This window comes from Ruegeria sp. CI1, from assembly GCF_056536925.1.
The window spans coordinates 112,783-169,724 of sequence record NZ_JBQFQP010000008.1; the positions used below are offsets into that span (position 1 = coordinate 112,783).

Consider the following 56,942-nt stretch of genomic DNA (forward strand, 5'->3'; position numbering starts at 1 on the left):
TTCAAGTCGGTAGGTCCACCAGTTTCCGGTTTTACCTGGCGCGAGCGTTTTGCTTCGCTTCCTGCTGCGATGCCGATTGTTCTTGTGATCGTCATCATCATCTGTTTTGTCTACAACCCGCTTGGCGATCAGGCTTGGGGTACGCCGACCGAAGGCGGTGCAATCGGCGCTTTCATAGTGTTCTGTTTTGCGCTCTGGCATGGGATGCGCTGGACGGAACTGAAATCAGCGCTGCTGGAGACCGCCAAACTAACAGCGATGATCTTTTCGATCATCTGGGGCGTTCTGATCTATGTTCGGTTTCTTGGCTTTGCCGACTTGCCGGGAGCATTTTCAGACTGGATCACCGGCTTGACGATGTCGCCGATGCTGATCCTGATTTGCATCCTGCTGGCTTATGCGGTTCTCGGCATGTTCATGGATGCCATAGGGATGCTTTTGCTGACCCTGCCGGTCGTCTATCCTGCGGTCATGGCGCTGAACGGAGGTGAAGCAGTCAGCGCTGCGGACAGTACGTTTGGCATGTCTGGTCCGATGTGTGCAATCTGGTTTGGCATTCTGGTGGTGAAGATGGCCGAGTTTTGCCTCATCACTCCACCCATTGGCCTTAACTGCTTCGTAGTCGCGGGCGTGCGCCCCGACCTGAGCGTTCAAGATGTGTTCCGCGGCGTGGCCCCGTTCTTTGTGGCGGATGCCGTGACCATCGCTTTGCTGGTCGCCTTCCCGGGAATTGTTCTTTATCTGCCGTCTCTGGCCAGTTAGGGCAAGGGGACCAGCCCTGTTGTCTACAGGCAGATATTCTCATAATCCCACACGGTGATTGCAACGCTTTCTCCGGCTTCGCTCACGCCCACCTTGCCCAGCGGATCGAAATCGCGGAGCAGGCCGAAATCGTGCCCCGTAGCGTGCTCCAGGTCCTTGATCCGGACCTGGAAGGTTTTGAACTCGCCGAATTCAAACCCTTCGACTGCTTCGACGCGTCCACGTTCGGACAACATTCGGTGGATCAACTGGCCCTGAGACAGGATATAGGCCGTCGCGTGTAGGCGCAGGATGTCGCCCTCTTCGGGCGCTTCGGCCAACATTGTTACCACCTTGAAGAATTCCAGCGGCACGGGTGCGCCTGTGTTGCCCAGAAGAGGCTCGGTTCCAGATATGATCGGGCCACTGAACACGTTCGCGCGAAAACCGTGAGTGCGAACGTTATCGAGGATGTAGTCTTCCAGTCCCAACCACATTTCGGAGTTGCGGTTAAGAAGGCGATGCTGCGGGCTGCATACAGTGTAATGAAACGTGTCCGCGTCAGCCTGTTCCGCGGTTTCGCGGGTATCACCCCAATTGGTTGCTGCACGACGTATCAGGTGGCCCCGGTCAATATCGGCATGGCCATAGGCTTCGGCATCGAGTTGCTGGTTGGCTGGAATGCGCAGATCCTTGCGCCATGTCGTCGACCTTCGCTTGATCCTGATGGTTTGTTCTCCATCGATGTTCAGGGCGGTCAGCAGCGGCCCCTTGAGCGCAGCACTATAAAGCACGCCAAAATGCTGGTAGCGCAGTTCGTGCTGGCGTTCAGGTGTCGCATCGCTTGGTGTGCTAAGCGGAATTTGAGGGTTGAGCTTGGGTAGGGGCACTGGAACCACCTGCAGGAAATCAGGGTCATATCCACCGCGCCCCGCAAAATGGTTCAGATCGTGACCAGCGGGTGCCTCGTCAGGGATTGCCGCGACACTGTGAACCTGTCCGGCTACACCCTGATCCAAAAGGGCGGTCAGGGTGCTGACCCGAACGGCACTGTTGCCGATGCCGAACCGACCGGCAAAGTGCAACCCCACCAGTTTGCCGCTGTCGAGGCTGATGACCGGACTGCCCGAATTGCCACCCAACGTTGTGGCGTCGTGACCAAGCCGGGAACTGCTGTCGGCCATGCTGGCAAAACCGGGGGCAAAGCGTTTTACGTCGTAGAGCCCTTTGAAATACCGCTCCATCTGGGCGGCGTTATTGCGCGAGTCCGAGGCCGGATAGCCAATAACGGCGATCATCTCGCCATCTTCGGCATCCTTGATCGCGCGCGGCAGAGGCGCGAGAGAAATACCACTTGCGGCGTCGGGTTTGTCGACCCGCGCCAAGGCTACATCCGCCGAAATGTCGTCTGCAATATAGGTAAACTTGCGGATTGGAATGGTCTTCGAATTGTCCCCCCCGGCGCCGACTTCCTCCAGAAAATCGATAGCCGCACCATAAAGGATGTTGCCAGGGCCGAACTTGAACACGCCATCGCCCAGAAAAGTCCGGCGGGCTACGATCTTGGCCACATGCCGGTTGGTAACGATCAGCAGGCTGCCATTGTCTTCTTCGTCGATGATCCAGCCTGTGCCACCCCATGCCATGTCGTGATTGCGGAACTCGATACGACCTATCGAAGGGATCATAGGCTCGATGTTGGTGATCTTGATATCCGTACCGGGGGCGAAATCGCCGCCTAGCTGGGTTTTCCCCTCAACTGCGCCGTTTTTGATCAACAGCGGGGGGCGGCCAACCGCTCGTACAATGGCTTCGAGCATCAAGTTCGAATGACCGGCGGCCTCAAGTTGCGGCGGCGTGCTGTCAATCATCTCTATTGCTGTGCTTTCTGCAACCAGCCCCAACTCTTTCAAGACCGGAGACCCATCGTTGATGGCCTGCTTGATCTTGTCGAAATTCCAACGGGTCCTCAGCCCCTCCAGACGGTTCAGGCTTTCCTCTTCAGCGCGGTTGGGCATTTCAAGTCTCCTTGGATGAAAGAAGTCAACGGAAAATGGTTTCTGGAGGTACCTCGTGCAGGACGAGCACCGCTAGTGTTGCAGCCTGAACGAGGGGCAGTTCATCTTTTTGCAGAAGTTTTAGAACCTCTGTCCGTCCGTGGCTCCGTTTGGCAAACGCGGTAAGGTAGGGCCGTCGCAATCTGCGCCGAGCTTGCGCACCGTACCGGTCGCGTGGGGCAAGCAGCCACAACAGCGCTTCGGCACGATCCGGTGTCCCCAAATGCTCTGTCAAAGCAACGGCTTGGTGATCGGCAGGGATGTCCGAAACCCAATCTTCGGGTGGGAGCGAGGCATAGGACCAAAGGCCATTCACGTTTCGCCGCCACCGTTCCGCCGCGTCGGCGAGCGCAGGCAGATCACGGTCAGGACGGAAGAAGGCGTAACCACCGAGTGTTTCCGCTGCCAGCCCCGCATTTGCCAGTGCCTCTGCCGTGTCCGAGGCGTAGGAGGATAGCCCGGAAGCGATGTTGTTCAGCCCTTGCAGTTCCGGCGCGACTAAGTCCCCGATCTCTCCGAACAACTCTCTCAGGTGCGCAAGCTCGTTCTGAAGGCGCGCACCACCACGGTCAAACATTTGGTCGAGCCGGACAAATTCGACCAGTGGCGTGGCATAGGGATTGAGCGGCGCAACTCTGCGCCCTTGGGTTTCAGGTTCTATACCATTACTGGAGGCCAGATTTTGCTGCACGCCCAGATTGGCGCGCAGTCGGTCGGCACGATCAAGTGTGCGCCAGGCCAGTTCTTCGTTGCCGCCGGCAACGAACGGAAATATCAAGGCGCGTGTTTCGTCGATAATCCATGGGAAGGCGGCGGTTTCCCGTACAGACAACAGCATGAAATCCAGCGCGCACCCTGTCAGCATCGAAGCCTGCCGCATGTTCGCGCACTTGCCCAGCACCTCGTACCGGTCCTCCGACTGTAACCAATCCAAGCATTTCTCAAATCTGAACTCAGCCCATACTTCCAATAGAAGGCGTGTCATGGGCGGGCTGACTCTTTTTAGCGCGTCGTGAAAAAACGGCATCGGCAAAGCGCCAAGGATCTGGCTCGCCAGCGTCCACTGTCCGCTGCGCCATGCATAGGCCATCGTGATCAACCCAGCGTCGCTGGCCAGTTCATAACGTTCGGGAAAAGCGCTTTGCATGATACCGGGTATTTCACGCAATTCGCCTTTCTCCAGCATGATTTCGACATCCTTGATCGCGCGATCGTCCACTGGATAAGTCAGGTCGGCATCAATGGGTTTCACATATGTCGACCGCATTTGTTGAGGATCGAACGCAAGTTGCGGCTGCACGTGTCTGGCATCCAGAGGCGAGGAAGCGACGCCGCTCCAGAAATCTCTTCCGAGCTCTTGTTCGAGATTCAGGGCGAAATCTTCCGGTTCCAGATGGTCGTCCGCTTCGGGCAGAACCTGGTCCTGTCGTCCGAAATCCGATCGTTCCTGTTTTGCCTGACGGATTGCGTCACTTGCACGCGCGGGCAACTCGGCAAGCATATGGTCGTCGAACTCTTCAGCCAAAGCGCGGCCAATCTGCGGTATGTCCACTTTCGGTTCTCGGCACATCTGAAGCCGGTGATAGAGCGCAGCAACCGGATTTATCCCCTTGAACCATTCCGCGGCTTTTTGATCGATCTCGCGGGAGGTGTCCGGGAATTCTTCATAAATCAGTTTCAGAGTGGCCGCCCGGAGATCGCTACGATGCAGAATCCATGACCCCTCTCTCCGTACCAGCCAATGGTGGCGGCCCAGCTCTTTTAGAATGTCTTCGGCTTCTTTCTTGCTTAGCTCAAATCCAAGTGCAGGGGCGACTACTTCGCGCAAGGCGCCCACATTTATCCGCTGCAAGACCAAACCCTTGAGTGCCACTTCACGCAAAGTACGCGGCACCCGACTGAGAATGGCGCGATAAAGATAGCCTTCGATCTGCGCGCCGCTGGCATTCGCCGGCACGTGCAGGTCAGGTCGTGCTCCCATTTTCAGAGACTTGCTGGCGAGGACCAGGCGCAGGGGAATTCCTTGCGCAAGTTCCAGGATCGGAGCCCGTTGGGCCGCGTCGACGCCACGTTGTTCCAGCATGCTGTCAGCCACCGGATCTTCGAGCCCCGTCAAATCGATGCTGTCTCTGTCGACCCGGGATTGCGCGGGGACGATGGATTCCTTGCGCCCGGCTGAGATCACACAAATCGGGCACGCAGCGAATTCGGCCAGTCGATCGAGATGTTCAAACAGGCGGACGACACGGGAATCAGCTCGCTGGCGCAAGACCTCCAATGTATCGAGCAGGATAAGGATCGTACCGTCAAAGCTGGACAGGGCGCTTCGGATGGCCTGCATGATCTCCCGAGACCGTCCGCGTCGAGAAAGGTTCTCGGTGTCTGCCAGCGTTTCGGCCCGTTCGAACCGCGCCTCGCGCAGTTGCTTAGCAGTATATGGCAGGCCGTTTCCGATTTGACGGGATATCTCGTCGAAAAGGGCGTGATCGTCCTGCACATTCAGCGAAGACCGGTCGAAATCCAGTCGCAGAATGACCATGTCACGTTGGCGAGCCATCTGTATGACACGCTCCAAAAGATAGGATTTCCCAATTCCGGGCAGGCCTGAAATATGCAACGTGCGTAGTTTCACTGCGGTCTTTCGACTTGGGTGGTCTTCCCTTGTTGCCCAGCGGTCGGGCGAGGCCATCCAGCTATCAATCTTGCCTAATTCATCTTCGCGGCCGAAAAAACCACCTGATAGGGCCTGCTCATTGGCTTGTACCTGAAGCAACTTGTTGACTGTCCCTCGCAAGGCAGCCACCTGTGAATAACCCGGCGCTTGCGGTCCGCTCCGATCCAACACTTTAATCAGGTCCAGCAACGGTTGCGGGTTGTCGGCTTTGACGATCAGATCAGAGATCGCCTCGGGCGAGTATTGGGCCGCGCCTGTCAGGGCTAGCTCCACATCGGTTGGGGATTTGGCATATTCGCTACTGGGCGCAAAAGGTGAGGGTTTGGACAGTACTTCGCGGCGAACGCTGTTGCGCATGGTCCAGAGATCCTGAGACTCGTCCCGCTCCACCGTGCAATCCGGGCGTAAGAGGCTAACGATATCCAGCATTCGGTTCGTATCGGCCACCAGTTCGTTGCCGCCGATCTTCAACAAGATTGAAACCGGGTTGAATGCACCTGACACCGCCGCGACCCATCGCAGCTTTTCCAGTACGTCACGAGTTCGCGGATCAGCCTGCATCATGAACTCCAATGTCTTTTCTCGCCTCTGTGCGCAACCGTTCGGCGACGAGCGGAAGATTGGCGATAGCAAAGCGGTTCATTTCCGCCGGAATTCCCTGCAAGGCAAGGTCAACGATGTGCCCGCACACATCAGGTGTCCATTTCAACGCCAATGCCCTGACCATCAGACCAACGCAGTCTTTGACGTCTTTTCGCAGGAACGGGCGGATATAGTCGACAAATAGCTTCGGTCGCGGATCGACTTCCACATTGTCCAGATTAGTTATGGTGCGGGCACGCAAATCATAGGTTTCGAAACCGGCCAGGATCAGCCGCAAGTTCGGAGTATCCAGAACTTCTTCAATCAAGTGTTCCAGTTGATATCGGGTGCGGTCGATCAACCCGCTGTCGGGATTGTCAAAGTAAAGCCAAACGGTCTCGTTCCTTTCCGTGGCGATCCTGCTCAGCTCGGAGACGACAGTGCGGATTCTGTCGTCTTCATGCGCGGTGCCGGTTGTTTCGTCTGCTGCGACGCCGGGCTGGGCTTCTATTGGTGCGCTGCCGCCCAATGCTCGGCGGTTGAGGCTGGCGGTCAGATCACCTTGTTCATATCCAGGCTGCATCCTGACGATGCGATGTCGGGCACCATGGATCTCCAGAAAACGATCAAGCAGAGTATGGCTGAAATTCAACCCCTGCCTCTCGGCAATCTTTGTGCGTTTGATCCAAACGCCACGAAGGTTCTTGTCTTGCCTGTCCAGGATCGCGGTCAGTGCGTCAAAGAAATTGTTTCGCCCGATGACAAAGTGACCATCCAGATCATCGCTGAGTGACCAAAGTCTGCGTGGCGGGCAATCCAGCTTGATCTGCGCGCAGAAATCGTCATTGGCGGCAAAATGCTGAAAGGGCACCAGTCGGCGGACATTGTTCCATCGCCCCTGATGCAGGCCGACAAAATTGAACTGGCGGTCAAATCCGGCTCCACCGGAAGACCCGCCATGCGTTTTGATACTGTGAAGGTGGCGCGGTTCGTCCAGCCTATCTCGCCGGAGTTTTCCCACTGCAATCCCTTTTTCGGCGCCCTCCGGGAAATGAATCAGAACAAAACTTTCCGTACCCACCCAATTTGGCAACGCGTTCGGCAATGACATGTGTCCGAGAGTGCGACCAAGCGGCGAACGTATGCGCAGCAGAACCGCATCGCACATCGTAGTGGCATCTCCATCACCCGGAAGCACACCGTTCTTCTCACTGTCGAGGCAGGGCGCAACCCAGACCGGTCGGGCTTTGTGTTCACTGCCATCGGACAGCAGTACGCTGACGTCCGAGATCGTGTCCAAATCGAACTCGCTTGCTGCATCCGGCACGAAGGCACCCACAACATGGGCCGAAGTGAGGATCAGTCTCGGCGAAATGAGTGCGCCACTTCCGAGAACCTGATCGTGTTTCAGAACCCGGCACCGAAACGCCTTGGCGCCGCTGGCGAATTCGCCGATACGGTCGATGTCCAGATCATCAGCGTCAGCAGGGGCCAGGCTGGCCCCGTTGATCGGGACGTGCTCCACTTGATCCGCCGGATCGTCGGCCAGTGGAAGTGGCTCCAGCCCTCGACTGCGTAGGGCGGCAATGAACCGGCTCATCAGCTTCTTGTCTACCAGACGTCCGACGATCAAACCGGCCACTGCCGTTCCAGGCATCGATTGGGCCACCATCCGAAACGTGTCGATATCCCCAATGTGACCTGCCGACTGGAACACTTCCTCCACGGTTTGGTTCACCATGTTCGGGTGTTCCTGCATCAAGGGTTGCAGTTGGACGGCCGTCAGTGTTTCCGTTCCAGCCATGGATATAACTCAGCCCGCACCGATGGCAGCCGTAAGTGCAGGCTTGCCGGATAGTGCATCCTTCAATTCTTTGCCGATGTCGTCGCCTCCAGCAGTGCTCTCCTCGCCCAGCATCACTTCCGCGCGTTTGCGGGCGCCGGCGCGATAGCGCAGCCACAGCATTTCCGAGGCATAGTCTGCGAGCTCAGTTGTAAACTCGGCCGCAGCCGTTGGGTCCGAGTTGACGAGCTGTGTCAAAAGCACATTCGCGCTGGATTCCACACCAGCTTTGCCCAGTTCAGCTTCCGCAACAGCCTCGTGGCCAGTAGCCGACTGCGGCAAAGAAGCATCCAAAGCCGTTTTTGCATCAATAACACCCGCGCCAAGATCCGTGGCTCCGTTCCAGACAGATGGCTTGCTGAGGTCATTCGTGACGCAAGCCACCCACATCGACTGAACAGTGGTTCCAGCCGCTGCCGCTTTTGCTCGCAGCGTGGCTCGGCCACCGTGCCGCGCGACCCAAAGCGCTGCGACACCTCCGGCCAAAGAGGTGGCGAGTGTCGTGCCTTGCGCCGCTTTGATGCCCCAGTCGTGATCGATCGCCTTGTTCTTGGCTGCTCCCCACACATGCTCGCCCGGGGCGGACAGCGTTACTTGCGGTCCGCGACCGGTCCGCGCCCAAGGCCTCAGATCCGGACCCACAGCGGCCATCGCCGTGGCCAGCCCGAAATCCGAATAGGCTGCCGGAAAGATCACGTCGGGCCAGCAATTCCCTGCAGCGCAGATCACCACCAGCCCGCGCTCCACCGCCAACCGCAGAGCCCGTTCGGTAGAAGCGACACGCATCGGCCCCCCTTGCGCCATGACGATGACATCTGCACCATTGTTGATGGCGTGTGCAATCGCTCTGGGCAGGGTTCGCTGTTCGAAATTGATGACAGACCTGATTGCTCGGATAGGCATCACCATCGCGTCCGGGGCTGAGCCTGTGATTGCGCCCGGGCCGCTGGTTTTGCCGTTCATGTCTGCGCCCCCGCGCGATGCGACAACCGACATGACCAAAGTGCCATGTCCGGGATGTTGCAGCAGACTGTCGCTGAAACGATCAGACGCATCGGTGCCGCCTTCAACAAAATTAATCTGGTGGGTCAGATCCAACACGCCTTCAAGCTCTCCGTGCGTGGAATACCCGGTATCGATCACTGCAACCGTCGAACCCGCCCCACGGCTGTGTTGCCAGGCCAGCGGCGTACGGACCAGTTTATGCACCCAACCGAACGTTTGCGCGCTGCTGCGCGGTGTTGAGCACGAGAACAACCCGGCCTCCGTGGTAACCGCACCTACCGAGACAGCGCCATATAGGCTTTCGGGCAGAACCGGATTTGCTTCGACCGCATCCAAGGCACTTCGCAAGTGGCGAGTAAATGCAAAGGCAGTTGTTTCCCGTCCTGTTACATCGGTGTTTGGAAACTCGGCAAAAAAGAACTGATCCCTGTCACTACCAAACGCGGTTTCCACGATTGAGTTGGATCCTGGCACCGATTGCTCAATTAGTTTTTCCACGTCTTTCGAATTGGATTCTTCCATAAAGACCAATTCAACAACAAGAGGTGCGCCGACGTCCGATGCCTGCGCGCGAAGCGTTTCCAGAAGTTCCTGCATGGTAATATCCGGTATCGAAATGAAACAATCAGTACGGGTTACGATAACACAGATTTCCCTTCAATTCACCCTGCGCGGATGAATGCTTGGAAGACGTTAAAACAGAAGGCCGGGCAAGGAATCTTGCCCGGCGCAAAAAACGAGATTGTTCGACCTTTAGCTTTTTGCCCGCATCAGCATCCCGAACAGATCACGTGGATCGTCAGGGTCGGCCAGCATGTCCAGTGGTTCATAGAAATTCGTGCCACCAATAGCACCTTTGATATAACGAAGGGCCGAGAAATCCTCGATAGCAAATCCCACGCTGTCGAACAGGGTGATCTGCCGGTCATCATGACGCCCTTGTGCCTGGCCTGTCATCACCTGCCACATCTCGGTAACTGGGTGGTCGGGTTCAAGGGCCTGTATTTCCCCTTCGATCCTGGTTTGTTCGGGGTACTCCACGAAAATCTTCGAGCGCAGAAGGATATCGCGGTGCAGTTCCGTCTTGCCGGGGCAGTCGCCACCGATGGCATTGATGTGCACACCGGGGCCGACCATGTTGTCGGTCAGGATCGTGGCGTATTTCTTGTCGGCGGTGCAGGTCGTGATAACTTGCGCGCCCTCTATGGCCTCTTCTGCTGTCTTGCAACTCACCACAGTCAGCCCTTTGCCAGCCAGATTGGCTGCACATTTGGCGGTTGCGTTCGCGTCGGTGTCATAAAGACGAACCGTGTCGATACCGCACAAGGCCTTGAAGGCAAGGCACTGGAACTCGGACTGCGCTCCGTTGCCGATCATGGCCATTGTTGTAGCGCCTTCGGGTGCCAAATACTTGCCCACAAGGGCCGAGGTGGCCGCCGTTCTTAGCGCGGTCAGCATGGTCATTTCGGTCAGAAGGATTGGATAGCCAGTATAAACGTCAGCCAGCAGGCCAAAGGCGGTTACCGTCTGCAACCCCTCGGACGTGTTTTTGGGGTGGCCGTTGACATATTTGAACCCATAAGCCTCGCCATCCGAGGTGGGCATCAGCTCGATCACCCCATGTGGTGAATGGGCTGGGATTCGCGGAGTTTTGTCGAAACTTTCCCACCGTTTGAAATCAGATTCGATCTGGTCGGCAATTTCAGAGATCATCTGTTCGACGCCGATGTGATGGATCAGCCGCATCATGTTGTCGACGGATACAAAGGGTACGAGGGCTTTGTCAGAAGGTTGCATCACGCACTCCTATCGGCGGGCAAGGTGGATGCCGGCGATCATGCAGCGGACCGATCCGCCGGCGGTTTCGATGGTGGGAACCGAGAGGGGCAGCGGCGTGGCGCTGGCCTCGATGATGGCGATCTGATCCGGCGTCAGCGCGGCAAGCGCGCGCGATGAAATCGCCAGAACCAGCCCGTCGCGCCCGATCAGCTCGATTGCGTTTCCGGCAAACTCCGTGATCTGATCATGTGTCAGGTCGATGACTTTGCGCCCGGTCTCTTCCAGCCGGGTGCAGATCGTCGCGCGCCGCTTGGGATCGGTGATCATGTCCAGACAGATCATCGCATAGTTGGTGCCGATCCCCATCAGGACATTGGTGTGATAGACGTCGCGGCCCTGCGCGTCGCGCGCCTCGAACGCGATGGGTTCATAGTTGAAATGGGTGCAGAACCGCTCCAGCAGCACCGGATCGGCGCGGTGGGATTTGACCGTATAGGCAATGCGGCCCACGTGATCCAGTACCATGGCCCCGGTGCCCTCCAGCGCCAGATCGTCCTGTTCCAGCCCGGAATAGTCGATCACGTCCTGAACCCGGTAGTCCTGTTTCAGCATCTCGACCACGTCCGCGCGCCGCTCGCGCCGCCGCGACGGCACGAACATCGGATAGATTGCCACATGCCCACCCGGATGGGTCGAGAACCAGTTGTTGGGAAATACGCTGTCGGGCGTGTCGCGATCCCCGTGATCGTCAAAGACATGCACGGTCACACCGGCCTCGCGCAGTTGTTCCACGGCGCGGTCATGCTCATCCCGCGCGGCGGCCGAGGTGGCGGCGGCAGAGCGGTTGGCTAGCGTCTGGAACGCGTTGTCGTCGCGCGTCTCGGGGTTCGAGGCAAAGGCATGCGGCCGGATCATCACCACGGCGGAAGGGGCTTGCAAGGACAGCATCAGAAGCTCCGTGTCGGGCGGTCGAAGATGCGGCGCCCCATCAGCGACGCGGCCAGATCGACCATCAGTTTCGCAGTGCGTCCACGCTCATCGAGGAACGGGTTCAACTCCACCAGATCAAGCGAACAGACCAGCCCGCTTTCGTGCAGCAGTTCCATAACCAAATGGGCCTCTCGCTCGGTGGCACCGCCGGGAACTGTGGTGCCCACGGCGGGCGCGATGGCGGGTTCCAGGAAATCCACATCCAGCGACACGTGCAGGATGCCGTTGGCGTCGCGCACGCGGTCTAGGAACGCCATCAACGGCACCTTGATGCCATTCTCGTCGATGCTGCGCATGTCAACAAGAAATGCATCGTCTCTCTCCAGCGCCGCACGTTCGTGCGGATCGACCGAACGCAACCCAATCATCCCGACCCGGTCTGTTGGAACGGGCGCCGCGAGGGCAGGGAAGGCTTCGAACCCCGGTTGACCGGTGAAATACGCGACGGGAGTGCCGTGCAGGTTGCCGCTTCCAGTGCTGTCCGGAGTGTGAAAGTCGCTGTGGGCGTCAAGCCATAATACAAAAAGCGGGCGTTCCGTAGCCTTTGCATGCGCGGCCATTCCCGCGACGGTTCCCATTGACAAAGCATGGTCCCCGCCCATGAAGACCGGAATACCTCGGCCTGCGGCATCTTGTGCAGTGCGTGACAGGGATCGAGCCCAGCCCACGCATTCCGGCAGAGCGAACAGGTGCTCATGCTCGGGCATATCCACGGGATCAGGTCGGATATCGCCCTGGTCGATAACTCGGTGACCCAAATCTGAAAGTGCCTGCATCATACCGGCAACGCGATAGGCATCGGGTCCCATCCGGCAGCCCTGACGTCGTTTACCCGCGTCCATGGGGACGCCAATGAGAAGTAGATCGTTGTTTTTCATGCCCTGATATTGTTCCCGAAGCGGTCTTGCCGGAAGAGAGCAAAATGCTCAAAATGGAACCAATCCACTCATAACGGAATATCAAAATGGACGATCTGGATAGCCGGCTTCTGAACGCGCTGCATCGGGATGCCCGCGCTTCGCTATCGGAACTGGCTGAACAGCTGGGTGTGACACGCACAACGATTCGAAGCCGGATGCAAAAGCTTAAGCAAACCGGAGAAATCGTGGGGTTCACTGTTCTCACCCGTCGGGACGTAGCACAAAGCCCGGTACGCGGGTTGATGATGCTGGGGATCGAGGGGCGCGGAACCGAACGTATCATGTCTCGAATATCTGCAATGCGGCAAGTGCGGACCGTGCATTCGACAAATGGCACCTGGGATCTGATCGCCGAGATTGGCACTCAAACACTTGAGGAACTGGATGAGGTCATCTTCTTTATCCGGCGTATGGATGGTGTGACGCGGTCAGAGACGAACTTGTTGCTCTCAACCCGGAAAGGACGAGTCTGAACGGGTTAAAAAGCGAAACTGATTGCAATATTATGCAGTAAAATATGCCCGTTCAGCTTTGCTTATCCGAAGCAGGTCTTGAGGTGAAATCGGAAAGACATGACGCGGTGTTCCGGCAGCAGCCCAGACCACGTCGAAACCTGTCAAGCGAGGATCGAAAAACGCCCGGATCGGGGACAGGTGTCCGACAGGGGCCACGCCGCCAATTGCAAACCCGGTTTGAGCGCGAACCAAAGCGGCGTCGGCCTTTTCAAGTGCCTCACCGGCAGCATTCGCAGCATTTTCCGGGCTGACCGAGTTTCCTCCGGCGGTCAGAAACAGAAGGGTGTCTCCGGAGCGTTCGCCTTGGAACACGATCGATTTGACAATTTGATCCAACGCACAGCCCACTGCGTTTGCAGCGTCTTGCGCAGTGCGGGCGTTGTCGGTCTCGCGGATTTCGACTGGCAAGCCAGCCTGTTCCAAGGCTACTCGGACACGTTTTAGGCTTTTGCTCATGGTTTGCCCCGGTTGACCGTGGAACGTTCACTGCGCATTCTGCGTCAATGGAAAGTCGCGAAATACGCTCGGGCCCGATTGTGGACCATATCCTGTCGCTGGAAAAGAAGGTTTGGCAAGCATTGGTCGAGGGCGATGCCACATCAGATCGGGCGCTGCTCAGTGACGACTTCACCGGGGTCTACCCGACTGGGTTCGCAACAAGGGACGAACACGTCGGGCAGTTCGCTGAAGCACCAACAATGGCTGAATTTCACCTGAGCGCTGTTCGCTTGCGAATACTGACCGGTGATGCAGTTTTGTTGTCTTATCGTGCTGACTATCGGAGACCCGGAAATGCTACGGCGGAGGTCATGCTGATCTCTTCCTTGTGGGAACGGCGAGCCGGGAAATGGATCAACACTTTTAGCCAAGACACGCCTGTCGTTTGATTGACCTAAATCTGGATCGTTTGTCCCATTGACCTGATCGCGACCGGGTGCACAACCTGCGCCTATGACCGATACACTTGCCATTACCCGCTTGCCACGTCCGTTCGACCCTTCACTCGGGGCCGAAGCGCGCGCTTCCATACCCGAGCTTACACCCGAACAGGGAGATTTGATCGCAGGCGCTGCCGGGACAAGCCCATATCTCAAGGGCCTTATCGATCGCGAGGTCGAATGGATTGCGCCGGCGTTGGCAACCCCCGACGCGGCTTTAGCAAAGATTTTTCAGGGTGTTCGTACCTTGCCTCCTGATCAGTTGAAGGGCGGATTACGGCAGGCCAAGCGCAGGCTGGCTCTTCTGACAGCTCTGGCCGATCTGTCGGGTGCATGGTCGCTCGAAAAAGTCACCGCGGCATTGACCAATTTTGGTGCACTAGCTGCCGATGTGGCCGCCAAGGCCGAGATTGCGGCATTGATTCGGCGCAAGAAACTGCCCGGCATGACCGAAGATGATATTGAATCTGCGGCGGGTATGACCATTCTGGCGATGGGAAAGATGGGCGCGTATGAATTGAATTACAGCTCTGACATCGACCTGATCGTGCTTTTTGACGAAACCCGGTTTGAACCTGATGATTTTTTCGATGCCCGGCAGAGTATGGTGAGGGCGACACGGAATTTTTGCGCGGTTTTGAGCGAGAAAACCGCTGATGGCTATGTCTTCAGAACCGACTTGAGGTTGCGGCCAGATCCCGCGGTCACACCGGTGTGCATCGCGATGGAGGCGGCAGAACGGTATTATGAAAGCCTTGGCCGAACCTGGGAGCGCGCCGCATATATCAAGGCGCGCCCATGCGCAGGCGACGTTGCCGCCGGAGAACGGTTTCTGGAAGCTTTGCGTCCCTTTGTCTGGAGGCGGCATCTGGATTTTGCGGCCATTCAGGATGCCCACGACATGCGTTTGAGAATTCGCGAAAACAAGGGAACAGGCGGTGCGTTCTCTATTCCCGGCCACGACATGAAACTCGGGCGGGGTGGCATACGCGAAATAGAGTTCTTCACTCAGACACGGCAATTGATTGCCGGCGGACGCGACCGCGACCTCAGGGTGCGCGGAACGGTTGACGGGTTGGCAGCGTTGGCGGTCAAAGAATGGATACCACAGGACGTGGCCTACAAACTGACGGGTCATTACCGGGCTCATCGCGAAGTGGAGCATCGAATTCAGATGGTTCACGACGCGCAGACACATAAGGTCCCCCAATCCGAAGACGGGATAGAACGGATCGCCTGTCTGATGGGGATAAATCGCAGCGATCTGGTCAAGCATTTGACGCAAGGGCTGACCGAAGTGCACGAGTTGACCGAAGGGTTTTTCGCCCCTGGGTCCGGTGCTGTGCCTGCGCCTGTGGATACTTTTCAGTTCGATTCAAATGTTCTGGCGCGCTGGCCAACCTATCCGGCACTCCGGTCGCAGCGGGGCGCTCGAATCTTCGAAAAACTGAAACCTGAGATTCTGAACCGCCTGTCAAAGACGGCTCGGCCTGACGAGGCGCTTGTGGCGTTAGACGGATTTCTGTCGGGTCTACCGGCTGGGGTGCAGCTCTTTTCCCTGTTTGACGCCAATCCGCAACTCATCGACCTTTTGGTCGATATCGTTGGCACATCGCATGCCTTGGCGGGGCATTTGTCTCGCAACTCTTCCGTTTTTGATGCGGTGATCGGTGGAGATTTTTTTGCAGACTGGCCGGGCAAGACTGCCTTGCAATCTGAGCTGGTCGCGGCGCTGACGGCGGAAGATGACTATGAAACCCAGCTCGACATGGCGCGCCGCTGGTGCAAGGAATGGCATTTCAGAATCGGTGTCCACCATCTTCGCGGTCTGATCGATGGCGCGACGGCAGGGCGCCAGTATGCCGATCTGGCGGATGCGGTGATCTCTGCAATACTGCCATTCGTCATGACTCAATTCGAGGCCAAACACGGTCCCGCACCAGGGCGCGGCCTTGCGGTGTTGGGCATGGGGTCGCTTGGGGCAAGGCGTATCCATTCGCAATCCGATCTCGACATGATCGTCATATATGATCCGCAGGATCAGGATTTTTCAGATGGACGACGTCCACTGGCAACTCGAACATACTATGCTCGGCTTACACAGGCGCTCATCACCGCCCTGTCGGCGCCGATGTCGCAGGGCCGGTTGTACGAGGTCGACATGCGCTTGCGCCCATCGGGAAATCAAGGGCCGGTGGCGACAAGTCTAACAAGTTTCAAGAACTACCAGCAGAAAGATGCGTGGGTATGGGAGCATCTGGCGCTGACCCGCGCGCGAGTCGTTACAGGGGAATACAGTCTGTGTCGGGATATCGAAGATTTCCGGTCCAGTCTGATATGTCAGCCGAAGGACCGGCAAAAAGCCCTGCACGAGGTTGCCGAGATGAGAACGCGTCTTGCCGAAGCGAAATCGCCTACCGGGATCTGGGACGCCAAGACAGGGGCAGGTCGTTTGCTTGACATCGAGTTGGTAGCTGAAACCGGAGCACTACTGGCAGGGAGAACGGAGAGGGATGTTCAGGCCGGCCTTGACGGTGCGGTCGCTGCCGGTCTGCTTGGTGTCGCAGATGCCCAGTCTCTGAAAAGCAACTATGACTTATGTTGGTCTGTGCAGACCGCGACACGCCTGCTTTCTGGAAATGCGATCGATACCGACAAGATCGGCGAGGGCGGAGCGGCCTTCCTGTGCCGGTCCACCGGGTTCGAGCGGATCGAAGACCTTGAGGCTGCGCTGGAGCAAAGTTATGGGTCGGCGGCGTTGCTGATCGAGACCGCAATCGGAGAGAATATGGATGCCCAGCAGCAACGATCCGAATGACCCGAAGGGGCTAATTCGCGAGGCCTATCGCATTGAAGGAATCACGTTACCCGAATGTCGTAGCATATTTCTGGATTGGGCACTCAGTCTGCCAGCTGAATTTGATCAGCTTCAGGTTTTGCGCGAACTTCATGCGGTGTATTCTCCCCAGGCGCCGGAACACCCGATGACCGAGGTCCTCAGCGACGGTTTGAGCGCAGCAAAAGCTCCAAAGCGCCGCGGCGGTTGGAAGTCGCGTCCGCGCGGACATGGCTGACAAAGGGGGCTTCCCCAGCGCGTGCAAGCGAATTATGAGGGCGCACATGACAGCGCCGCAGACAAACATCATTCGACCACGAATCCGTCTCAAGCCCAAGGCCAACGCCCGAGGAGTTCGGCACGGGTTTCCTTGGGTCTATGTCAACGACATCGTGACAGACCGGCGAACTCGAAAGATTGCGGCGGGATCGCTCGCGGTACTGGAAGATGACAAGCGGGATCCGATCGCGCTGGTTGCGGTCAACCCAAACTCCAAGATCATGTGCCGGGTGCTGGACCGCAACATCGACGCGGTGCTGGATCCGGCGTGGTTCGAGGCGCGGCTGAGTTACGCGCTGGCCTTGCGCGAACGCTTGTTCGATGCGCCATATTATCGTCTGGTCCATGCCGAAGCAGACGGTTTTCCCGGCGTGATCATCGATCGTTTTGGCGAAGTTTGCGTGATCCAGCCCAACGCCGCTTGGGCGGAATGTCATCTGGATCTTTTTGTCGACGCTCTGGTGAAGGTGACCGGGGTCACGACTGTGCTCAAGAACGCATCGGGGCGGACGCGGGCGCTTGAAGGATTAGATGACGTCAGTGTGACCCTGCGTGGAGATACGCCGGACAAAACGTTGCCCGTTCCCATGAACGGGGCCATCTATATGGCCGACCTGACAGGTGGTCAGAAAACCGGCCTGTTCTACGATCAGCGTCTGAACCACGCCTTTGCCGCGCGGCTTGTACACGCTGAGGCACAGGTTCTGGATGTGTTCAGCCACGTCGGCGGTTTTGCCCATGCAATGCTGGCTGGTGGTGCCGCGCAGGCATTGTCCGTTGACGGTTCCGCTGCGGCATTGGAACTGGCCAGTGCCGGTGCCGGAGCCTCAGGGTTCGGAGACAGGTTCGCAACGCGGCAGGGCGATGCATTCGAAGTTCTGACCGCATTGGGTGAAGAAGGCGCGCAATTCGACGTCGTGATTTGCGACCCACCTGCCTTTGCGCCGTCGAAACAAGCGCTTGATGCCGGTTTGCGCGCTTACGAACGTGTTGCGCGGCTGGCTGCGCCGCTGGTCAAGCCGGGTGGATATCTGGGTCTCTGCTCTTGTTCGCATGCAGCCGATCTGGGGCGCTTCCGAGATGCGTCGGCGCGTGGGATCGGACGGGCAGGGCGGCAGGCACAGCTCATCCATACGGGCTTTGCGGGGCCAGATCATCCGCAGATGCCACAACTTGCCGAAAGCGGCTATCTCAAAGCGGTTTTTTTCCGGCTGTGAGGGCCGTTCTTGACACCTGCGTGATCTATCCCACGGTTATGCGCGAGATGCTTCTGGGAGCCGCCAGACTCGGTCATTTCACGCCGCTATGGTCCGCACGAATTCTCGAGGAATGGGCTCGCGCGTCGCGCAAACTCGGCGCAGAAGGCGAGGCACAGGCGCGCGCGGAAATCGCTTTGACCCGTGCAAACTGGCCCAATTCCGAACTGCCGCCTGCGCCTGGTGTGGAAAAGCGGCTTTGGCTGCCGGATGCAGCCGATATTCATGTTCTGGCCGTCGCTGTCTCAGGAGCTGCGGATGTCATCATCACCCTGAACGCGCGAGATTTTCCAAAGCACATTCTTGCCGAAGAAGGTTTGGACAGGATTGACCCGGACGCGCTGTTGCATGGCTTCTGGCGCGATGATCCCAGCGGGTTGTCACAGGTTGCTGATCGTGTTCTGACCGAAGCCAACCGTCTTTCCGGCAACCAATGGACCTTGCGTAACTTGATGAAGAAGGCCCGGCTGCCAAAACTGGGTAAGGCGCTTGTGGCGCCTTATTAACTTCGGGTTCGACGCTCAGCTTATTGTCTTCCAGCGCTGTTCAAGTTTTTCCAGCGCGGCAATACGTTCGCCGGTTTTTGGGTGGCTCATCAACCAGGCGGGCGTCACACCCGCGCGCTTTTGTGTCAGGTCTTCCAGCTTTCGAAACAAGGATTTCTGTGCCTCGATTCCGATCCCGGCCTTGGTCAGCAACGCGGCGGCATACTCGTCTGCCTCGTACTCATCCGCCCGCGACAAGCGAGAGGCCAGCAAAGAGGTCAAGGCATTTGCGATCCAGACGCCAATCAGCGGTACGAATCTATTCAGGAAAATGATCAGTACGGTTCGCAGGGCATTCTGACCCGAAAAATCAATCATTCGACGCCTAGCATGACCCAAGGCGACGTGACCCAACTCATGCGCGATGACAGAGGCCATTTCCTCTGCCGACACGTCTCCGTTGCGAAACTTGCGGTAGAATCCACGGGTTATGAATATCCGCCCGTCCGGGGCCGCGAGACCATTTACCGGGTCGATCTCATATATATAGACAGGTATCCGGGCCAGATCGAGGGCGGCGGCCAACCGATCGGTCATCCGTTTCAGAACCGGATCGGCAAGCTCGGTCGATTTGGCATCAAGCTCCCGATGCGTTCGCCAAACAGAAATTCGGTACATCACGATGGCATATAGCAAGGCCAGCAGGATCGGGGTTACTCTAAGCATGACCTAGATATGGGGCAGGCGGACAATCCCGGCAAGGCGTACTTTTGACGTCCGGAATTTGAAAAGCTCCAAATTCTTGACAATCAAAGACGTGGCCGCACAATCGATGAAAGCGATTTGTTTGGGGAAATGGTTATGAATGTTTGGCACAGGGGCGGGTGTGCTCTTTCTGTATTAGCATTGTCTGCGACAATCGCGCAGGCACAGGATCGCATTGAAATTTCGGAAGGTGCGCTGACGTTATCAGCACCATCATCGATAGACTGTTCAGAACCACCCGAATTCAAACTGGAAGGCCCAGCAACGGCACTCTTCGCCGAAGACCGTTCTCCAGTGAATCGGATGGTATCACAGATGGCAAAAGGCTTGGCGCAAAGCTGTCCGGATGTTGAAGAACTGGCGGTGTCAGGCGAGGACCGTGGTGTTCAATACTCATTCACTGTGCAGCGCGACAATGGCTGGCTACTCGATCCAACTGTTGAAGACAAACCGGAGGAATCAACTAAGGAGACGGTTGCGCAAACTGCGTCTGAAGTCGAACAGCCAAAAACGGCAGGATCCGCGGAGCCTGAAATCAAGCCGGGATTGGCGATAGAGCAATTTGCAGGAGTTTTTGGACCGGTGAAGTCGGTTCGGGGATACCTGCCGCTCAATAACGACGATATCTGGTCCCGCGTATTGGCTGCTCGTGCTTATGCCGAGCACCCTGAATTCCTTCAAAACGACGAACTGGCCGTTGAGATCGCGGAACGTATGCTGACGCCGGTGGAATACCAGCAATTCCAGGGGCCGCTTGCCGGTAAACAGGCACATCAATGGTCCGTATTCGAGCGCCGGGATCTGGCCAACCGGGTGCGCACCCAATTGGCGCAGGGGCTGGATACACGTCGTCAAACCGGCCCGATCAACGTTTACCATGTGGCTGCGATTCAACTTGGGGAGTATGATTTTAACACTGGGTCGTTCCCATTGAATGGCGAACAACTACGCGGCTACAACGCGCCACGCTGGAGAAACATGCAAGTGTCGAATGCCTTTGATGGCATCGTCTTGCCGAACGAACTTGTTGCAAGCGTGGAGCAGGCGCGACAACTGGACAACTATCTGCGGCAGCGCAATGACAATCGTCTCTATCTGGCAGTTTTTGCCCGGATAACGCCAAACGTTCCGCCGTCGCTGGAACATTATGCTTCCAACCGCCATCACGTGCGCGATACGGAACTCGAACAAATCGCGCTGTTTGCCGATCCGGGACTGTCTCAAATACTGTTCGACTACACCCCGGCTTTGGCTGACCGTCAGACAATGGCGGATCAGGTCGCAGAATTTCTCTTGCGTCCGGTATCCTTCGGCGAGGATTTCGTGCGCGCGATCGGAACATTGTCGGACAGTGATGCTGTCGCGGAATATCTGGCGCAGACCTATGTGAATAGTGGCGTACAACCGAAAAAAACCGCTGCACAGGTCTTGACCGAATTCGGTGAAACCCGAGGGCCGACAATGATGACTTTCAGCGGGGCCCTTCAGGTCGGCACCTACGACCCTGTCAGGAAGGTTCTGCCAGTACAAAGTTTTAGCGTTCAAAATCAGAATTATCAGTCGCTGCCGATCGGTTTCGGTATGAGAAACACGTTTTTCCCGCAGGTTTCCGAAATTCCCATGACTGAAGAACAGGCGCGCAGATTGAGTGAGACCGTGCAAAACAATTATCAGGTCGAGTTCCGGCTCGATGCTGAAATGGTAAGTGGTAATTTCCAGAACAGCCAGTCGACAACACTCTATCTGGAAACGACGCATCGCCCGCATCGGCTTGTGCTGTTTTCCGGGCGTCAAGGCGAGATACCGGCCAAGCGAGAAGTGCTTCTGGATGTCGAACTGCCCGAAAGTGGATCAGGTGTTCCGTCGTTGCTGGAAAGTCTGAGGATCGATCAATAGGGTTCTGGTCGCAATCAGCGGGTTAGACCACGCATGCCCTGTTCCAACCCGGCCAGCGTCATCGGGACCATGCGGTCATCAAAGATTTCTCGGATCATGCCAATGGAATGGGTATAGTCCCAGTATTTCTCGGGGACTGGATTGATCCACAGGTTCGACGCCCACTGCTCGCGGGCGCGTTGCAACCAGATTTGTCCGGCCTCGGGGTTCCAATGTTCGTTGGCGCCACCGGGGTAAGCTATTTCATAGGGTGACATTGATGCATCTCCCACGAAGATGCATTTGTAGTCAGGCCCATAAGTGCGCAGAACCTCGTGCGTAGGTGTCTGTGCGTCCCAACGGCGACGATTGTCGCGCCAGACGCCTTCATAAAGGCAGTTGTGGAAATAGTAGTATTCCAGATGCTTGAATTCGGCGCGCGCCGCCGAGAACAGTTCTTCGACGACCTTGATATGCGAGTCCATTGATCCTCCCACATCCAGGAAAAGGATCACCTTGACCGCGTTGTGACGCTCGGGCCGTTCCTTGACGTCGAGATAGCCGTGCTCTGCAGTGGCGCGGATGGTTCCGTCAAGGTCAAGTTCCATCGCGGCGCCCTCTCGAACCCAACGACGCAGACGTTTGAGCGCCACCTTGATGTTGCGGGTGCCCAACTCGACTGTGTCGTCCAGATTACGGAACTCGCGCTTGTCCCAGACCTTGACTGCGCGTTGATGACGGCTTTCCTTTTGGCCGATCCGTACCCCTTCGGGATTGTAACCATAGGCGCCAAAAGGCGAGGTACCGGCAGTGCCGATCCATTTGTTACCACCCTGATGTCGGCCTTGTTGTTCCTTGAGCCGTTCGCGCAGTGTCTCCATCAGCTTTTCAAAGCCGCCAAGAGCGTCGATTTCGGCTTTTTCCTCATCGGTCAGATGTTTCTCGGCCATCTTTTCCAACCAGTCTGCAGGGATGTTGACGGCTTCCAACACCCGTTCGAATCCGATCTCCTCTAACCCCTTGAAGCTCGCGGCAAAGGCGCGGTCGAACTTGTCGATGTTGCGTTCATCCTTCACCATCGAAACACGGGCAAGGTAATAGAATGCCTCGATGTCGTAGGTAGCCAATCCCCGCTTCATTCCTTCGAGAAAGGTCAGATATTCGCGCAGCGATACGGGAACGCTTGCTTTCCTGAGATTTTCGAAGAAAGGCAGGAACATCGCGTCAAACCATGAACCTGTGGGCCAGCAAAGTGGCGACCATTCCCACCAATGCAAACGCAATTGCGTATCCGGCGGCATATTGGGCAATATCCGCCCGGCTACCGTTGCGTCTACGGGCAGTCAGACCACCCACGATTGCCCCCAATGCGGCCAAAGCCAAAACGATCATCTGTTCTTATCCGCCCAATCTTTTGCGAGGGTTCAAGAGTGCGATGTCTTCCATCACCGAGCGAACCTCCCAATCCGAGCCGAACCCGTAGCGCGCCCATCCAATGCTGTCCAGCCTCAGGTTGCGGGCCTGATCCGGTTTGCCGGTCAGATCCAGCGCCTCGGCCTTGAGCATCATCAGAGTGGCCATCATTGCTGCATTCTCGGCGCGGGCGGTCACGTCGATGCTGGGGTTGATCTGGCGCAGGGCCGTGGTGCCATCGCCCTGCGAGATCGCGTATGCCGCAGTCTGGGCCGCGACATAGGCACGGTGCAACTCCGTGTCCGGTGTTTGAGATAGAAAATGTAGTGCAGTACCATAATGAAGCTGCGCTTGCTCGGGGTCATCCAATTGGATCATCCGCCCGATAAGGTAATGCGGGAAGGCGCGGCGCTGATCGTTCCATCCAGATTGCTCGGCGATCACGGCAGCACGATTTGCGGCCCGGCGGCGCTGCAATGGATCGGCGTTTGGTCCCAAAGAAATCTGTACGGCCTCGATCCAACTGCGAGGGGTTTCGAAATATGTTGCGGAACGAACGAAATCGCCGTTCGGATTGAGACGGCTCAGCAGCCCCGGCAGAACCGACGCCACTTGTCCGCGCCCCATGCCACTGCGCAATTCAGGTGAATAGGTCGCGCGCAGAACAAGCATGTCGAACCCGGTCAGAACGGTATGTACATTATCGTCATTAAAGACCGAATCCGGCAATCTATAGAGATCGTTGAGTGGCCCTAATGCCTGCGCCAGTTCTTCGTGCAGGCAGTCTCGGACCTCTTGCGGACTGACGTCATAGGGAATGAAGATGCCCAGCCGCTCCCGTTTTGTTAGGGTTGACCAGTTGGTCTTGGGGCTGCGCCGGTCGCGGCGGTATTCTGCCAGGCTTGAGACATTGGGAACAACGAAACAGGCGGCCTGAGGAAGCGCGCGGTGGATCTGGTCGCGGCTGACCGCTTCGATTGTAATGTTCGCGTTGCTTTCGAATGTGCGGTGAATGTCGATTCTGGCTTCGCTGCGCAACCGTGTCAGCAAACGGTCCAGATCGGCAGTCATGGTCGGAGGCGGCGACCCGGTGACGCGTACCGTGATTGGCGTTTCAAAGCGCGTGAAAACGGGGAGTTCGCGTCCGCTTTCCAACTCGAAATGCAACGAAAGGAAATCTGCCGCAATATTGGCGTTCGACCGCGTTGGTGCTTTCGGGTGCGCGGTCGTAAAGCTTTTCATCGGCGGCAGAACACTGCTAGCTATCTGCGAGCGTGTGGCGGTTTCTTGCGGGGGAAAGGTGCTGCATCCGGCAAGGATCGTAGACAATATCAGGGCGGCGAAACGTATCATTGGCGGTTGTACCGGACGAACGGGGTTAGTTTGCCGACGCGATCATATAACTTGCGTGCAGTTTCGTTGAACTCCTGCGTCAGCCAATAGACCGACGGCGCGCCCTGCCGATCAGCCTCGGCATAGACCGCCTCGATCAGAGCACGACCAACTCCGCGTCCACGAGTTTCGGGGCGGGAATACAGGTCTTGCAGATAACAAGTGTTTTCAATCTTCCAAGCGTGTCGGTGAAACAGGTAATGAGTGAGTCCTACGAGTCGCCCATCAAGCTCGGCCACGAAGCATGAGAAATCCTGAGGATTGTCCCCCAGCAGCCGCGCAAACGTGCTTTCATAGATGTCATCCGTCGCCGAAGTTTCGTAGAACACCAGATAGTCCTGCCACATCTCGGCCCATTCGGAGCGGTCCGTTGGGCGCAATTCCCTGATCAGGAGTTCACTGGTCACGCTCATATCCCCGGTTTTGGCCAGCCTGCACTGGTCTCATCGCATAGCATGGTCGCATCCTGCTCCGGCCAAGGCAAGCGGGCAGGGGTACATATATTGCGAACTCCGTCTAGCGTTGTCTTCTGGCCATAAAGGCCAAGCGCTCGAAAAGATGAACATCTTGTTCATTCTTCAACAGCGCCCCATGCAGTTTCGGCAGAGCATTGGCCCCATCGCGTTTCAGGTCTTCAGCGCTCAGATCCTCGGCCAGAAGCAGTTTTAACCAATCAAGCACTTCTGACGTCGACGGTTTCTTTTTCAAGCCTGACGTTTCCCTGATTTCATAAAATTGGGTTAGCGCTGTTGTGAGCAAGGCTTCCTTAATACCAGGATGATGAACTTCGACAATCCGGCGCATCGTCGGTTCGTCGGGAAACCGGATGTAATGAAAGAAGCAACGCCGCAGAAAGGCGTCCGGCAATTCTTTTTCGTTGTTGGACGTGATGATCACGACGGGCCGATGCTTGGCCCGAACCGTCGCGCCGGTCTCGTAGACGTGGAACTCCATCTTGTCGAGTTCCTGCAACAGATCATTGGGGAACTCGATATCGGCCTTGTCGATTTCGTCGATCAGCAAAACCACCTTCTCGTCGGCATCGAACGCCTGCCACAGCTTGCCGCGTTTGATATAATTGCTGACGTCGTGAACTTTCTCTTCGCCCAGTTGGCTGTCTCTGAGACGACTCACCGCGTCGTACTCGTACAGGCCTTGCTGTGCCCGCGTCGTGGATTTGATATTCCACTCGATCATCTTTAGCCCAAGCGCGCCAGCCACTTGTTTGGCCAATTCGGTTTTGCCGGTTCCAGGTTCACCCTTGACCAACAGGGGGCGTTCCAGTGTGACGGCGGCATTCACGGCGATGTTCAGGTCATCGGTCGCCACATATTCAGCGGTACCTTGAAAACGTGTGGTCATGAATCTCTCGTCAATCGGCTGATCAGAGCAATAGGTGATGCCATCGGGTTACTCGCGGGTGCGGCGATTTACAAGTCCGACGCCGGGTCGCATGGATCGCTCATTGGCCAGTAACCGAAGGGATCTTGATTCGGCGCACAGCGCTTTGCCTTCAGCTATGGTGCCGCAGAAATGCCAGACAAAGATCACAGAAAAACAAGGTTCTTCTGCAAGATGTCTCATAATTAGACAAGTTGATATTCGGGTCGGATTTCGCGGCGTTTGTGTAGTGACATTCCTCGTTCCGTCGGATAAACGCACCGCAGTAGGAGAGAGCCGATTGTCAGGTGAAGCAACAATGACCGACGCGTCCGGCCATGCCGAGGGAGCAGATATGAAACAGGAAGTTTTTCTGCCGGAGGACTATCGTCCGGCCGAAGATGAGCCTTTCATGAATGATCGCCAGCTTGAGTATTTTCGTCGTAAGCTGTTGAATTGGAAAAGTGAACTATTGGCGGGAAGCCGCGACACGATTGAAGGACTTCAGGGAAATACGCGCAATATTCCCGACGTTGCCGACCGCGCCAGCGAGGAGACGGATCGCGCGTTGGAATTACGCACCCGCGACCGCCAGCGAAAACTTGTCGCCAAAATCGAAGCCGCGCTGCGTCGGATCGACGAGGGCGAATATGGCTATTGCGAAGTAACCGGTGACCCGATCTCGCTCAAGCGGTTGGATGCACGCCCGATCGCGACCATGACTTTGGAAGCACAGGAACGGCACGAACGGCGCGAAAAAGTTCACCGCGACGATTGATCGCTGAGTCATCTTTGATGAATTGAACGCCGGGGCCTTTCGCTTCGGCGTTTTTTCGTTATGCCAACGGAATGGATATCACTGGATTAAGAATTTGCGTGGTGGGGGGCGGTATCGGAGGCCTTGCCGCCGCTATCGCGCTGCGAAAACGTGGCGCTTTGGTTCGGATCCTCGAACAGGCGCCGGAGATCGCCGAGGTCGGGGCCGGGCTGCAGATCAGTGCGAACGGCATTGTGGTCCTGCGTGCCCTTGGCATCATAGACGATGCGCCGCGAGCCGGACTGTGCTCCAGCGGTACCGTCGTGCGAGATTATCGAACCGGACGTCGCATCGCCAAATTGCCTGTGCCGCGCATCGGGCCTACCTATTACTTTCATCGCGCCGACCTGATCGGCTTGCTGTACGAAACGGCTATTCGGTACGGGGTCCAGATCAATCTTGGGAAAACGGTCGTGGCGACGCGGCCTGATGGGGACGGCGCAACAATCGAATTGGATGACGGCGAACAACTCGCGACTGATTGCGTCATAGCTGCCGATGGTGGCCGCAGCCGATTACGGGCCGAGTTGAACGAACAGGAAGCGCCGGAATTCACGCATCAGGTTGCCTGGCGCGCGACAATCCCTTGGAGTGAGAAACCCAAGCAGACGAACGCCAGCCTCACAATAGGACCGGGTCGCCACGTCGTTTTGTATCCCTTGCGAAATCATGCATTGATGAACATTGTGGCTGTCGAAGAGCGTTCCGACTGGCGCGAGGAGGGGTGGCGTCGGAAGGGTGACCCGGATGATCTGCGTGCCCGGTTCCATGACTTCGGCGGTGAAGTTGCCGAGATCCTGAGCGAGGTGCAGGATACGTTCCTTTGGGCTCTTTTCCTGCGCCCCGTCGCGTCCAGTTGGCAGAACGAATATATGGCTATTTTGGGCGATGCCGCGCATCCAACGCTTCCATTCATGGCGCAAGGCGCGTGTCTGGCCCTGGAAGACGCATGGGTTCTGGCTCGATCGTTCGAAAGCGCAAGCAGTATCCCGCAAGCTCTCGCGACGTACGAGGACGCAAGAGTGAAACGTGCACAAAAGGTGGTCGCGGCGGCGGCAAACAATGCGCGAAATTTCCATCTCCGCGGGCCACTACGTTTGGCTGCGCAATTGGCATTGGCAACAATTGGGCCGAGGCTCAGCCGTCGTTACGAGTGGATCTACGACTATGACGTGACCGCCTGATCGGGTCAGATATCCATTTCCACCCAGACCGGCACGTGATCCGAAGGCTTGTTGTGCCCGCGCACTTCGGCGTCAATGCGACAGTCCAGCATCAGGTCAGCGGCCTGTGGTGTCATCAGGAAATGATCGATCCGGATGCCATCATTCTTGTTCCAAGCCCCAGCTTGGTAATCCCAGAAAGAGTAGTGACCTGGGCCTTGCGTGCATGCCCGGAACGCGTCGGTAAAGCCGAGATTTAGGACTTTGCGGAACGCTTCACGGCTCTCCAGACGAAACAGAGCATCCTCACGCCAGGCGTCCGGGCGCTTGGCATCCTCGACCTGAGGAATGATGTTGTAGTCACCTGCCATCAGCGCCGGCTCCTCGGACGCCAGCAACGCCTTTGCACGGTCATAAAGGCGCTCCATCCATGCCAGTTTGTATCCATATTTCGGACCCGGGACCGGGTTCCCGTTCGGAAGGTACAAGCCGCAGATACGCAAAGCGGTCCTGCCCACAACTGTCGCCTCGATCCATCGGGCCTGCTCGTCGTGGTCATCGCCGGGCAATCCGCGCGTGACACCCTCCAGCGGCAGCTTTGAAAGGATCGCCACGCCGTTGAAGCTTTTCTGCCCGTGAGTTTCGACGTTGTACCCACGCTCCTCGAACAATTCGCGCGGAAAATTCTCGTCGACAGACTTGATTTCCTGCAGCAGCACCACGTCTGGTTGCGCATCATCCAGCCAACGGGGCAAGGCTTCGGCTCGTGCCTTAATGCCATTGATATTGAATGTGGCGATTTTCATGCGCGATCCTCCGTAATTCTGAGGCAACCTATCGCGTAGAACCGACCCGACGGCAAGGTGCTGAGGTCGTTTGCGCGGCTCTGCCTCGCGCTCCGGGGTGAGCATCAGTTGATTTAGTAACCGGATCCTTAGCCAATTTCTTCGAGACAATTGAGTGGTTCAGGCGGAGATGCCGATGCTCGCTTAATTTTGAGTTCTCTGGCTTTAAATCCAAATATTGAGCCCTGCTTTACATTGCCGGATATATCTTGGGCGTTTGGGGGCAAAGCCCCTACTGACGCTTACATGGAAAATGAGGTGCCACACCCGCAAGACGCGGTAGCATTTGGGTTATCGATCACGAACCTCGCACCGATCAGTTCTTCGCTGAAATCGATCGTTGCATTCTCCAGAAATGGCAGCGAGATTGCATCCACAACGACTTTTTGGCCGTTCCCTTCTAATACCAGATCGTCGTCTTTTGGTGTGTCCAGAGCGATTTCGTATTGAAATCCAGAACATCCGCCGCCTTCGACTGCCACGCGCAAGGCCTGACCCTGCTCTGCCGCGCCGATTTCAGCCAGGCGGTCAAAGGCGCGATCCGTGACTCTGGGGGGCAGGTTCATAACGATCTCCGAAGGTTTTCTTCTCAAGCGACCTACAATATAGAAAGCGCAACAACAGGTCACAAGGACTAGAGCTTTGGATAGAGCGGTTTTTGCCTCGACACCCGAGCGTGCAAGAGGGCGGCGCGTACCCGAAGAGGAAAGCAGTTTCCGGTCGTGCTTTCAACGAGACCGCGACAGGATCATCCATGCCAGCGCCTTTCGACGGCTCAAGCACAAGACGCAGGTATTCGTCGAGCACGAAGGTGATAGCTATCGCACTCGTCTAACCCATTCAATCGAGGTGGCGCAGGTAGCACGGACTATTGCAGGTGCCCTGGGTTTGAACGCCGAGTTGACTGAGGCTGTCGCCTTGGCTCACGATCTGGGCCACACGCCATTCGGACACACGGGCGAGGACGCGCTGCACGCGCTGATGAAGCCATATGGAGGGTTCGACCACAATGCCCAAGCAATCCGGATCGTCACCAAGCTCGAGCGGCATTATGCCGAGTTTGATGGCCTGAACCTGACCTGGGAAACGCTTGAAGCTATTGCCAAACATAACGGTCCGGTTGTTGGCGAGTTGCCCTGGGCCTTGGCGGAATGCAATGCCGCCTTTGACCTGGAACTGCACACCCATGCCAGTGCCGAGGCGCAGGTGGCCGCCTTGTCGGACGATATCGCCTATAATAACCACGACCTACATGACGGGTTGCGGGCAGGTTTGTTCGCCGACGAGGAAATCGCGGCTTTGCCCATTGTGGGCGATTGTTATGCCGAGGTGGATCGGGCCTATCCGCAACTTGACGCCTATCGTCGTCGGCACGAGGCGCTGCGGCGCGTTTTTGGCGTCATGGTCTCGGACGTGATCAAAACCTCACTTGCACTGTTCTTGCAATCGGGCGCCAAATCCGTAGAAGAAATACGCGCCTTGGGTTACCCCGTCATCCAGTTCTCTCCCAAACTCTGGGGGCAGTTGAAAGAAATACGCGCCTTCCTTTTTTCCCGCATGTATCGCGCCCCGTCCGTCATGGAAGTGCGCGCACAGGTTGCCAGAGTCGTAGACGAGCTGTTTCCGATCTATCTGCACGATCCCAGACAGTTGCCGCGCCATTGGCATACCGACATTGAGACAGCTCAGGATGAGACCGCGCTGGCCCGATTGGTGTCTGACTATATCGCGGGCATGACCGACCGGTTTGCGTTGCAAGACCATGCACGCCTGACCGGGGGCGAACTGAAACGGACCTGAACGCGATGCAGTAAGGCAAAGCGTTCCATTGACCTTGTCGTCTTGCGTGATAAACCGCCGGGCAAGCAAAAGGACATCACGATGAACCTGTTTTCCGACATCCGCGGCCTCGTTCTGGGCGCGCTGGTACAGATGCAATCCGAGGGCGTGCTGCCTGAAGGACTAAGCTTTGACAATGTCGCCGTGGAACCGCCGCGTGATGCGGCACACGGTGATATGGCGACCAACGCGGCGATGGTGCTGGCCAAACCAGCAAAGATGAAACCGCGCGATATCGCCGAAGCTTTGGCTGCAAAACTTGTTTCCGACGTGCGTATCACCGATGCCGAAGTTGCTGGCCCTGGTTTTTTGAACCTGCGCCTTGCGTCATCGGTCTGGCAAGGCGTTTTGTCGGCGATTCTGTTTGAAGGGACTGGTTATGGGCGCTCCGACATGGGGCAAGGCAAAAAAGTTAACGTTGAATATGTCTCGGCGAACCCGACCGGGCCTTTACACGTTGGGCATACACGCGGCGCGGTATTTGGCGACGCGCTGGCTAGCCTGCTTGACTATGCCGGCTATGAGGTGACCCGCGAGTATTATATCAATGACGGCGGTGCTCAGGTCGATGTTCTGGCGCGGTCGGCCTATGAACGTTACCGCGAGGCCAACGGGCTGAGTCCCGAGATTGCCGAAGGTCTTTATCCAGGCGATTACCTGATCCCTATCGGTGAGGCACTCAAAGACAAATATGGCGACAGCCTGATTGATCGTCCGGAATCTGAGTGGCTGGAGGATATCCGAAACTTCGCGACCGATGCGATGATGGATCTGATCCGCGCCGATTTGAAAGAACTCGGCGTCGAGATGGACGTATTCTTCTCGGAGAAATCTCTTTACGGCACCGGTCGGATCGAGGCGGCGTTGGAGTCGCTGGACAGCAAAGGGCTGATCTACGAAGGTGTACTGGAACCGCCAAAGGGAAAAAAACCCGAGGACTGGGAACCACGCGAACAGACTCTGTTCAAATCTACTGAGCATGGCGATGATGTGGACCGCCCTGTCAAGAAATCGGATGGCAGCTGGACATATTTCGCCCCGGACATCGCCTATCACTATGACAAGGTTACGCGCGGCTATGACGCTCTGATCGATGTCTTTGGCGCCGACCACGGAGGTTATGTGAAGCGGATGAAGGCTGCAGTGTCGGCCCTGTCCGATGGCAAGGTGTCGCTTGATATCAAGTTGACCCAACTGGTGAAGCTTTGGAAGAATGGCGAGCCATTCAAAATGTCAAAGCGGGCCGGGAATTTTGTCACGTTGCGCGACGTTGTAGATCAAGTTGGCCCGGATGTGACCCGTTTCGTGATGCTGACACGTAAGAATGATGCTCCCCTGGATTTCGATTTCGACAAGGTGCTGGAACAAAGCCGCGAGAACCCAGTGTTTTATGTTCAGTACGCTCATGCTCGTATCATGAGCGTACTGCGCCGCGCCGAAGAGGCCGGTATCCAGGCTGACATTCCGACACTTGTCGCTGCCGATTTGACCCGGGTCGATCACGAGGCTGAGCTCGCAGTGGCCAGAAAGATGGCCGAATGGCCACGTCTGGTGGAAATTGCCGCGCGAACGAATGAACCGCATCGGATTGCGTTCTATCTCTATGAACTCGCAGGAGATTTCCATGCACTCTGGAATCGGGGCAACGAAGAAACTTCGCTGCGTTTCCTTCAGGATGGCGATGTGGCCACAAGCCAGTCGAAAATAGCCTTGGCGCGTGCCGTTGCGGTTGTGATTTCGGCTGGCTTGGGTATTCTTGGGGTCAAGCCGGCGCAGGAGATGCGATAATCAATATCACCCGAACCGCCGGCCCGAGGAGCAAGGCAAGAAATGACCCGCGCGTCCGAGCTGGATGCATGCGGGCAGTGAGGCGGATATGGCGAGTTACTATCAGTCGGGGCTGTCAGGCCCCGCGAACGAGTATCATACGGATCAGATGCATTCTCCGGGTGATGAGGAATATCCGGATTATCAGGACATTTCCGATTTCTCGGACGCTCTCCCGCCGTCGGGCGGTTTTGGCCGGATGGTCAGTGTTCTTGGTGCCGTTGCCTCGCTGGCGCTGGTCGCAGGTATCAGCATCTGGGGTTACAAACTGGTGATGCGTGATGTCAGCGGCGTTCCGGTCGTGCGTGCGATTGAGGGGCCAATGCGAATCCAGCCCGAAAGTCCGGGCGGCACTCCGGCGGATCATCAAGGATTGGCGGTCAACACAGTTGCGGCGCAGGGGTCCGCGGCGCCTCCTGCCGATCGTCTCATCCTGGCGCCAAAACCAGTTTCGCTCGTCGATGAAGACGCGCCGATGGGCTTGCTGAAGCCCACGCCCGCCGTATTGGTGGTCGAAGAAGAAATCTCTGATCAGGAAGCCGCTGACCTGCGGCAGGACACTGTCGATTCTTTGGTTGCAGAGTTGTCGGGCACCAACGAAGACCCGGTGGAAGCACTGGAACAGGACGAGTTGCAACTCGCCGCTCTCGAACTGCCCGATGAGGAACCGGCCATCGATCCTGCCGATCTGATCGCGAGCCAGCCCGACAACGCTCTGCTTAGTGAGCCAGGCGTGCGCAAATCTCTTCGACCGATCCGTCGGCCTGCGCGGGCCACGCCAAGCGGGACCGAGCTGAGCAGCGATACCCAGGCCGCCATCAACGCGGCGGTCAAAGCCGCCGCAGGTCTGGATGTTGATCCCGATACCTTGGCGGTTGGAACACGACTTGCACAGCTTGGCGCTTATGAAAGCGCCGAAGTTGCTCAGGTTGAATGGGACCGGCTTTTTGGTCGTTTCGGCGACTATATGGATGGAAAGCAAAGGGTTATTCAAAAAACCTCGAGCGGCGGGCGGACATTCTATCGTCTTCGCGCAATGGGGTTTGAGGATCTGAGTGATTCACGTCAGTTCTGTGCGGCATTGGTGGCACAGGGGGCTGATTGTATCCCGGTTTCCGTGCGGTGAGATTCGGGGCCACGATTACCGATGCCGAAGGTCTTCGCCTGACGGTTGAGGAAAAAGAGCGGTTTCGCAAACTGAACCCGTTCGGGTTCATTTTGTTTGCCCGCAATATTGATACTGCAGACCAAGTCCGTGCCTTGTGCAGTGATTTCCGCGACGCAGTGGGGCGTGATTGCCCGATCACCATCGATCAGGAAGGTGGTCGGGTGCAGCGATTGCATGCGCCTCTTGCGCGGGAGTGGTTGCCGCCACTGGATCATGCCGATCGGGCAGGAGATAACGCGGAACGCGCGATGTACCTGCGGTACCGTCTGATCGCCCACGAGTTGATGGGCTTGGGTATCGACAGCAACTGCGCGCCAATGGTCGATGTGGTACAGCCTGAAACACACTCTTTTCTGCTCAATCGTTGCTATGGCCGCGATGCCGATACCGTATCGAGATTGGGTCGCGCAGTGGCGCAGGGCCATCTTGATGGTGGCGTGTTGCCTGTGGTCAAACACATCCCTGGACATGGCCGGGCGACCTTGGACAGCCATTTCGACCTACCCCATGTAGGCCGGACATTGGAAGAGCTTGAACAAACCGATTTCGCGTCCTTCCGCGCGCTAAACGATCTACCGATGGGGATGACTGCACATCTGGTCTATGACCGTATCGACAACGAGCCGGCGACCATTTCGCCACGTATGATGGAGGTTATTCGCCAAAAGATCGGTTTCGGCGGGTTGATCATGACCGACGATATCTCGATGAAGGCTCTCAATGGCTCGTTGGGCAATTTGTCCCGGCGTGCGATCCTTGCCGGATGTGATGTGGTTTTGCACTGCAATGGAACCCTCGCGGAACGTACAGCGGTGATGGAAGCCGCCGGAGAGATGACGGAGGCCGCACAAAAACGTGCCGAACAGGCGCTAGCGATGCGCAAGTCACCGCAGGAACTTGACATCGACGCCGCCGAGGCGGAACTATCTCGCCTCATGGGCGGGCAGGTGTATGTCGGATAACCTTTTTACCGAAGATACGATCTCGGTCACGGATCGCTTGGCGGCCGAGGCGTTGATCGTTGATGTCGACGGCTTCGAAGGCCCACTCGACGTGCTGCTGACTTTGTCGCGAACGCAAAAGGTAGATCTGCGCAAGATTTCGGTTCTGGCGTTGGCGCATCAATATCTGGCCTTCGTGGAGCGTGCCCGCGCACTGCGAATTGAATTGGCCGCAGATTATCTCGTGATGGCGGCATGGCTAGCCTTTCTGAAGTCACGGCTACTACTGCCCCCGGATCCTGATGAAGAAGGCCCATCGGGCGAGGAACTGGCCGCCCATCTCGCGTTCCAGCTTGAACGTTTGCAAGCGATGCGCGATGTGGCTGCGCGGCTGATGGCCCGGGACCAGTTGGGACGAGACTTTTTCAGGCGCGGCCAGGGTGAAGATGTCACACGTATCCGCACGGTCAGTTATTCGGCGACGCTGCTTGATCTGATGCAGGGCTATGCTCGCATTCGCACCCGTGATGAGTTCCGCCCATTCGTCATGGATCGCGACGCGGTGTTCACGATGGAACAAGCGTTGGAGCGTATGCGTCCGCTGATCGGTTTTGCCGGCACATGGACGGACATGGCCAGCTATTTACCAGACGGTTGGAACGCCGACCCGATGCGTCGCCGATCGGCAACGGCGGCAACCTTTGCCGCCTCTCTGGAACTGGTTAAGGAAGGGCATATGGAAATCCGCCAAAGTGATACCTTCGCCCCAATCCAATTGCGCAAGAGGACAGAGCGACGTGACTGACGCGACCCAGAATGACACTTCGGGGAACCTGTTCGATGCCCCTCCTTTGGCTGAACAGGAACGTATGGTCGAAGCGGTGCTTTTTGCCAGCGCCGAACCAGTCAGTATTGCCGATCTCGAAGCCCGGATGCCGCATGGCAGTAATGCCAGCCAGGCCATGGAGTTACTGAAAAAGCGTTACGAAGGACGGGGTGTACGCGTGGTTCAGGTGGGTGAGGCCTGGGCTATTCGAACTGCCCCCGATCTGGGCTTTCTGATGCAGAAGGAAACGGTTGAGACACGCAAGCTTAGCCGCGCGGCGATCGAGATGCTGGCGATCATCGCCTATCACCAACCCTGTACCCGCGCCGAAATCGAGGAAATTCGCGGTGTCTCTGTCTCGCGCGGAACAATCGACCAGTTGCTGGAAATGGAATGGATCAGGTTGGGCCGGCGGCGTATGACGCCGGGTCGTCCCGTGACATTTGTGGTGACCCCCCAGTTTCTGGACCATTTCGGCCTTGAAAGCGCCCGCGATCTTCCGGGCCTGAAAGAACTGCGCGCCGCTGGATTGTTGGAAAATCGTCCACCACCCGGAGCGATGCCCATAGGCGAAGGGCGGGACGAAGTAGAAGGTGAGGACGGGCAGTCCGAGCTCTTCGAAGAGGAATGACATGAACCTGAACAGGTTGATTGACCGGATTGTACGAGAGGCTATACGCCACTTGCTAAAGCGTGGCGTCGACACTGGGGTCGATTTCGCCGCGACCCGCAGATTGGATGACCAAGCCACCTCGGCTGAAAAGACGCAGCCGAGACAAAAGCTCTCGCGAGATCAAAAACAGAAATTTCGACAGGCACAACGCATTTCGCGCCAGATGCGGAAGTTTATACGTTTTTAAGTCAACGTAGTAGGTTACAACGGCGCCTTAAAGTGCTTTGACAGCTTTAGGCCTTGACCCTGATAGTTCGACGCGATGCCCGCGCCATACAACTGGGTCGGCAACTCGGCCATTTGTTCATAAACTAGGCGACCTACAACCTGACCGTGCTCCAACACAAAGGGCGCTTCGTGGCATCTCACTTCCAGCACCCCGCGTGATCCCGCACCGCCAGCGGCCGCATGTCCAAAACCGGGGTCGAAGAAACCCGCATAGTGCACCCGGAACTCGCCGACCATGGCGAGATAGGGAGCCATTTCAGCGGCATACATCGGGGGAATGTGAACCGCCTCGCGGCTGACGAGAATATAGAACGCGCCGGGATCAAGAATGATGCGCCCATCCTTGCTGCGCACTTCTTCCCAGTATTCCAACGGCTCATAGGCACCGATTCGATCTAAATCGATAACCCCGGTATGCGGTTTGGCGCGATAGCCCACCAAATCAGTGTTGGGTAGACGCAGGTCAACGGAAAACCCAAGTCCGTCCTGAATAACCGCAGGGCCATCCACCAGCGGAGTTTTGGCGTGCACCGTCCTTAGATCGGTATCAGACAAGATCGCCTGACCCTGACGGAACCGGATCTGGTTGAGCCGCATCCCGGGACGTACCAGAACTGAGAAAGATCGGGGGCAGATTTCAGCATAGAGCGGTCCGACATAACCCGATGCAATCCGGTCAAACTCGGTGCCGCTGTCGGTGATGGTTCGTGTCAGCAGATCAAGTCGCCCGGTAGAACTCTTGGCATTAGCAACCGCATTAATGTCCGGGGGCAGGGCGAGCGATTCCATCAGCGGCACCAGATAGACGCAGCCCTTTTCCAAAACCGCGCCATCGCTGATGTCGATGCGGTGCATCTCGAATTCTTCAAGCCGGTCTTGGACCGTGTTGCCTTCGCCCGCCAGAAACGAGGCGCGGACACGGTAAGCAACTATTCCTAAACGTAGATCAAGACTTGCTGGCTGCACTTGCGCCGCCAGGATCGGGTGTGTTGCGGCAATCTGGCCGCGTTCGATCATCTGCTCGATTTGCTGGTTCGGGCATACGCCTGTCATGCCGATCCCTCTGTGGGCCAGATGTTCTGGCCTGCGGATATGGTACGTCGGTGTGATTTGGTCGGGCTAGCAGGACTCGAACCTGCGACCTTCCGTCCCCCAGACGGACGCGCTACCAGGCTGCGCCATAGCCCGACGTTGGGGTGTTCATAATGGTTTTCCCGGCAGGAGCAAGAGAAAAACATTGCCTTTTTCTTATCCCGCTGCCTGATTGTCGACCTTATCCAGCCATGCCCTCAGATCACGCGCGAGTGGAGCAATCAGGACCAGTTTTTTCTTGTCAAACCGATCGATCGACCAAAGTTTTGCCAGAACTCCCGATTCCGTGCCATCAGATTCGATCTCGCTATGAACCGCAACTTTTGGGGTATCGTCCTCAGTCTTGAATTCACCTGCAAGCCCGGTCGACGCATTGCTCCCGAGGGGAGGCCGTGGTGCGGGAGGGTCCCCAAGGTCCATGTCCATTTGCGTGGCCGTCGGACGGGTGTCCGCATGTTCCATGAAGGGTATTACGTTGCCCTTGGCCGAGGCCTGTTGAACCGCCGGTTCATCCAGGCTTTGCGACAATCGTGCGACATGGGCGACTCCTTCTTCACGCAAAATGCGCTGAACCCCTTTGATTGTCAGGCCGTCATCGTGCAGCAGCCGTTTTATCCCACCGAGCAACTGCATATCATTGGGGCGGTAATAGCGTCGTCCCCCAGCCCGCTTGACTGGCTTGACCTGGGAAAAGCGACTTTCCCAAAAGCGCAGGACGTGGGCTTGTACCCCCAACCAATCCGCAACTTCGCTTATGGTGCGAAATGCGTCGGGAGATTTGCTCATGTCCTCTCGATCCCGAAGTTATTTGCGGTTTCCGGCGGCGACGCGGTCTTTCATCAGATGCGAGGGACGGAATGTCAGCACGCGTCGTGGCTGGATCGGAACTTCTTCTCCGGTTTTGGGGTTACGGCCAATGCGAGCGGTCTTGTCGCGAACGCTGAAAGTACCGAAAGACGAAATCTTGACCTGTTCGCCCCGCACCAATGCGTCAGACATATGGTCCAGTACGCTTTCGACCAACTGTGCACTTTCGTTGCGCGACAGTCCGACTTCGCGAAAGACAGCCTCGCTCAGATCCATCCGAGTCAGTGTTTTGTCACTCATGCCATTTCCCCTGTTGTTGGCAAAGCATAGGGGGAGGGTAAATTCGCTGTCAATATCAATGAATTGCGGGCGGCTGTGTAAGCGCTATCGCGCCTGTTACCATCTCAGGACGACGGCGCCCCAGGCAAGGCCTCCCCCGATTGCTTCGGTTACGATCAAATCACCCGGTTTGATTTGTCCGCGCTGCTTACCAACGGATAGGGCCAGAGGGATGGATGCTGCCGACGTATTTCCGTGATCCTGCACCGTGACGACAACCCGTTCCATTGGAAGGCCCATTTTCTTTGCGGTGCCCTGAATGATGCGAATATTGGCCTGATGCGGCACGATCCAGTCTACATCCGCGCTGCTCAAGCCAGCTTTGCCCAATGCGGTTTCTGCGGTTTTGGCCAGCTTGTCCACCGCGTGGCGAAACACCTGGTTGCCTTGCATGCGTAGATAGCCGGTGTTTTGTGTTGCAACTCCGCCGTCGACATAAAGCAGATCCTTGTACCGTCCGTCCGAGTTGAGATCCGTCGACAAGATGCCCCGGTCTTTTGCTGTTCCTTCACCTTCTTGTGACTCGAGAATCACAGCCCCGGCGCCGTCACCAAACAGAACGCAAGTCGAACGATCGGTCCAATCCATGATTCGCGAAAACGTTTCGGCTCCGATGACCATCACGCGTTTGGCTTGCCCCGACAGGATCAGCGCGTTCGCATTGCTGAGCGCATAGACAAAACCTGCGCAGACGGCTTGGACATCAAAGGCAAATCCCCTGGTCATACCCAGACGGGCCTGCACCATGGTCGCTGCGGATGGAAAGGTCAGGTCGGCGGTCGACGTGGCGAGTACTATGGCATCGATATCTTCAGCGGTCAGTCCCGCATCCTTCAATGCGGCCTCGGCTGCGCAAGTCGCCAGATCCGACGTGGTTTCGCCGTCGGCGGCAAAATGACGGCGCTCGATCCCCGAGCGGGTGCGAATCCACTCGTCCGACGTGTCCAGTGTCACTTCGAATTCCGAATTTGGGACCACGCGTTCCGGCAAATAATGCCCGACACCTACTACTACTGCTCGGCTTGCCATGCCCGGTTACCGCCTTTTGTTATTGTCCAGCCTGCGATGCTGCCTGACCGTCATCTTGGGCAAGCTCCGAGGTTGTTGCAACCCGAGCCGCCAGTTTTTCCGAGAATCCGGACTTTGCCAGCGTGAACGCAAGTTTAACCGCTGCGGAAACGCCCGTCGCATCCGCACCGCCATGAGATTTTACGACTGTTCCGTTCAGACCCAGGAACACGCCGCCGTTGACGCGGCGCGGGTCGATTCTTTTCTTCAACCGCTGCAGTGACGTGATCGCCAGAACTGACGCCAGACGGGACAGCGGAGAGTATTTGAACGCTTCTTTCAAGAGATCGCCGATCAGACTGGCCGTTCCTTCGCCGGTCTTGATCGCCACGTTGCCGGTAAAGCCGTCAGTGACGATCACATCGGCCCGTTTGCCGGTGATATCGCTGCCTTCGACAAAACCGGCGAATTCAAAATTTGCCTGCTCGGCAAACTCTGCGATCAGGCCATGCGCTTCTTTTAACTCGGCGCGGCCCTTGTGCTCTTCGGTGCCGACGTTCAGCAGTCCGATCCGGGGGCGTGACAGGCGCATGCCGTTGCGGGCGTAAGAGGCGCCCATGAGCGCGAATTGCAACAGATCCTTGGCGTCCGCCCTAACATCCGCGCCCACGTCGAGCATGACGTTGAACCCCTGCGGGTTTCGCGACGGAAACAGAATCGCGATGGCAGGCCTGTTCACACCGGGCAGTTTGCGCAGCCGCATCATGGACAGGGCCATGAGCGCACCGGTATTGCCGCAGGACACGGCGCCATGTGCTTCGCCCTCGCGAACCGAGTCGAGCGCTGACCACATCGAGGTTTGCTTGCCGTTGCGCACAACCTGGCTTGGCTTGTCCTCCATCGTGACGACATCGGTACAATCACGAAAAACGACGCGTCCCTCGAGGACACGCCGTTTGGCAACCAGTTTGCGCAGCTGCTCTTCCGGACCGTGCAGGATGAATCCGATTTCCGGATTCTTCTTGGCCGAAATCGAGATGCCCGCCACAACGACCGAAGGACCCGCGTCCCCGCCCATGGCGTCAACCGAGATTATGATCTGTCCGTTCCTGAAACCGGTCTGATCTGGCTGAGCCGTCATGTGGTGGCCTGCACTCGAACGGGCTTAGGCCGCGTCTTCGTCCAGGTCGATTTCGTCGGCCTGAGCGACGACTTCGCGGTCGTCATAGTGACCGCAGGACGCGCACACATGGTGCGGGCGCTTCAGCTCGCCACAGTTCGGACACTCGTTCGGGTTGGCAGCAACCAGAGCGTCGTGCGCGCGGCGGTTGTTGCGGCGCGACTTGGAAACTTTGTTCTGTTGGACAGCCATTGTCTCAACCTTTGTCTGACTGGGGCCTGCGGATCTGCCGCCGGCCGGGTTACATTCTTCGTTTTCTCGTGGCGTGACGCGCGTTTAGGGCACTGCCCTCACGATGTCCAACCCAAAATCCGATGAGCGCGCGAAAATACTGCGATTCTCGTCATGTTCAAGTGGTTTTTCTGAGCGCCTGCTATGACAGGTCTCGGGCCTCATGTCACTTGTCTTTTTTTAGCGTCTTGCGCAATTCGGCCAAACCCGCAAACGGCTTTACGTCCTCGTCTGTCATGGCTTGTTTTCCCGGTTCCGTATATACTGCTTCACCCAGATCGGCACCGTCCTTGCGAGGATATTGTGGCAAGGCCAAAGACAGCGCTTCGATCATCACAGTGTCGAGATCGATGAATGCTTCCAGTGCCTCGGTCTCGTCATCTTCGGGCATTTCGGCCTCGGCTTCGTCTGGTTCCTGCCAATCGGCCAGAAACACGCGGCGCACATCGGAATCGATGCGGGTGGTGACAGGTTCCAGAGAGATCACGCAAGGCTGGACCACGGTTGCGCCCAGCTTTGCCGAAAGAACCCAATCGCGTTTTCCTCGTGACCGAAGCTCTCCTGTAAAGCTCAGTTTACGCAAGCCCAACAGGTCCATTTCATCTCTGATGCGTTCCAGTTCAGATGCGTCGGGACGCAGGTGGAACTCCGTTGGCGTGTTTTGGGCAAGGTCGGCGACCCGAAGGGGTGTCTGGTCTCTCATCCGGGATCTTTCGTGTGTTGAACCGGCGCGTTGGTTTCTGTAATCGGATAGAAGCCGCGTGGCGCCAAGGCAAGAGGTTCTGGATGGTAAAGTTTAATGATCTGCTGACACCGGCAATCCGGGTGATCGCATTCGGGACCTGTCTGGCTGTCGCCACGGCCTGTACGCCGATATACAAGAAGCACGGTTATGCTCCGAGCCAGGCCGAACTGGCTGAACTGAAAGTTGGGGTTGATACCCGCGATAGCGTGATCGAAGCGGTCGGCGCACCGGGGGCATCCGGGGTGTTGAAGGATTCTGGGTATTATTATGTCGTGTCCCGGTTCCGTCATTATGGCCCGAAACAGCCCGAGGTTGTGTCGCGGGAGCTGGTAGCCATCACCTTTGACCAGCGAGGCGTGCTACGCAATATCGAGCGCTATACGCTGGAAGATGGGATCGTCGTGCCGCTCGAGCGTCGAGTGACCAGTTCCAGCGTGGAGGACAAGACCTTCCTGCGTCAGTTGTTGGGCAGCATCGGAAGCTTCAACCCGGCAAACGCGTTGAACTGATAATGGCCTATTGTTATGCCGATTTGTCCTTGTCGCCGCTTGCGTGACGCAGCGAATGTGCTTACGTGATCCGGGCGGCGCTGCGGGGAAGTCAACCTTGGCAGAAACGGTTTTGGTGGACAAAGGACGTTATAGGGCGCGATGTGCCTCTTCGGCTGGGGATGTCGCTGACGCACAGGCATTGCGTAGTCTTGCGTTCAAAGCAAAAGTGCTGGATCAGGACGAATTCGATCAACGCTGTACACATGTCCTGATTGAGGACATGCGCGCGAACGGGCGTATCGTGTGTTGCTTCAGGATGCTGACGCTTGACTGCGGACGTGACATTCATCGCAGTTATTCCGCACAATATTATGACCTTTCGGGGTTGTACGATTTCACCGGACGTATGGTTGAAATGGGACGGTTCTGTGTACACCCCGATTGGAATGACCCTGATATTCTGCGGGTCGCATGGGGGGCGATGGCGGTTTTCGTGGACCGGTACAATGTGGAAATGCTGTTTGGGTGCTCTTCGTTTGCTGGCACTGAAACCAGGCAATACCTGGATGCGTTTGCCATGTTGAAGGACAGACACCTCGGCCCGAAACGCTGGCTACCGCGCGTCAAGTCGCCGGATGTATTCCGGTTTGCCGCGCGGCTGAGGAGGCGGCCGGATGTGAAGCAGGCGATGTTGAGGATGCCGCCAATGCTCAGGACATATCTGGCGATGGGCGGTTGGGTTGGCGATCACGCGGTTGTGGATCGGTACATGAACACGCTGCATGTCTTTACCGGGCTTGAAATCGGCGCGATCCCTGCGTCGCGCAAGCGCTTGTTGCGTTCAGTCGCCGGGTATTTGGAACAGGAAGAAGCACAGGCCGTTGACGCGGTGAGCGCTCCGGTTTAGCTGGCGGGAATGGCGAGAATTCCTTTGTTGCAGATGTCCGGCATTTCCCTGACTTTCGGGGGTGATCCGGTTTTTTCCGATCTCGATCTGGTAATCCAGCCGGGCGACAGGGTCGCTTTGGTGGGGAGAAACGGATCGGGCAAGTCGACCCTGATGAAAATGATGGCCGGACTGGTGGAGCCGGATGCAGGCGATATCATTATTCCTCCAGGTAAATCAGTTGGTTACATGGAGCAGGATCCGGATATGTCGGGTTTTGCGACGCTGGGGGATTATGCATCGAGCGGGTTGGAGCCCGGCGAGTTGTACAAGGTGGAGCGCGCTGGGGAAGGGTTGAAATTCGATCCCGCCCATGCGGTAAACACCGCTTCGGGCGGTGAGCGGCGACGGGCCGCGCTGGCCAAGCTGATGGCCGAAGCCCCCGATCTGATGCTGTTGGATGAGCCGACGAACCATCTGGATATCGAGGCGATCCGATGGCTGGAAAATGAGTTGAAGGCCACTCGTGCGGCCTATGTCCTGATCTCGCACGACCGCGCATTCTTGCGTGAGCTGACGCGCGCAACCCTTTGGATAGACAGAGGAATGGTTCGCAGGCAAGAGAGGGGTTTCGAGGCTTTTGAGGCCTGGCGCGATCAAGTTTGGGAGGAAGAGGACACCGCGCGCCACAAGCTGGATCGGCTGATCAAATCCGAGGCCCGCTGGGCGGTCGAAGGCATCAGTGCGCGGCGCAAGCGCAATCAGGGACGGGTGCGGGCGCTGCAGGCGCTGAGAGCCGAACGTGCAGCGCAGATCAAGCGGCAGGGATCTGCGGCTATGTCTTTGGAATCAGGTCCGAAATCCGGTCGCAAGGTGATTGACGCCAAGGGCGTGAGCAAAAGCTTCGACGGCAAGCAGATCGTCCGCAACTTTGATTTGCTGGTCCAGCGTGGTGACCGGGTCGCGTTTGTCGGACCGAATGGTGTTGGAAAAACAACTGTTCTCAATATGTTGCTGGGGACAGTTGAACCGGACGACGGAACGGTAGCAACAGGCACCAATCTGGAAGTGGCGGTATTCGATCAGACCCGGGCGCAACTTGATCCCGAGATGAGCCTTTGGGACAGTTTGACAGGCGATCCGGAGATGCGTGTTTCGGGCAAGGCAGACCAGGTCATGGTGCGCGGTATTCCCAAGCATGTCGTTGGTTATCTTAAAGAATTTCTGTTTGACGAACGACAGGCAAGGGCGGCTGTCAAGTCGTTGTCGGGTGGGGAAAAAGCGCGGTTGCTGCTGGCGAAACTGATGGCGAAGCCGTCGAATTTGCTGGTGCTGGACGAGCCGACGAACGATCTGGATGTGGAAACGCTGGATCTGTTGCAGGAGTTGTTGGACGACTATGACGGTACCGTCCTTCTGGTCAGCCACGACCGGGATTTTCTGGATCGGGTGGCCACCACCACGATCGCGATGGAGGGCAACGGGCGTGCCGTCGTCTATGCCGGAGGTTGGTCGGATTATATCGCGCAGTGCAGTGATGAAACTGTAAAAAAAGAAGAAAAAACAAAGGTATCAACGCCAAAGATAAAGTTGGAAGTCAAGCCGAAAGAGGGCCTGACATTCTCGGAAAAACACCGGCTTGAAAAGCTGCCAAAGGAGATCGAACGGCTGGAAGCCGAGATCGGAAAGTTGCAGGAGTTCATGTCGGATCCGGAATTGTACACCCGTGAGCCGGTCAAGTTTCAGAAGGTCACCGAGGCGCTGGTCGAGCGGCAGGCAAAGCTGGCCGCAGCCGAGGAGGAATGGCTGATGCTGGAAGAGAAGGCCGAGGCCGGTTGAGCCGGATTGTGCGAATTGTACCGGGTTTCAGACCCCGGTTGTCCAAAATGTACATATGAAAACCGGCCCGGAGCATAGCTCCGGGCCGTTTCGTCAGAACCGTTCAGCGCATCCGCAACGCGCCGTCGAGGCGAATGACCTCGCCATTGAGATAGCCCATCTCGACGATGAAGCCGGCCATGCGGCCAAACTCTTCGGGGCGGCCCAGACGCGGCGGGCAGGTGACCTCGGCGGCAAGCTGATCCTGCGCCTCTTGCGGCAGGCCCAGCAGCATCGGGGTCAGAAAGATGCCGGGCGCGATGGCCATGACGCGGATGCTGTCACGGGCAAGGTCGCGGGCCATCGGCAGGGTCATGCCGACGATGCCGCCCTTGGAGGCGGAGTAGGAGACCTGGCCTTTCTGCCCGTCAAAGGCGGCGATGGAGGCGGTATTGATGATCACACCGCGCTCGCCGTTTTCATCCGGTTCATTCTTTGCCATTTCGGCGGCGGCGAGGCGGGCGACGTTGAAGCTGCCGATCAGGTTGATATCGATCGTCATGTCGAAGGTCTTGAGCGGCAGCGGGCCGTCCTTGCCCAGCGTCTTGCCGACGGTGCCGATCCCGGCGCAGTTCACGGCGGCGGTGATCCGCCCCATCTTGTCGACGGCATGGGCGATGGCGGCGGCGACCGACGTTTCACTGGTTACATCGGTTTCGGCAAAATGCCCGCCGATCTCGGCGGCGACATTTTGACCGCGCTCGACATCGCGGTCAAAGATGGTGACCTGCGCGCCGTTTGCGGCGAAATAGCGGGCGGTGGCCTCGCCAAGGCCCGAGGCCCCTCCGGTGACGATGACGGCGGTGGTGCTGAGCTGCATTTCTGGTTCCTCTCCCCGGATATGAACAGGTGTTCAAATAATGCAATCCTGTGTATCTGTCCACCTCTCATGCGGCCAGGCGTGTTGGAGTATCCGGGTCGCAGGGGGCAAGGCGGTTGAGTGTTCATTCAGCAGATCGCGGCGAAGGGGTGTATTTGGCCAATTTTCGCAACCAGTGCATAATGCCCGCCGTTTGGGATCGGAAACCAGTTCGAGGGGGGAAACTCGATGGATGCATTATGGCATACGCCGCAGATCAGGATTGACGAGAAATGCCGGACTGCCTGGGTTCAGGTTGGGGATGGTTTGTTGAGGCAGCATGACAAGTTCAAAAAGGAAAACGACAGGCTGATCAAACTGGTCGAGGACATGCGCAAGGCTGAACAGGCCTATTTGCAGGCCGAAGCGAAAATGCGGAATCAGCTGCAGCTGGTCATGAAGACGGCAGAAAAGAGCGCGCGCGTGGCGGCGCAGCTGCGGTCCAAGGACCTGAAGAACTGCAAGGTGGCAAAATCGAACTCGTTGATCGAGCGTTACATGGAAAAGAGCGTTGCAGGATTTGAAAAGCAGTTGAGCGACTGGATCAAGGCGCACAAGAAAGTGCTGGGCATGCCGAATGCCAAGCAGCGCCTGCCAATGCGGTGATTTTGCACCGGCCCCGGCCAAGACAGGGTTGGCCGCAGCAATTCGTGGGCGCAGGCCACGCGCCGGGTCAGCGACTGCCTGATCCAGCTTTGCGATTTCTTTCCGGGCATCGAAAGAACGCCAATTTGAAACCGGGTTGGGTATTGTCGGGGAACTGTTGGTCGAATCACGGGGGAATTCATGCTCAGACTTGTTATCACTTTGGGTGTTTTGACTGCTTTGAGCAGTCCTGTGATGGCCGATGGGTTTCTGGACAAGGTCAAGAAGGGGGCAGAGAATACAGCGGATGCCGTGGGGCGCGGGGCCAAAAAGGCCGGAAAAGCGCTGGAAAAGGGAGCGGAGGCCGTCGGTGACACGGTCGACTCGACCGCCGAACTGGTCACGAACGAAGCCACGCCGGAGGAGACGCGCGCGAAGCTCGACGCGATGGCGGACGACATTCTGGCAAGGCTCCTGACCGAGAATGCAGATGCGGCCCAGTTGTTCGAGATCAGCGAGGGATATGCGGCGTTCGACACGCGCAAAGTGACCGTGTTCCCGGTATCTGCCGGTTACGGGCGCGGCGTTGCGGTGTCCAGGCTTGATGCCCGGCGGACGTATATGAACATGGGAACCGGCGGTGTTGGCGCTTCGCTGGGGATCGGTGGTTTCAAGACCCAGTTCGTCATCCTGTTCGAAACGCAGGCGGATTTCGACAAGTTCGTGACCGAGGGATACGACGCGACAGCGGAAACCGGGGCGATGTTCGGCGACGACACCACTCAGGAAGCGGCCAGATTCGTCGATGGCCGGACGTTTTTCGTGCTCAGCAAGAAGGGGTGGCGCGTCGCGGCGAGCGCGTCCGGCACGAAATACTGGAAATCGCCGGAACTGAACTAGGGGTCAGGCCGAGCAGCTGGCCCCGCCCAGAACGCAGAACTTGGCGCAATGGGGATGGTTCAGATGCACGTCCGCCTCGGCGTCTTCCAGCGTGGAGCCCAATTCGAATTCCGGCGAATAGGGCAGCAGGGTGCAGGCCAGAACAGCCGGTTTCGACGCCCCTTTGCGTTTGACCACCATGCGCGAGGTTGCGCACATCACGTCGGTTGGCGCCTTGTTCAGAATGCCCCAGCAGGCCGTTGTGATTTCGGGCACTTCGACGGTTTCATCCATTTCGGGAAACAGCACGGTCTGGCCGGGGTCGTTGGCGTCGATGTCGATACCGTGTTCCTTGAAGAAAGAAGCATAGCCCTGGCGGCTTTCGGCGTCTGTCTCGCCCCAGACGGTGCGGCCCGCGATGGTCATCCGAATCCCGTTGTCACGAAGCCATTTCATGCCTTCGAGTGTTCTGTCAAAACTGCTTGTGCCGCGTTCGGTGTCGTGCAGTTCCGGTCGGGGGTGATCAAGCGAGATGCGCAATGTCAGGCGGTCTCCGAAATCCTGTTTGAGGCCGATCAGCCCGTCGCGCATTTTCGGGCGCATCATCGGCTGCATGGCGTTTGTCAGAATCAAGACCTCGAATCCCCGCTCCAGCGAAGCGCGGGCCATGTCGATGATTTGCGGATTCATGAATGGTTCGCCGCCGGTGAAGCCGATTTCGCGGATCGGCCAGTTGCGGGCTGCAATCTGGTCGAGGTACTCGCGCACTTCTGCGGCGGTGATATAGACCAGCGCGTCGTTGGTGGGGCTGCTGTCGATGTAACAATTGGCGCATTCGATGTTGCACAGGGTTCCGGTATTGAACCACAGGGTCCGGGGGTCGCTCAGGCGGACGGACGCGCGGGTTTGTCCGTCGGCTGTCACGTATCTGTCCTGGAACTTGCCCAGGTTTGCTTTGTGCAACACGTTGTCTTTCATACCCACATCCGGCTGTTGAACTTGTCGGTTCGTTCTAGCCTGACGCGGGAAGAAAGTTAAAGTAGGCCATCAGGTGCTGACAGAGTTTTGATTTGAAGAGAGCAGGATTATGATTGCGCTAACATTGGACAGGCAACCAGATCGACGTTAAGGACAAGTTATGGTTTCACGCGTTATTCCGGTTGATCCGTTCGACCTCGTAATTTTTGGCGGTACGGGCGATCTTGCCCGGCGCAAGATCCTTCCGGCTCTGTTTCGGCGCTTTTGTGCGGGGCAATGGCCGCATGATGTGCTGCTTTTGGGGGCTGCGCGCAGCGATCTTGACGATGAAGGCTATCGCGAACTCGTCGGCGGATTCCTGAAAGACCACGCCGGGGAGCGGGCGAAAGACGGGCAGGCCCTGCAGGCATTCCTGGCACGTGTCGGATATGTGCGAATCGAGGCGCAGGGATCGGAAGGATGGAGGGAGCTTGCCCAGCGCCTGTCGCCGGACAGGGTTCGGGCCTTTTATTTCTCGGTCGGACCGCGCCTGTTCGGCGCGCTGGCCGAGCGGATCGAGGCGCATGGCATGGTCACCGACCAAACGCGGATCGTGGTCGAGAAGCCGTTCGGCCATGACCTTACCAGTGCCCGGGATTTGAACAGGACATTGGCGGGTCATTTCCAGGAACGGCAGATTTACCGGATCGACCATTATCTGGGGAAGGAAACGGTTCAGAACCTGATGGCGGTGCGGTTCGGCAACATGCTGTTCGAGCCGCTGTGGAACAGCCAATACGTGGATCACATTCAGATCACCGTTGCTGAAACGGTCGGTGTGGACGGGCGCGAAGAGTATTACGACCGCGCCGGCGCGATGCGGGACATGATGCAGAACCACCTGATGCAGCTTTTGTGCCTGATCGCGATGGAGCCGCCCGCCAAGTTCGACCCTGACGCGGTTCGGGACGAAAAGCTCAAGGTGATCCGCGCGCTTGATCCGGTCTTGCCGCATCACATCGTGCGAGGGCAGTTTGCGACCGCACAAGGGCTGACCGGATATCGGGATGTGGTGGGAAATCCGCGTTCCAGCACGGAAAGTTATGTCGCGCTGCGCACGCATATCAGCAACTGGCGATGGGCGGGAACGCCATTTTATCTGCGCACGGGCAAACGGTTGGTGGCCCGGTCTTCGGTCATCAACGTGATGTTCAAGGATGCGCCGCATTCAATCTTTGGCGAAGAGGCCGGACGCCACGCGAATGTTCTGTCGATCCGGTTGCAGCCCAACGAAGGCATTACGCTGAAGGTAACGATCAAGGAGCCGGGGCAGGGTGGTATGCGTCTGGTGGACGTTCCGCTGGACATGAGTTTCGCCGAAGCGCTGGGGCCTGAAAACCAGGATCCGCCCGATGCTTATGAAAGGTTGATCATGGATGTGGTTCGTGGCAACCAGACGTTGTTCATGCGCGGTGACGAGGTCGAGGCCGCCTGGGCCTGGACCGATCCGATCATCGCGGGATGGGAGGCGCGAAATGATGTGCCCAAACCCTATGATTGTGGCAGTATCGGGCCGGGTGACGCCGAACTGTTGATGAAACGCGACGGTCGTCGCTGGCAGGGGATCAAGCCATGAAAATTCAGGAATATGCGGATCGGGATTTGCTGGCGATGGATGTGGCGAACATGCTGGCCGGTGAGCTTGAGGCTGTATTGTTTCACGAAGAAACGGCGTCATTTGCCGTACCCGGAGGTACCACGCCGGGGCCGATATTCGACAGTCTGTGCGCGGCGGATATCGAGTGGGACAGGGTGCATGTTCTGCCAACCGACGAGCGCTGCGTGCCCGAAGATCACGAACGCTCGAACGCACGGCTGATCAAGGAACGTCTGCTGGTGAACCGCGCGTCGTCGGCGCGCTTTTTGCCGTTATACGTGCCGGGTTCCGAGCCAGAGGATGTACTGACCGACATTGAGGCCATGCTTGCGCCGGAATTGCCGCTGTCGGTTCTGGTGTTGGGAATGGGCGAGGACATGCACACGGCTTCTCTGTTTCCGGGAATGCCGGGGCTGATGGACGCGATGGGCGACCACGCGCCGGTGCTGGCCGTGGCGCGCCCGCAGACCCAGCCCGAAACCAGGATCACGCTGACCGGGCCGGTCCTGGACGGGGCGTTGTCCAAACATCTGGTCATCTATGGGGCGGAAAAACGCGAGGCCCTGGAACGGGCGATGTCGCTTCCTCCCGAAGACGCCCCGATTACCGCGGTGCTTCGCGGTGCGACCATTCACTGGGCAGCGTGAGAGCGGTGATGTTCGATGAATTGAAAGGTGTCGCCGCACATTCGCGGGACCGGAAAATCCTGGATCTGTTCGAGGCCGATCCGAACCGTGCCGAACGGTTTTCCGTCGCTGCCGGCGATCTGTTGTTCGACTATTCCAAGACACAGATCGACGAGGATGTCCGCAAGCGTCTTTTGGCGCTGTGTGATACGGTAAGACTGGCCGAGCGCCGCGAGGCGATGTTTTCGGGGGCAGCCATCAACGAAACCGAAGGCCGCGCGGTCCTGCACACGGCGTTGCGCAACCTCGACGGCGGCCCGGTCGTGGTGGATGGGCAGGACGTGATGCCGGATGTTCTGGAAACCCTGCAGCGCATGCGGGTGTTTGCCGAAAAGATACGTGGCGGCGCGTTGCGAGGGGCGGGGGGCAGTTTCACCGACGTCGTGAACATCGGCATCGGCGGGTCGGATCTTGGGCCGGTCATGGCGACGGCGGCCCTGTCTGTGTATCATGACGGGCCGAGGATGCATTTCGTGTCGAATGTGGATGGCGCGCATATCGCGGATACGCTGCGCCCGTTGGATCCCGCGCGCACATTGGTGATCGTGGCGTCGAAGACCTTTACGACCATCGAGACCATGACGAATGCCCGTACGGCACGGGCCTGGATGACGGAAGGCGGCGGCGATCCGGCCCTGCAGTTTGCGGCCGTTTCCTCCGCTGCGGATCGGACCGGAGCCTTTGGCATTCCGTCCGGGCAGGTATTCGGTTTCGCGGATTGGGTTGGCGGGCGATACTCGGTCTGGGGGCCTATCGGTCTTCCGGTGTTGATTGCCGTCGGATCCCAGGCGTTCGACGCCTTTTTGCGCGGGGCCCAGGCGATGGACCTGCATTTCCGATCGGCGGACTGGCACGAGAACATGCCGGTGATGCTGGCCCTGGCCGGCGTTTGGCATCGTCAGGTTCTGGGTCACCCCAGCCGTGCGGTTCTGCCTTACGATCAGAGGCTTTTGCGTCTGCCGGCCTATCTGCAGCAGTTGGAGATGGAATCGAACGGAAAGTCCGTCGCCATGGACGGTACCGCCTTGCCGTTCCCGTCGGGGCCGATTGTCTGGGGAGAGCCGGGTACGAACGGCCAGCACGCGTTTTACCAGTTGATCCATCAGGGCACGGACGTGATCCCCTGCGAATTCATGGTCGCGGCCGAGGGGCATGAACCAGAACTGAGACATCATCACAGGCTGTTGCTGGCCAACTGCCTGGCGCAATCCGAAGCATTGATGCGTGGTCGTTCGCTGGAGGAGGCGCGGTCGAGGATGGCGGAAACGGGGTTGACCGGGGCGGAACTGGAACGTCAGGCGCGGCATCGCGTTTTTTCTGGCAACCGCCCCTCGACAACTTTGATGTATCCAAAGCTGACACCCTATGTCCTGGGCCAGATCATCGCTCTTTATGAACACCGCGTCTTTGTCGAGGGTATCATTCTCGGGATCAACTCCTTTGATCAATGGGGTGTCGAGTTGGGCAAGGAGCTGGCCACATCGCTGGGGCCGATCGTCGATGGTGAGGCTGCCGCCGATGGCAAGGACGGCTCGACCGCGGCGCTGGTTGCCTATGCACTTCGGCACCGGGACTGAGGCGGCGGGAGCGACCGGGCTGGCTGATCCAATCTAAGCGGTTGTCTTGGCATCGATTGATTGGCACTGTTCCACGCAGGAGGGCGTGTGCCCCGGTGTGTCTTGCCGGGACCACGGGACAGGGATGTCAGGCAGGGGCGGAGTGAATACCGCCATGCCGAAGGGGAGGATTTTGCATGCTTGGACAGATGATGACGCAGCCGTTGCTGATCTCGTCCTTGATCGACCACGCGGAACGATATCACGGGACGACCGAGATCTGGTCTGTCGAGACCACGGGCGGTGTCACGCAGTCAAGTTGGGGTGAGGTTGCTGTCAACGCCCATCGTCTGGGGTCGGCCCTGACGCGTCTTGGGCTGGAACCGCAGGACAGGGTGGCAACGATCGCCTGGAACAATCGCCGCCATCTGGAGGCCTATTTCGCGGCGTCCAGCGCTGGGTTTGTCTGTCACACGATCAATCCCCGCCTGTTCCCCGAGCAGCTGGTGTACATCATCAACCATGCCGAAGACCGCGTGGTATTCTTTGATGCGACCTTTGTACCGCTCATCGCGGCGCTGCACGACAAGCTGACCGAAGTGCGCCATTTCATACTGATGGGGCCGCGCGACCAGAACGCCGCCGATCAGATACCGGGGCTTTTGTTTTATGACGAGTTCATCGAAACCGGGGATGCCGGTTTCGAATGGCCCAGTTTCGATGAAAACACCGCGTCAAGCCTTTGTTATACATCGGGAACCACCGGGCATCCGAAAGGTGTCTTGTATTCCCACCGGTCAACCGTGCTGCACAGCTTTGCGTCGAACACTCGGGATGTGATCGGATACTCGGCGATGGACACGGTGCTGCCCGTGGTGCCGATGTTCCACGTAAATGCCTGGGGGTCGCCTTATGCCTGCGCGATGTCCGGTTCGCGCATGGTTCTGCCGGGGCCGAACCTGACCGGTGAGGCGCTTGTCGAATTGATCGATACATATGAGGTGACAACCTCGCTGGGCGTGCCGACGATCTGGCAGGGATTGCTGGCCGCTGCCGCGAAATCGGGCAGCAGGCTGGGCAGCCTGAAAAGAACCATCATTGGCGGGTCGGCTTGCCCGCCGTCGATGATTGCGACATTCCGGGACCAATACGGGGTGGATACGGTTCACGCCTGGGGCATGACCGAAATGAGCCCGCTGGGAAGCGCCAACATACCGCTGGCCAAGCACCGGGATCTGCCGATCGACGAACAATACCGGCTGCGCGAAAGCCAGGGGCGCCCGCCATTCGGGGTTGATCTGAAGATCGTCGATGATGACGGCAATGACCTTGCGCATGACGGTGTGACACAGGGCGACCTTATGGTGTGCGGGCACTGGGTGCTGGACAGCTATTTCCACATGGAAGATCAGGAAATTCTGCAGGATGGCTGGTTTGCCACCGGAGATGTGGCGACAATCGACGCAGACGGGTACATGACCATTCGCGACCGGTCGAAGGACATCATCAAATCCGGCGGGGAATGGATCAGTTCGGTGGAGCTGGAAAATATCGCCGTGGCCCATCCCAAGCTTGCCACTGCGGCGGTTGTTGGCGTGAAACACCCGAAATGGGACGAACGCCCGCTGTTGGTCGCGGTGAAAGCCGAAGGCGAAGACCCGACCGAGCAAGAGCTTTTGGCCTATTTCGAAGGCAAGATCGCCAGTTGGCAGATCCCGGACAAGGCGGTGTTTGTCGATGCCTTGCCGCTGAATGCCACCGGCAAGGTTCTGAAGCGCAAGCTCCGCGATGAATTCGGAGATGTTTTGTTGCGGTAGACAGCCTGTGTCACGCGGTGGCTGTCAGGCCCGTGACCAGATGGAGCGGTGAATATGGAAACCGTGGGAAAAACAGCAGTTGTAACAGGGGCCGGACGCGGCATCGGTCGCAGTCTTGCGCAGGCTTTGTCAAAAGCCGGCATGAACCTTGTTCTGGTCGGACATAACGGTGCGGCCCTTGAAGAGACTGCATCCGGTCTTGCAGGCAAATCCATTTGCGTCGTCGCGGATGTTTCAAAGCTGGAAGATGTTCAGCATGCAGCAGACGAGACGATACGCGCGTTTGGTGCTGTTCATTTGCTTTACAACAACGCCGGTGTGGGACCGTTCGCGTCTGTGCAAGAAACGACGATGGCGGAATGGGAGTGGGTTCTGTCCGTCAATTTGTAGGGTGTTATTAACGGGATACAGGTTTTCCTGCCAGTGTTCGAGGCCCAGAACGAAGGCCACATTCTTGCAACTGCATGCGAGTCGGGATTGTATGGCGTGCCGTTTCTGGCGGCATACAACACATCAAAATTTGCCGTTGTCGGCCTGATGCAGTCTTTGGAAAGAGATTTGCGGGCGTCTGGTTCGAAGGTCACTTCGTCGGTTCTGTGTCCCGGTGCGACACGCTCTCATATTTTGGCCGGAGAACGCCCGGACTACGCGCACAGGCCTGCTCCGGTTTCAGAGAAAACCAGAGCATTCCGGGAGGTGGTGGGTGAAGCAATTGAGGCTGGTATGGACCCGGACGCAGTGGCCGAATGTGTTCTCGATGGAATGAGACGGAAACATTTCTGGCATTTTTCACATGATCACGTCCCGCAAACGGCATTCAAGCAAGCCCAGGACATGGTGGAAAGTCGTCAATTGTCCGAGCTGTAGAATGAGAGTGAACAGGCCCCGGAACGTGAAGCCATGCTGACAGGTTCAAGATGGATGCCGTTTCGGTTTTCAGGTTTGGGGAAATGTCTGGGGCTCAGGCTCTGCAATACACCCAGACGTTGCCGGTTTTTCCATGTCAGCTTAATTGCCTCAGCGGCTCCGGATTAAGAGTGGGCGATAGTGCGTGGAAAATAGAGAGAAATATCAAGGAGCCTTGGAGCGGGTAACGGGAATCGAACCCGTAACTTAAGCTTGGGAAGCTCGCGTGATACCTTTTCACCATACCCGCGCTCTGTGATTTCGAGATATTCAATCGGCGGTGGTCCGTCAAGCGGTGGACCGCAGGGTGCGGCGGTTCCTTTTGTGCCGGGTGGTGCGCCCGGTGTGGTTACCCGGGTCTGGCCGAAAATCTCAGCGACAGGCAGGACATGCCGCCGTCAAGCCGGGCGCAATCACGGTTGTCGATCTCGACCACCTCAAAGCCTTGGCGGTCCAGCATCTCGGCGGTGCGGGGAAAGCCTGCGGGGAAGAGGACCAGATTGTTGAAACGGATCGCATTGGCCGCGGCTTCTTCGCCGTCGGCGGTATGAAGAACCCGGTACCCGTCGAAACAGCCCGATGCGTCCAGCCGCCGTGTCGAAAGCACGGTTTCCGCATCCATCAGCGAGCAATCGGTCTTGAAATGCAAGACACCCTTTGGCGTAAACACTTCGCGCAGGCTGTGCCCCCAGTCGGACACGATGTCACGCAGTTCCCGAACCCCGGCTTCGTCGGTGCGGGCGGACCGGCCAACCAGAATTTCGCGGCCGGTTACGAGAATGTCGCCGCCTTCGATGAATCCGGGCCCTTTGATCTCGTGGATGTCGTCAAAGCATTCGGTCAAGGCAGGGGCCATTTCGGCAACTTCCCCCAGACGGGAAGGGGCGCCGGGACGCATCAGGACCGCGCCTTGCGGAAGGCACAGGGCCGTGTCCTCGACAAACACCGAGTCGGGGAATGCATCCAGTGGCTCCAGCTCGATCACCGTCGCGCCGGTGCTTTTCAGGGCGGTCACATAGGTGGCGTGTGCCGCCAGCATCGATGCGAGGTCCGGTGTGCCGGTGTCTTCGGCCCTGAGACCGTTGACGACGCTTGCGGACGGGCGGCGGGTGATTGCATGGGTGAATTCGAAGGAAGGGTTGTTCATCATCTGTGTTCCGTGGGTCATGCGGCGTCGCGCCCCAGTTTTTTGGCGCAGGCGATCATGCGGTCGATTGCCGTGGTGAATGTGTCGTCATCGATGGTCAGGGCAACCCTGATCCAGCCGTCGAGCGATGCGCCGAAAGAGGAGCCGGGCATCACGGCAACGCCTGCCTTGTCCAGCAGGTCAAGGGCAAAGGTTTTCCCGTCCAGGCCGGTCGCGGCCACGTTGACCATCGCGAACATTCCGGCCTGCGGTTCATGAACGATCAGGCTGGTATCATGGTTCAGACGATCTGCCAGCAGGGCGGCGCGCGCTGCGAACCGCTCGCGCATGCCGGAGGCGACAGCGGAGCCTTCGCGGACGGCCAGTTCGGTCATATCGGCAATGAACGGCTGGTTTCCGAACAGAATGGTTTCCGAGACCGGCAGCAGCGCGTCGCAGAACGCCGCCGGCGCCACGCACCAGCCGCTGCGAAACCCGGGTGCGGCGTGGGATTTGGATATCGATGACACGGCAATGACCCGGTCGACCAGGTCCGGCGAGGACAGCGGCGAGACAAAAGCCTGCCCCGGAAAGACGAGGTCCTGGTAGACTTCGTCGGAAATCAGCCACAGGTCGTGCTTTTTTGCCAGATCACCTATGGCGCTGATGTCGGAGGCGGTCAGAATTGCGCCTGTCGGATTGTGGGGCGTGGTCAGCAGAATGGCGCGGGTGCGCGGCGTGATACGCGCAGCGATGTCTTTGGCCTGCATCCTGAAGCCGGTTTCGGCTTGCAGCGGAACGGCAACCATGTCCGCGCCCGTGGCGCGGATCACGGCCTCATACGTGGCATACATCGGGTCGCCGACCAGAACTTCGTCCCCGTGTTCGGCGACGCCCATCAGCACGGCAAAAAGCGCGGTCTGGGTTCCCGGAAAGCACAGGATGTTCTCGGGGCTGAACGGCCGGGTATGCGTTTGGCTGTACCTTTCGGCCAAGGCCCGGCGCAGTCCGGCCTCGCCGCGGCCATCGGAATAGCCGGTTCTTCCGCGGCGCATGGCGCGGTCTGCGGCATCGATCAATGCGGTGGGCGTCGGAACATCCGGTTCACCGATGGTCATTTCGATGACATCCAGCCCCTGATCACGCATCTCGCGGGCTTTTTGATGGACGTCCCATTTGGCGCCACCGAGCCCTGCCAGACGCGT

General features: G+C 57.8%; 52 protein-coding genes, 2 tRNA genes and 1 pseudogene (2 of these 55 only partly in view). 26 read left to right on the forward strand and 29 right to left on the reverse strand.

Annotated elements, in window-relative coordinates:
- Window positions 1-762, forward strand: partial view of a TRAP transporter large permease gene (locus tag ACR0LZ_RS11390; protein ID WP_480749927.1) — the 3' portion only. 642 nt of this gene lie to the left of the window's left edge; 762 of the gene's 1,404 nt are visible here — the last part of the coding sequence; its start codon lies off the left edge, out of view; the stop codon is at window positions 760-762.
- Between the two features lie 23 nt (window positions 763-785).
- Here the strand turns inward: ACR0LZ_RS11390 and ACR0LZ_RS11395 are convergent, their stop codons facing one another.
- The 7 genes from ACR0LZ_RS11395 to rocF form a co-directional block, all read right to left on the reverse strand.
- Window positions 786-2,759, reverse strand: a complete 1,974-nt coding sequence (locus ACR0LZ_RS11395; RefSeq protein ID WP_480749928.1) for a DNA/RNA non-specific endonuclease — start codon at window positions 2,757-2,759, stop codon at window positions 786-788.
- 25 nt (window positions 2,760-2,784) lie between these two features.
- Window positions 2,785-6,033 (reverse strand): ATP-binding protein, encoded by a 3,249-nt coding sequence (locus ACR0LZ_RS11400; protein ID WP_480749929.1) that lies wholly within the window; start codon window positions 6,031-6,033, stop codon window positions 2,785-2,787.
- Window positions 6,023-7,858: a S1 family peptidase gene (locus ACR0LZ_RS11405; protein WP_480749930.1), complete on the reverse strand. Its 1,836-nt coding sequence runs from the start codon at window positions 7,856-7,858 to the stop codon at window positions 6,023-6,025. Before ACR0LZ_RS11405 ends, ACR0LZ_RS11400 begins: the two co-directional genes overlap by 11 nt.
- A gap of 9 nt (window positions 7,859-7,867) precedes the next feature.
- On the reverse strand, window positions 7,868-9,499 hold the full coding sequence (locus ACR0LZ_RS11410) for a S8 family serine peptidase (RefSeq protein WP_480749931.1): 1,632 nt from the start codon (window positions 9,497-9,499) through the stop codon (window positions 7,868-7,870).
- A gap of 156 nt (window positions 9,500-9,655) precedes the next feature.
- Window positions 9,656-10,702 (reverse strand): ornithine cyclodeaminase, encoded by a 1,047-nt coding sequence (locus tag ACR0LZ_RS11415; protein WP_480749932.1) that lies wholly within the window; start codon window positions 10,700-10,702, stop codon window positions 9,656-9,658.
- Window positions 10,703-10,708: 6 nt separating this feature from the next.
- A complete protein-coding gene (gene ctlX / locus ACR0LZ_RS11420) occupies window positions 10,709-11,629 on the reverse strand; it encodes a citrulline utilization hydrolase CtlX (RefSeq protein ID WP_480749933.1) in 921 nt (306 codons plus the stop codon).
- Complete coding sequence (gene rocF, locus ACR0LZ_RS11425; protein WP_480749934.1) at window positions 11,629-12,549, reverse strand: arginase; 921 nt, start codon at window positions 12,547-12,549, stop codon at window positions 11,629-11,631. The genes ctlX and rocF overlap by 1 nt, the downstream gene beginning before the upstream one ends.
- An 86-nt stretch (window positions 12,550-12,635) precedes the next feature.
- Between rocF and ACR0LZ_RS11430 the strand changes: the two genes are divergently transcribed.
- Complete coding sequence (locus tag ACR0LZ_RS11430) at window positions 12,636-13,064, forward strand: Lrp/AsnC family transcriptional regulator (RefSeq protein WP_480749935.1); 429 nt, start codon at window positions 12,636-12,638, stop codon at window positions 13,062-13,064.
- Window positions 13,065-13,094: 30 nt separating this feature from the next.
- On the opposite strand, the gene ACR0LZ_RS11435 is transcribed toward ACR0LZ_RS11430, so the two are convergent.
- Entirely contained in the window at window positions 13,095-13,562 is a 468-nt protein-coding gene (locus ACR0LZ_RS11435; RefSeq protein ID WP_480749936.1) for a YbaK/EbsC family protein, read from the reverse strand.
- 47 nt (window positions 13,563-13,609) lie between these two features.
- Between ACR0LZ_RS11435 and ACR0LZ_RS11440 the strand changes: the two genes are divergently transcribed.
- From ACR0LZ_RS11440 to ACR0LZ_RS11460, 5 genes are all read left to right on the forward strand, one after another.
- Window positions 13,610-13,993: a DUF4440 domain-containing protein gene (locus ACR0LZ_RS11440; protein ID WP_480749937.1), complete on the forward strand. Its 384-nt coding sequence runs from the start codon at window positions 13,610-13,612 to the stop codon at window positions 13,991-13,993.
- Window positions 13,994-14,057: 64 nt separating this feature from the next.
- Window positions 14,058-16,862, forward strand: coding sequence for a [protein-PII] uridylyltransferase family protein (locus ACR0LZ_RS11445; protein WP_480749938.1), 2,805 nt, complete (start codon window positions 14,058-14,060; stop codon window positions 16,860-16,862).
- Window positions 16,837-17,118, forward strand: coding sequence for a hypothetical protein (locus ACR0LZ_RS11450; protein ID WP_480749939.1), 282 nt, complete (start codon window positions 16,837-16,839; stop codon window positions 17,116-17,118). The genes ACR0LZ_RS11445 and ACR0LZ_RS11450 overlap by 26 nt, the downstream gene beginning before the upstream one ends.
- Before the next feature lie 46 nt (window positions 17,119-17,164).
- Window positions 17,165-18,376, forward strand: coding sequence for an RSP_2647 family RNA methyltransferase (locus ACR0LZ_RS11455; RefSeq protein ID WP_480749940.1), 1,212 nt, complete (start codon window positions 17,165-17,167; stop codon window positions 18,374-18,376).
- A complete protein-coding gene (locus ACR0LZ_RS11460; protein WP_480749941.1) occupies window positions 18,373-18,921 on the forward strand; it encodes an RSP_2648 family PIN domain-containing protein in 549 nt (182 codons plus the stop codon). The genes ACR0LZ_RS11455 and ACR0LZ_RS11460 overlap by 4 nt, the downstream gene beginning before the upstream one ends.
- Window positions 18,922-18,936: 15 nt before the next feature.
- Here ACR0LZ_RS11460 and ACR0LZ_RS11465 read toward each other — a convergent pair whose 3' ends face one another.
- Window positions 18,937-19,626: a M48 family metallopeptidase gene (locus ACR0LZ_RS11465; RefSeq protein ID WP_480749942.1), complete on the reverse strand. Its 690-nt coding sequence runs from the start codon at window positions 19,624-19,626 to the stop codon at window positions 18,937-18,939.
- 135 nt (window positions 19,627-19,761) lie between these two features.
- Here ACR0LZ_RS11465 and ACR0LZ_RS11470 point away from each other — a divergent pair, with 135 nt between their 5' ends.
- The gene (locus ACR0LZ_RS11470; RefSeq protein ID WP_480749943.1) at window positions 19,762-21,561 is read left to right on the forward strand and encodes a hypothetical protein; all 1,800 of its coding nucleotides are present in this window, start codon (window positions 19,762-19,764) and stop codon (window positions 21,559-21,561) included.
- A 14-nt stretch (window positions 21,562-21,575) separates the two neighbouring features.
- Here ACR0LZ_RS11470 and ACR0LZ_RS11475 read toward each other — a convergent pair whose 3' ends face one another.
- The 5 genes from ACR0LZ_RS11475 to ACR0LZ_RS11495 all read right to left on the reverse strand — a co-directional run bounded on the left by ACR0LZ_RS11475 (window position 21,576) and on the right by ACR0LZ_RS11495 (window position 25,707).
- Window positions 21,576-22,760, reverse strand: coding sequence for a vWA domain-containing protein (locus ACR0LZ_RS11475; RefSeq protein WP_480749944.1), 1,185 nt, complete (start codon window positions 22,758-22,760; stop codon window positions 21,576-21,578).
- A gap of 4 nt (window positions 22,761-22,764) precedes the next feature.
- Entirely contained in the window at window positions 22,765-22,932 is a 168-nt protein-coding gene (locus ACR0LZ_RS11480) for an apolipoprotein acyltransferase (protein WP_480749945.1), read from the reverse strand.
- A 6-nt stretch (window positions 22,933-22,938) separates the two neighbouring features.
- On the reverse strand, window positions 22,939-24,306 hold the full coding sequence (locus ACR0LZ_RS11485; protein ID WP_480749946.1) for a DUF2927 domain-containing protein: 1,368 nt from the start codon (window positions 24,304-24,306) through the stop codon (window positions 22,939-22,941).
- A complete protein-coding gene (locus tag ACR0LZ_RS11490) occupies window positions 24,303-24,758 on the reverse strand; it encodes an N-acetyltransferase family protein (protein ID WP_480749947.1) in 456 nt (151 codons plus the stop codon). The genes ACR0LZ_RS11485 and ACR0LZ_RS11490 overlap by 4 nt, the downstream gene beginning before the upstream one ends.
- A gap of 103 nt (window positions 24,759-24,861) precedes the next feature.
- Complete coding sequence (locus tag ACR0LZ_RS11495) at window positions 24,862-25,707, reverse strand: AAA family ATPase (protein ID WP_480749948.1); 846 nt, start codon at window positions 25,705-25,707, stop codon at window positions 24,862-24,864.
- Window positions 25,708-26,080: 373 nt separating this feature from the next.
- Here ACR0LZ_RS11495 and dksA point away from each other — a divergent pair, with 373 nt between their 5' ends.
- Window positions 26,081-26,503 (forward strand): RNA polymerase-binding protein DksA, encoded by a 423-nt coding sequence (gene dksA / locus ACR0LZ_RS11500; protein ID WP_480750007.1) that lies wholly within the window; start codon window positions 26,081-26,083, stop codon window positions 26,501-26,503.
- A 71-nt stretch (window positions 26,504-26,574) separates the two neighbouring features.
- Complete coding sequence (locus tag ACR0LZ_RS11505; protein ID WP_480749949.1) at window positions 26,575-27,726, forward strand: FAD-dependent monooxygenase; 1,152 nt, start codon at window positions 26,575-26,577, stop codon at window positions 27,724-27,726.
- A 5-nt stretch (window positions 27,727-27,731) separates the two neighbouring features.
- Here the strand turns inward: ACR0LZ_RS11505 and xth are convergent, their stop codons facing one another.
- Both xth and ACR0LZ_RS11515 read right to left on the reverse strand, forming a co-directional pair.
- On the reverse strand, window positions 27,732-28,511 hold the full coding sequence (gene xth / locus ACR0LZ_RS11510) for an exodeoxyribonuclease III (RefSeq protein WP_480749950.1): 780 nt from the start codon (window positions 28,509-28,511) through the stop codon (window positions 27,732-27,734).
- A gap of 281 nt (window positions 28,512-28,792) precedes the next feature.
- Entirely contained in the window at window positions 28,793-29,116 is a 324-nt protein-coding gene (locus ACR0LZ_RS11515) for a HesB/IscA family protein (protein ID WP_480749951.1), read from the reverse strand.
- Between the two features lie 76 nt (window positions 29,117-29,192).
- On the opposite strand from ACR0LZ_RS11515, the gene ACR0LZ_RS11520 reads away from it, so the two are divergent.
- The 6 genes from ACR0LZ_RS11520 to scpB all read left to right on the forward strand — a co-directional run bounded on the left by ACR0LZ_RS11520 (window position 29,193) and on the right by scpB (window position 35,782).
- Window positions 29,193-30,350, forward strand: coding sequence for a deoxyguanosinetriphosphate triphosphohydrolase (locus ACR0LZ_RS11520; RefSeq protein ID WP_480749952.1), 1,158 nt, complete (start codon window positions 29,193-29,195; stop codon window positions 30,348-30,350).
- Window positions 30,351-30,431: 81 nt separating this feature from the next.
- Window positions 30,432-32,177, forward strand: coding sequence for an arginine--tRNA ligase (gene argS / locus ACR0LZ_RS11525; RefSeq protein ID WP_480749953.1), 1,746 nt, complete (start codon window positions 30,432-30,434; stop codon window positions 32,175-32,177).
- 88 nt (window positions 32,178-32,265) lie between these two features.
- Window positions 32,266-33,342, forward strand: a complete 1,077-nt coding sequence (locus ACR0LZ_RS11530; RefSeq protein WP_480749954.1) for an SPOR domain-containing protein — start codon at window positions 32,266-32,268, stop codon at window positions 33,340-33,342.
- Window positions 33,339-34,346: a beta-N-acetylhexosaminidase gene (nagZ, locus tag ACR0LZ_RS11535; protein WP_480750008.1), complete on the forward strand. Its 1,008-nt coding sequence runs from the start codon at window positions 33,339-33,341 to the stop codon at window positions 34,344-34,346. The genes ACR0LZ_RS11530 and nagZ overlap by 4 nt, the downstream gene beginning before the upstream one ends.
- A complete protein-coding gene (locus ACR0LZ_RS11540) occupies window positions 34,336-35,130 on the forward strand; it encodes a segregation and condensation protein A (RefSeq protein WP_480749955.1) in 795 nt (264 codons plus the stop codon). Before nagZ ends, ACR0LZ_RS11540 begins: the two co-directional genes overlap by 11 nt.
- Window positions 35,123-35,782 (forward strand): SMC-Scp complex subunit ScpB, encoded by a 660-nt coding sequence (gene scpB, locus ACR0LZ_RS11545; RefSeq protein ID WP_480749956.1) that lies wholly within the window; start codon window positions 35,123-35,125, stop codon window positions 35,780-35,782. Before ACR0LZ_RS11540 ends, scpB begins: the two co-directional genes overlap by 8 nt.
- A gap of 243 nt (window positions 35,783-36,025) precedes the next feature.
- On the opposite strand, the gene ACR0LZ_RS11550 is transcribed toward scpB, so the two are convergent.
- The 8 genes from ACR0LZ_RS11550 to ACR0LZ_RS11585 form a co-directional block, all read right to left on the reverse strand.
- Window positions 36,026-37,105 carry a 2'-deoxycytidine 5'-triphosphate deaminase gene (locus tag ACR0LZ_RS11550; RefSeq protein WP_480749957.1) on the reverse strand — a complete coding sequence of 360 codons (1,080 nt, stop codon included), beginning with the start codon at window positions 37,103-37,105 and terminating at the stop codon, window positions 36,026-36,028.
- A gap of 58 nt (window positions 37,106-37,163) precedes the next feature.
- Window positions 37,164-37,240 (reverse strand) — tRNA-Pro (locus tag ACR0LZ_RS11555).
- A 60-nt stretch (window positions 37,241-37,300) separates the two neighbouring features.
- Entirely contained in the window at window positions 37,301-37,930 is a 630-nt protein-coding gene (locus tag ACR0LZ_RS11560; RefSeq protein ID WP_480749959.1) for a MerR family transcriptional regulator, read from the reverse strand.
- An 18-nt stretch (window positions 37,931-37,948) separates the two neighbouring features.
- Window positions 37,949-38,251 carry an integration host factor subunit alpha gene (gene ihfA / locus ACR0LZ_RS11565; RefSeq protein WP_480601149.1) on the reverse strand — a complete coding sequence of 101 codons (303 nt, stop codon included), beginning with the start codon at window positions 38,249-38,251 and terminating at the stop codon, window positions 37,949-37,951.
- Window positions 38,252-38,347: 96 nt separating this feature from the next.
- The gene (locus ACR0LZ_RS11570) at window positions 38,348-39,319 is read right to left on the reverse strand and encodes a beta-ketoacyl-ACP synthase III (RefSeq protein WP_480749960.1); all 972 of its coding nucleotides are present in this window, start codon (window positions 39,317-39,319) and stop codon (window positions 38,348-38,350) included.
- Between the two features lie 19 nt (window positions 39,320-39,338).
- Complete coding sequence (gene plsX / locus ACR0LZ_RS11575) at window positions 39,339-40,439, reverse strand: phosphate acyltransferase PlsX (RefSeq protein WP_480749961.1); 1,101 nt, start codon at window positions 40,437-40,439, stop codon at window positions 39,339-39,341.
- Between the two features lie 24 nt (window positions 40,440-40,463).
- Complete coding sequence (gene rpmF / locus ACR0LZ_RS11580; protein ID WP_008756996.1) at window positions 40,464-40,670, reverse strand: 50S ribosomal protein L32; 207 nt, start codon at window positions 40,668-40,670, stop codon at window positions 40,464-40,466.
- A gap of 205 nt (window positions 40,671-40,875) precedes the next feature.
- Window positions 40,876-41,412, reverse strand: a complete 537-nt coding sequence (locus ACR0LZ_RS11585) for a YceD family protein (protein ID WP_480749962.1) — start codon at window positions 41,410-41,412, stop codon at window positions 40,876-40,878.
- 83 nt (window positions 41,413-41,495) lie between these two features.
- Here ACR0LZ_RS11585 and ACR0LZ_RS11590 point away from each other — a divergent pair, with 83 nt between their 5' ends.
- From ACR0LZ_RS11590 to ACR0LZ_RS11600, 3 genes are read left to right on the forward strand one after another with little or no spacing between them, the layout of a single operon-like run.
- Entirely contained in the window at window positions 41,496-41,963 is a 468-nt protein-coding gene (locus ACR0LZ_RS11590) for an outer membrane protein assembly factor BamE (protein ID WP_480749963.1), read from the forward strand.
- A gap of 55 nt (window positions 41,964-42,018) precedes the next feature.
- Window positions 42,019-42,852, forward strand: a complete 834-nt coding sequence (locus ACR0LZ_RS11595; RefSeq protein WP_480749964.1) for a GNAT family N-acetyltransferase — start codon at window positions 42,019-42,021, stop codon at window positions 42,850-42,852.
- Window positions 42,853-42,861: 9 nt separating this feature from the next.
- Entirely contained in the window at window positions 42,862-44,670 is a 1,809-nt protein-coding gene (locus tag ACR0LZ_RS11600) for an ABC-F family ATP-binding cassette domain-containing protein (RefSeq protein WP_480749965.1), read from the forward strand.
- Between the two features lie 103 nt (window positions 44,671-44,773).
- On the opposite strand, the gene ACR0LZ_RS11605 is transcribed toward ACR0LZ_RS11600, so the two are convergent.
- On the reverse strand, window positions 44,774-45,529 hold the full coding sequence (locus ACR0LZ_RS11605) for an SDR family NAD(P)-dependent oxidoreductase (RefSeq protein ID WP_480749966.1): 756 nt from the start codon (window positions 45,527-45,529) through the stop codon (window positions 44,774-44,776).
- A 228-nt stretch (window positions 45,530-45,757) separates the two neighbouring features.
- Here ACR0LZ_RS11605 and ACR0LZ_RS11610 point away from each other — a divergent pair, with 228 nt between their 5' ends.
- Entirely contained in the window at window positions 45,758-46,174 is a 417-nt protein-coding gene (locus tag ACR0LZ_RS11610; RefSeq protein ID WP_480749967.1) for a hypothetical protein, read from the forward strand.
- A gap of 180 nt (window positions 46,175-46,354) precedes the next feature.
- Window positions 46,355-47,053, forward strand: a complete 699-nt coding sequence (locus ACR0LZ_RS11615) for a lipid-binding SYLF domain-containing protein (protein ID WP_480749968.1) — start codon at window positions 46,355-46,357, stop codon at window positions 47,051-47,053.
- A gap of 3 nt (window positions 47,054-47,056) precedes the next feature.
- On the opposite strand, the gene ACR0LZ_RS11620 is transcribed toward ACR0LZ_RS11615, so the two are convergent.
- On the reverse strand, window positions 47,057-48,010 hold the full coding sequence (locus tag ACR0LZ_RS11620) for a radical SAM protein (RefSeq protein WP_480749969.1): 954 nt from the start codon (window positions 48,008-48,010) through the stop codon (window positions 47,057-47,059).
- Window positions 48,011-48,170: 160 nt separating this feature from the next.
- Here ACR0LZ_RS11620 and zwf point away from each other — a divergent pair, with 160 nt between their 5' ends.
- The 5 genes and pseudogenes from zwf (at window position 48,171) to ACR0LZ_RS11645 (ending at window position 54,572) form a co-directional block, all read left to right on the forward strand.
- A complete protein-coding gene (gene zwf / locus ACR0LZ_RS11625; RefSeq protein ID WP_480749970.1) occupies window positions 48,171-49,625 on the forward strand; it encodes a glucose-6-phosphate dehydrogenase in 1,455 nt (484 codons plus the stop codon).
- Window positions 49,622-50,293 (forward strand): 6-phosphogluconolactonase, encoded by a 672-nt coding sequence (gene pgl, locus ACR0LZ_RS11630; protein WP_480749971.1) that lies wholly within the window; start codon window positions 49,622-49,624, stop codon window positions 50,291-50,293. Before zwf ends, pgl begins: the two co-directional genes overlap by 4 nt.
- Before the next feature lie 8 nt (window positions 50,294-50,301).
- A complete protein-coding gene (gene pgi / locus ACR0LZ_RS11635) occupies window positions 50,302-51,909 on the forward strand; it encodes a glucose-6-phosphate isomerase (RefSeq protein WP_480749972.1) in 1,608 nt (535 codons plus the stop codon).
- 176 nt (window positions 51,910-52,085) lie between these two features.
- The gene (locus tag ACR0LZ_RS11640) at window positions 52,086-53,705 is read left to right on the forward strand and encodes a long-chain-fatty-acid--CoA ligase (RefSeq protein ID WP_480749973.1); all 1,620 of its coding nucleotides are present in this window, start codon (window positions 52,086-52,088) and stop codon (window positions 53,703-53,705) included.
- A gap of 54 nt (window positions 53,706-53,759) precedes the next feature.
- A pseudogene (locus ACR0LZ_RS11645) lies at window positions 53,760-54,572 on the forward strand (SDR family oxidoreductase).
- Between the two features lie 215 nt (window positions 54,573-54,787).
- Here ACR0LZ_RS11645 and ACR0LZ_RS11650 read toward each other — a convergent pair.
- The 3 genes from ACR0LZ_RS11650 to ACR0LZ_RS11660 form a co-directional block, all read right to left on the reverse strand.
- Window positions 54,788-54,861, reverse strand: a tRNA-Gly gene (locus tag ACR0LZ_RS11650).
- Between the two features lie 99 nt (window positions 54,862-54,960).
- Entirely contained in the window at window positions 54,961-55,758 is a 798-nt protein-coding gene (locus tag ACR0LZ_RS11655; protein ID WP_480749974.1) for a dimethylarginine dimethylaminohydrolase family protein, read from the reverse strand.
- A 17-nt stretch (window positions 55,759-55,775) separates the two neighbouring features.
- Window positions 55,776-56,942 carry the 3' portion of a pyridoxal phosphate-dependent aminotransferase gene (locus tag ACR0LZ_RS11660; protein ID WP_480749975.1) on the reverse strand. Its footprint extends 21 nt past the window's final position, so 1,167 of the gene's 1,188 nt are visible here — the last part of the coding sequence; its start codon lies beyond the right edge, outside the window; its stop codon occupies window positions 55,776-55,778.

Bases quoted from the DNA above. Each gene is read 5' to 3' on its own strand.
- ACR0LZ_RS11395 (WP_480749928.1), bottom strand. From the start codon at position 2,759: ATGCCCAACCGCGCTGAAGAGGAAAGCCTGAACCGTCTGGAGGGGCTG.
- ACR0LZ_RS11400 (WP_480749929.1), bottom strand. From the start codon at position 6,033: ATGCAGGCTGATCCGCGAACTCGTGACGTACTGGAAAAGCTGCGATGG.
- ACR0LZ_RS11405 (WP_480749930.1), bottom strand. From the start codon at position 7,858: ATGGCTGGAACGGAAACACTGACGGCCGTCCAACTGCAACCCTTGATG.
- ACR0LZ_RS11410 (WP_480749931.1), bottom strand. From the start codon at position 9,499: ATGCAGGAACTTCTGGAAACGCTTCGCGCGCAGGCATCGGACGTCGGC.
- ctlX (WP_480749933.1), bottom strand. From the start codon at position 11,629: ATGCTGTCCTTGCAAGCCCCTTCCGCCGTGGTGATGATCCGGCCGCAT.
- rocF (WP_480749934.1), bottom strand. From the start codon at position 12,549: ATGAAAAACAACGATCTACTTCTCATTGGCGTCCCCATGGACGCGGGT.
- ACR0LZ_RS11430 (WP_480749935.1), top strand. From the start codon at position 12,636: ATGGACGATCTGGATAGCCGGCTTCTGAACGCGCTGCATCGGGATGCC.
- ACR0LZ_RS11435 (WP_480749936.1), bottom strand. From the start codon at position 13,562: ATGAGCAAAAGCCTAAAACGTGTCCGAGTAGCCTTGGAACAGGCTGGC.
- ACR0LZ_RS11440 (WP_480749937.1), top strand. From the start codon at position 13,610: ATGGAAAGTCGCGAAATACGCTCGGGCCCGATTGTGGACCATATCCTG.
- ACR0LZ_RS11445 (WP_480749938.1), top strand. From the start codon at position 14,058: ATGACCGATACACTTGCCATTACCCGCTTGCCACGTCCGTTCGACCCT.
- ACR0LZ_RS11450 (WP_480749939.1), top strand. From the start codon at position 16,837: ATGCCCAGCAGCAACGATCCGAATGACCCGAAGGGGCTAATTCGCGAG.
- ACR0LZ_RS11455 (WP_480749940.1), top strand. From the start codon at position 17,165: ATGACAGCGCCGCAGACAAACATCATTCGACCACGAATCCGTCTCAAG.
- ACR0LZ_RS11465 (WP_480749942.1), bottom strand. From the start codon at position 19,626: ATGCTTAGAGTAACCCCGATCCTGCTGGCCTTGCTATATGCCATCGTG.
- ACR0LZ_RS11470 (WP_480749943.1), top strand. From the start codon at position 19,762: ATGAATGTTTGGCACAGGGGCGGGTGTGCTCTTTCTGTATTAGCATTG.
- ACR0LZ_RS11475 (WP_480749944.1), bottom strand. From the start codon at position 22,760: ATGTTCCTGCCTTTCTTCGAAAATCTCAGGAAAGCAAGCGTTCCCGTA.
- ACR0LZ_RS11480 (WP_480749945.1), bottom strand. From the start codon at position 22,932: ATGATCGTTTTGGCTTTGGCCGCATTGGGGGCAATCGTGGGTGGTCTG.
- ACR0LZ_RS11485 (WP_480749946.1), bottom strand. From the start codon at position 24,306: ATGATACGTTTCGCCGCCCTGATATTGTCTACGATCCTTGCCGGATGC.
- ACR0LZ_RS11490 (WP_480749947.1), bottom strand. From the start codon at position 24,758: ATGAGCGTGACCAGTGAACTCCTGATCAGGGAATTGCGCCCAACGGAC.
- ACR0LZ_RS11495 (WP_480749948.1), bottom strand. From the start codon at position 25,707: ATGACCACACGTTTTCAAGGTACCGCTGAATATGTGGCGACCGATGAC.
- dksA (WP_480750007.1), top strand. From the start codon at position 26,081: ATGAAACAGGAAGTTTTTCTGCCGGAGGACTATCGTCCGGCCGAAGAT.
- ACR0LZ_RS11505 (WP_480749949.1), top strand. From the start codon at position 26,575: ATGGATATCACTGGATTAAGAATTTGCGTGGTGGGGGGCGGTATCGGA.
- xth (WP_480749950.1), bottom strand. From the start codon at position 28,511: ATGAAAATCGCCACATTCAATATCAATGGCATTAAGGCACGAGCCGAA.
- ACR0LZ_RS11515 (WP_480749951.1), bottom strand. From the start codon at position 29,116: ATGAACCTGCCCCCCAGAGTCACGGATCGCGCCTTTGACCGCCTGGCT.
- argS (WP_480749953.1), top strand. From the start codon at position 30,432: ATGAACCTGTTTTCCGACATCCGCGGCCTCGTTCTGGGCGCGCTGGTA.
- ACR0LZ_RS11530 (WP_480749954.1), top strand. From the start codon at position 32,266: ATGGCGAGTTACTATCAGTCGGGGCTGTCAGGCCCCGCGAACGAGTAT.
- ACR0LZ_RS11540 (WP_480749955.1), top strand. From the start codon at position 34,336: ATGTCGGATAACCTTTTTACCGAAGATACGATCTCGGTCACGGATCGC.
- ACR0LZ_RS11550 (WP_480749957.1), bottom strand. From the start codon at position 37,105: ATGACAGGCGTATGCCCGAACCAGCAAATCGAGCAGATGATCGAACGC.
- ACR0LZ_RS11560 (WP_480749959.1), bottom strand. From the start codon at position 37,930: ATGAGCAAATCTCCCGACGCATTTCGCACCATAAGCGAAGTTGCGGAT.
- ihfA (WP_480601149.1), bottom strand. From the start codon at position 38,251: ATGAGTGACAAAACACTGACTCGGATGGATCTGAGCGAGGCTGTCTTT.
- ACR0LZ_RS11570 (WP_480749960.1), bottom strand. From the start codon at position 39,319: ATGGCAAGCCGAGCAGTAGTAGTAGGTGTCGGGCATTATTTGCCGGAA.
- plsX (WP_480749961.1), bottom strand. From the start codon at position 40,439: ATGACGGCTCAGCCAGATCAGACCGGTTTCAGGAACGGACAGATCATA.
- rpmF (WP_008756996.1), bottom strand. From the start codon at position 40,670: ATGGCTGTCCAACAGAACAAAGTTTCCAAGTCGCGCCGCAACAACCGC.
- ACR0LZ_RS11585 (WP_480749962.1), bottom strand. From the start codon at position 41,412: ATGAGAGACCAGACACCCCTTCGGGTCGCCGACCTTGCCCAAAACACG.
- ACR0LZ_RS11590 (WP_480749963.1), top strand. From the start codon at position 41,496: ATGGTAAAGTTTAATGATCTGCTGACACCGGCAATCCGGGTGATCGCA.
- ACR0LZ_RS11595 (WP_480749964.1), top strand. From the start codon at position 42,019: ATGTGCTTACGTGATCCGGGCGGCGCTGCGGGGAAGTCAACCTTGGCA.
- ACR0LZ_RS11600 (WP_480749965.1), top strand. From the start codon at position 42,862: ATGGCGAGAATTCCTTTGTTGCAGATGTCCGGCATTTCCCTGACTTTC.
- ACR0LZ_RS11605 (WP_480749966.1), bottom strand. From the start codon at position 45,529: ATGCAGCTCAGCACCACCGCCGTCATCGTCACCGGAGGGGCCTCGGGC.
- ACR0LZ_RS11610 (WP_480749967.1), top strand. From the start codon at position 45,758: ATGGATGCATTATGGCATACGCCGCAGATCAGGATTGACGAGAAATGC.
- ACR0LZ_RS11615 (WP_480749968.1), top strand. From the start codon at position 46,355: ATGCTCAGACTTGTTATCACTTTGGGTGTTTTGACTGCTTTGAGCAGT.
- ACR0LZ_RS11620 (WP_480749969.1), bottom strand. From the start codon at position 48,010: ATGAAAGACAACGTGTTGCACAAAGCAAACCTGGGCAAGTTCCAGGAC.
- zwf (WP_480749970.1), top strand. From the start codon at position 48,171: ATGGTTTCACGCGTTATTCCGGTTGATCCGTTCGACCTCGTAATTTTT.
- pgl (WP_480749971.1), top strand. From the start codon at position 49,622: ATGAAAATTCAGGAATATGCGGATCGGGATTTGCTGGCGATGGATGTG.
- pgi (WP_480749972.1), top strand. From the start codon at position 50,302: ATGTTCGATGAATTGAAAGGTGTCGCCGCACATTCGCGGGACCGGAAA.
- ACR0LZ_RS11640 (WP_480749973.1), top strand. From the start codon at position 52,086: ATGCTTGGACAGATGATGACGCAGCCGTTGCTGATCTCGTCCTTGATC.
- ACR0LZ_RS11655 (WP_480749974.1), bottom strand. From the start codon at position 55,758: ATGAACAACCCTTCCTTCGAATTCACCCATGCAATCACCCGCCGCCCG.